This is a genomic window from Streptomyces sp. NPDC047085, from assembly GCF_040643735.1.
In the GTDB taxonomy this organism is placed as follows: Bacteria; Actinomycetota; Actinomycetes; order Streptomycetales; family Streptomycetaceae; genus Streptomyces.
In genome coordinates this window covers 8,465-65,604 of sequence record NZ_JBEYUW010000021.1, presented here as the reverse complement: position 1 = coordinate 65,604, position 57,140 = coordinate 8,465, and the positions used below count along the sequence as shown (strand labels likewise).

Annotated in this window: 47 protein-coding genes and 3 pseudogenes (1 of these 50 cut by a window edge); 16 read left to right on the top strand and 34 right to left on the bottom strand. The window is 72.5% G+C overall.

Going from position 1 to position 57,140, the window contains the following annotated elements; translation table 11 throughout:
- The 12 genes from ABZ865_RS40445 to ABZ865_RS40390 form a co-directional block, all read right to left on the bottom strand.
- Window positions 1–513, bottom strand: the 5' portion of a protein-coding gene (locus ABZ865_RS40445) for a protein phosphatase 2C domain-containing protein (RefSeq protein WP_361242032.1). The gene continues 879 nt to the left of window position 1, outside the view; the window shows 513 of its 1,392 coding nt (coding positions 1–513); its start codon is at window positions 511–513; the stop codon falls past the left edge of the window.
- Between the two features lie 3 nt (window positions 514–516).
- A complete protein-coding gene (locus ABZ865_RS40440; protein ID WP_361242028.1) occupies window positions 517–3,024 on the bottom strand; it encodes a tetratricopeptide repeat protein in 2,508 nt (835 codons plus the stop codon).
- Window positions 3,021–4,310 (bottom strand): hypothetical protein, encoded by a 1,290-nt coding sequence (locus ABZ865_RS40435; protein ID WP_361242025.1) that lies wholly within the window; start codon window positions 4,308–4,310, stop codon window positions 3,021–3,023. The genes ABZ865_RS40440 and ABZ865_RS40435 overlap by 4 nt, the downstream gene beginning before the upstream one ends.
- 44 nt (window positions 4,311–4,354) lie before the next feature.
- Complete coding sequence (locus tag ABZ865_RS40430; protein WP_361242022.1) at window positions 4,355–5,389, bottom strand: glutamate ABC transporter substrate-binding protein; 1,035 nt, start codon at window positions 5,387–5,389, stop codon at window positions 4,355–4,357.
- A 14-nt stretch (window positions 5,390–5,403) separates the two neighbouring features.
- Window positions 5,404–6,777: a hypothetical protein gene (locus ABZ865_RS40425; RefSeq protein WP_361242019.1), complete on the bottom strand. Its 1,374-nt coding sequence runs from the start codon at window positions 6,775–6,777 to the stop codon at window positions 5,404–5,406.
- A gap of 280 nt (window positions 6,778–7,057) precedes the next feature.
- Complete coding sequence (locus ABZ865_RS40420) at window positions 7,058–8,041, bottom strand: BadF/BadG/BcrA/BcrD ATPase family protein (protein ID WP_361242016.1); 984 nt, start codon at window positions 8,039–8,041, stop codon at window positions 7,058–7,060.
- Window positions 8,032–9,297, bottom strand: a complete 1,266-nt coding sequence (locus ABZ865_RS40415; protein WP_361242013.1) for a 6-phospho-beta-glucosidase — start codon at window positions 9,295–9,297, stop codon at window positions 8,032–8,034. Before ABZ865_RS40415 ends, ABZ865_RS40420 begins: the two co-directional genes overlap by 10 nt.
- A gap of 6 nt (window positions 9,298–9,303) precedes the next feature.
- Window positions 9,304–10,200 (bottom strand): carbohydrate ABC transporter permease, encoded by an 897-nt coding sequence (locus ABZ865_RS40410; protein WP_361242010.1) that lies wholly within the window; start codon window positions 10,198–10,200, stop codon window positions 9,304–9,306.
- Between the two features lie 2 nt (window positions 10,201–10,202).
- Window positions 10,203–11,144, bottom strand: coding sequence for a sugar ABC transporter permease (locus ABZ865_RS40405; protein WP_361242007.1), 942 nt, complete (start codon window positions 11,142–11,144; stop codon window positions 10,203–10,205).
- A gap of 3 nt (window positions 11,145–11,147) precedes the next feature.
- Window positions 11,148–12,491: an ABC transporter substrate-binding protein gene (locus ABZ865_RS40400; protein ID WP_361242004.1), complete on the bottom strand. Its 1,344-nt coding sequence runs from the start codon at window positions 12,489–12,491 to the stop codon at window positions 11,148–11,150.
- A 58-nt stretch (window positions 12,492–12,549) separates the two neighbouring features.
- Window positions 12,550–13,761, bottom strand: a complete 1,212-nt coding sequence (locus ABZ865_RS40395; RefSeq protein ID WP_361242001.1) for an ROK family transcriptional regulator — start codon at window positions 13,759–13,761, stop codon at window positions 12,550–12,552.
- Between the two features lie 238 nt (window positions 13,762–13,999).
- The gene (locus tag ABZ865_RS40390; RefSeq protein ID WP_361241998.1) at window positions 14,000–15,100 is read right to left on the bottom strand and encodes a mechanosensitive ion channel family protein; all 1,101 of its coding nucleotides are present in this window, start codon (window positions 15,098–15,100) and stop codon (window positions 14,000–14,002) included.
- A 306-nt stretch (window positions 15,101–15,406) separates the two neighbouring features.
- Here ABZ865_RS40390 and ABZ865_RS40385 point away from each other — a divergent pair, with 306 nt between their 5' ends.
- On the top strand, window positions 15,407–15,943 hold the full coding sequence (locus tag ABZ865_RS40385) for an HNH endonuclease (protein WP_361241994.1): 537 nt from the start codon (window positions 15,407–15,409) through the stop codon (window positions 15,941–15,943).
- Window positions 15,944–16,169: 226 nt separating this feature from the next.
- Here the strand turns inward: ABZ865_RS40385 and ABZ865_RS40380 are convergent, their stop codons facing one another.
- The 5 genes from ABZ865_RS40380 to ABZ865_RS40360 form a co-directional block, all read right to left on the bottom strand.
- The gene (locus tag ABZ865_RS40380) at window positions 16,170–16,772 is read right to left on the bottom strand and encodes a hypothetical protein (protein WP_361241991.1); all 603 of its coding nucleotides are present in this window, start codon (window positions 16,770–16,772) and stop codon (window positions 16,170–16,172) included.
- Window positions 16,769–18,145, bottom strand: coding sequence for a hypothetical protein (locus ABZ865_RS40375; RefSeq protein ID WP_361241988.1), 1,377 nt, complete (start codon window positions 18,143–18,145; stop codon window positions 16,769–16,771). Before ABZ865_RS40375 ends, ABZ865_RS40380 begins: the two co-directional genes overlap by 4 nt.
- Window positions 18,142–18,918 carry an ABC transporter ATP-binding protein gene (locus ABZ865_RS40370; protein ID WP_361241985.1) on the bottom strand — a complete coding sequence of 259 codons (777 nt, stop codon included), beginning with the start codon at window positions 18,916–18,918 and terminating at the stop codon, window positions 18,142–18,144. Before ABZ865_RS40370 ends, ABZ865_RS40375 begins: the two co-directional genes overlap by 4 nt.
- A gap of 89 nt (window positions 18,919–19,007) precedes the next feature.
- Window positions 19,008–19,988: a zf-HC2 domain-containing protein gene (locus ABZ865_RS40365; protein WP_361241982.1), complete on the bottom strand. Its 981-nt coding sequence runs from the start codon at window positions 19,986–19,988 to the stop codon at window positions 19,008–19,010.
- The gene (locus ABZ865_RS40360; RefSeq protein WP_361241979.1) at window positions 19,985–20,590 is read right to left on the bottom strand and encodes an RNA polymerase sigma factor; all 606 of its coding nucleotides are present in this window, start codon (window positions 20,588–20,590) and stop codon (window positions 19,985–19,987) included. Before ABZ865_RS40360 ends, ABZ865_RS40365 begins: the two co-directional genes overlap by 4 nt.
- Window positions 20,591–20,749: 159 nt before the next feature.
- Between ABZ865_RS40360 and ABZ865_RS40355 the strand changes: the two genes are divergently transcribed.
- The 3 genes from ABZ865_RS40355 (at window position 20,750) to ABZ865_RS40345 (ending at window position 23,564) form a co-directional block, all read left to right on the top strand.
- A complete protein-coding gene (locus ABZ865_RS40355; RefSeq protein ID WP_361241976.1) occupies window positions 20,750–20,995 on the top strand; it encodes a hypothetical protein in 246 nt (81 codons plus the stop codon).
- Window positions 20,996–23,227 carry a 4-alpha-glucanotransferase gene (malQ, locus tag ABZ865_RS40350; RefSeq protein WP_361241973.1) on the top strand — a complete coding sequence of 744 codons (2,232 nt, stop codon included), beginning with the start codon at window positions 20,996–20,998 and terminating at the stop codon, window positions 23,225–23,227.
- Between the two features lie 79 nt (window positions 23,228–23,306).
- The gene (locus ABZ865_RS40345; protein ID WP_361241970.1) at window positions 23,307–23,564 is read left to right on the top strand and encodes a hypothetical protein; all 258 of its coding nucleotides are present in this window, start codon (window positions 23,307–23,309) and stop codon (window positions 23,562–23,564) included.
- Between the two features lie 193 nt (window positions 23,565–23,757).
- On the opposite strand, the gene ABZ865_RS40340 is transcribed toward ABZ865_RS40345, so the two are convergent.
- Together ABZ865_RS40340 and ABZ865_RS40335 are read right to left on the bottom strand one after the other, a co-directional pair.
- Complete coding sequence (locus ABZ865_RS40340; RefSeq protein ID WP_361241967.1) at window positions 23,758–24,357, bottom strand: TetR family transcriptional regulator; 600 nt, start codon at window positions 24,355–24,357, stop codon at window positions 23,758–23,760.
- 226 nt (window positions 24,358–24,583) lie between these two features.
- Window positions 24,584–25,081, bottom strand: coding sequence for a MarR family transcriptional regulator (locus ABZ865_RS40335; RefSeq protein WP_361241964.1), 498 nt, complete (start codon window positions 25,079–25,081; stop codon window positions 24,584–24,586).
- A gap of 150 nt (window positions 25,082–25,231) precedes the next feature.
- On the opposite strand from ABZ865_RS40335, the gene ABZ865_RS40330 reads away from it, so the two are divergent.
- Together ABZ865_RS40330 and ABZ865_RS40325 are read left to right on the top strand one after the other, a co-directional pair.
- Window positions 25,232–26,176 carry an EamA family transporter gene (locus ABZ865_RS40330; RefSeq protein WP_361241961.1) on the top strand — a complete coding sequence of 315 codons (945 nt, stop codon included), beginning with the start codon at window positions 25,232–25,234 and terminating at the stop codon, window positions 26,174–26,176.
- 60 nt (window positions 26,177–26,236) lie between these two features.
- Window positions 26,237–27,202, top strand: coding sequence for a DMT family transporter (locus ABZ865_RS40325; protein WP_361241958.1), 966 nt, complete (start codon window positions 26,237–26,239; stop codon window positions 27,200–27,202).
- On the opposite strand, the gene ABZ865_RS40320 is transcribed toward ABZ865_RS40325, so the two are convergent.
- Window positions 27,189–27,641 carry a DUF5707 domain-containing protein gene (locus ABZ865_RS40320; protein ID WP_361241955.1) on the bottom strand — a complete coding sequence of 151 codons (453 nt, stop codon included), beginning with the start codon at window positions 27,639–27,641 and terminating at the stop codon, window positions 27,189–27,191. The two genes, ABZ865_RS40325 and ABZ865_RS40320, sit on opposite strands and share 14 nt — an antisense overlap.
- Before the next feature lie 172 nt (window positions 27,642–27,813).
- Here ABZ865_RS40320 and ABZ865_RS40315 point away from each other — a divergent pair, with 172 nt between their 5' ends.
- On the top strand, window positions 27,814–28,719 hold the full coding sequence (locus ABZ865_RS40315; protein WP_361241952.1) for a LysR family transcriptional regulator: 906 nt from the start codon (window positions 27,814–27,816) through the stop codon (window positions 28,717–28,719).
- Window positions 28,720–28,777: 58 nt separating this feature from the next.
- On the opposite strand, the gene ABZ865_RS40310 is transcribed toward ABZ865_RS40315, so the two are convergent.
- The 4 genes from ABZ865_RS40310 to ABZ865_RS40295 form a co-directional block, all read right to left on the bottom strand.
- Window positions 28,778–29,254 (bottom strand): DUF1203 domain-containing protein, encoded by a 477-nt coding sequence (locus tag ABZ865_RS40310; RefSeq protein WP_361241950.1) that lies wholly within the window; start codon window positions 29,252–29,254, stop codon window positions 28,778–28,780.
- Window positions 29,255–29,367: 113 nt separating this feature from the next.
- On the bottom strand, window positions 29,368–31,947 hold the full coding sequence (gene pepN, locus ABZ865_RS40305) for an aminopeptidase N (RefSeq protein ID WP_361241947.1): 2,580 nt from the start codon (window positions 31,945–31,947) through the stop codon (window positions 29,368–29,370).
- A gap of 164 nt (window positions 31,948–32,111) precedes the next feature.
- Window positions 32,112–33,131, bottom strand: a complete 1,020-nt coding sequence (locus ABZ865_RS40300) for an aspartate-semialdehyde dehydrogenase (RefSeq protein WP_361241944.1) — start codon at window positions 33,129–33,131, stop codon at window positions 32,112–32,114.
- 118 nt (window positions 33,132–33,249) lie between these two features.
- The gene (locus tag ABZ865_RS40295) at window positions 33,250–35,385 is read right to left on the bottom strand and encodes a TerD family protein (protein ID WP_361241941.1); all 2,136 of its coding nucleotides are present in this window, start codon (window positions 35,383–35,385) and stop codon (window positions 33,250–33,252) included.
- A 124-nt stretch (window positions 35,386–35,509) separates the two neighbouring features.
- Here ABZ865_RS40295 and ABZ865_RS40290 point away from each other — a divergent pair, with 124 nt between their 5' ends.
- Window positions 35,510–36,055 (top strand): sigma-70 family RNA polymerase sigma factor, encoded by a 546-nt coding sequence (locus tag ABZ865_RS40290; protein ID WP_361242092.1) that lies wholly within the window; start codon window positions 35,510–35,512, stop codon window positions 36,053–36,055.
- A gap of 1 nt (window position 36,056) precedes the next feature.
- Window positions 36,057–37,544, top strand: coding sequence for a hypothetical protein (locus ABZ865_RS40285; RefSeq protein WP_361241938.1), 1,488 nt, complete (start codon window positions 36,057–36,059; stop codon window positions 37,542–37,544).
- A 51-nt stretch (window positions 37,545–37,595) separates the two neighbouring features.
- Here ABZ865_RS40285 and ABZ865_RS40280 read toward each other — a convergent pair whose 3' ends face one another.
- Complete coding sequence (locus ABZ865_RS40280) at window positions 37,596–40,907, bottom strand: S8 family serine peptidase (protein WP_361241935.1); 3,312 nt, start codon at window positions 40,905–40,907, stop codon at window positions 37,596–37,598.
- A gap of 170 nt (window positions 40,908–41,077) precedes the next feature.
- On the bottom strand, window positions 41,078–41,620 hold the full coding sequence (locus ABZ865_RS40275) for a CGNR zinc finger domain-containing protein (RefSeq protein ID WP_361241932.1): 543 nt from the start codon (window positions 41,618–41,620) through the stop codon (window positions 41,078–41,080).
- A gap of 125 nt (window positions 41,621–41,745) precedes the next feature.
- Here ABZ865_RS40275 and ABZ865_RS40270 point away from each other — a divergent pair, with 125 nt between their 5' ends.
- The 6 genes from ABZ865_RS40270 (at window position 41,746) to ABZ865_RS40245 (ending at window position 47,801) form a co-directional block, all read left to right on the top strand.
- Window positions 41,746–42,192 (top strand): VOC family protein, encoded by a 447-nt coding sequence (locus tag ABZ865_RS40270; RefSeq protein ID WP_361241929.1) that lies wholly within the window; start codon window positions 41,746–41,748, stop codon window positions 42,190–42,192.
- A gap of 62 nt (window positions 42,193–42,254) precedes the next feature.
- Window positions 42,255–43,157, top strand: coding sequence for a pyridoxamine 5'-phosphate oxidase family protein (locus ABZ865_RS40265; protein ID WP_361241926.1), 903 nt, complete (start codon window positions 42,255–42,257; stop codon window positions 43,155–43,157).
- A gap of 9 nt (window positions 43,158–43,166) precedes the next feature.
- On the top strand, window positions 43,167–43,652 hold the full coding sequence (locus ABZ865_RS40260; RefSeq protein WP_361241923.1) for an NUDIX hydrolase: 486 nt from the start codon (window positions 43,167–43,169) through the stop codon (window positions 43,650–43,652).
- Window positions 43,653–43,852: 200 nt separating this feature from the next.
- Window positions 43,853–45,625 carry a TIGR03767 family metallophosphoesterase gene (locus ABZ865_RS40255; RefSeq protein ID WP_361241920.1) on the top strand — a complete coding sequence of 591 codons (1,773 nt, stop codon included), beginning with the start codon at window positions 43,853–43,855 and terminating at the stop codon, window positions 45,623–45,625.
- A 95-nt stretch (window positions 45,626–45,720) separates the two neighbouring features.
- Window positions 45,721–46,890, top strand: a complete 1,170-nt coding sequence (locus ABZ865_RS40250; protein WP_361241917.1) for a serine hydrolase domain-containing protein — start codon at window positions 45,721–45,723, stop codon at window positions 46,888–46,890.
- A 50-nt stretch (window positions 46,891–46,940) separates the two neighbouring features.
- The gene (locus ABZ865_RS40245; RefSeq protein WP_361241914.1) at window positions 46,941–47,801 is read left to right on the top strand and encodes a hypothetical protein; all 861 of its coding nucleotides are present in this window, start codon (window positions 46,941–46,943) and stop codon (window positions 47,799–47,801) included.
- Window positions 47,802–47,911: 110 nt separating this feature from the next.
- On the opposite strand, the gene ABZ865_RS40240 is transcribed toward ABZ865_RS40245, so the two are convergent.
- Entirely contained in the window at window positions 47,912–48,949 is a 1,038-nt protein-coding gene (locus ABZ865_RS40240; protein ID WP_361241911.1) for a hypothetical protein, read from the bottom strand.
- A gap of 227 nt (window positions 48,950–49,176) precedes the next feature.
- Window positions 49,177–51,756 (bottom strand): aminopeptidase N, encoded by a 2,580-nt coding sequence (gene pepN, locus ABZ865_RS40235; protein WP_361241908.1) that lies wholly within the window; start codon window positions 51,754–51,756, stop codon window positions 49,177–49,179.
- 166 nt (window positions 51,757–51,922) lie between these two features.
- On the opposite strand from pepN (ABZ865_RS40235), the gene ABZ865_RS40230 reads away from it, so the two are divergent.
- Window positions 51,923–52,585 (top strand): DsbA family protein, encoded by a 663-nt coding sequence (locus tag ABZ865_RS40230; RefSeq protein WP_361241905.1) that lies wholly within the window; start codon window positions 51,923–51,925, stop codon window positions 52,583–52,585.
- A gap of 119 nt (window positions 52,586–52,704) precedes the next feature.
- Here the strand turns inward: ABZ865_RS40230 and ABZ865_RS40225 are convergent, their stop codons facing one another.
- From ABZ865_RS40225 to ABZ865_RS40200, 6 genes and pseudogenes are all read right to left on the bottom strand, one after another.
- Complete coding sequence (locus ABZ865_RS40225; protein WP_361241902.1) at window positions 52,705–54,087, bottom strand: amino acid permease; 1,383 nt, start codon at window positions 54,085–54,087, stop codon at window positions 52,705–52,707.
- A 121-nt stretch (window positions 54,088–54,208) separates the two neighbouring features.
- Window positions 54,209–55,099, bottom strand: coding sequence for a TauD/TfdA family dioxygenase (locus ABZ865_RS40220; RefSeq protein ID WP_361241899.1), 891 nt, complete (start codon window positions 55,097–55,099; stop codon window positions 54,209–54,211).
- A 14-nt stretch (window positions 55,100–55,113) separates the two neighbouring features.
- The gene (locus ABZ865_RS40215; protein WP_361241896.1) at window positions 55,114–56,445 is read right to left on the bottom strand and encodes an LLM class flavin-dependent oxidoreductase; all 1,332 of its coding nucleotides are present in this window, start codon (window positions 56,443–56,445) and stop codon (window positions 55,114–55,116) included.
- Window positions 56,442–56,651: pseudogene (locus ABZ865_RS40210) on the bottom strand (sulfonate ABC transporter ATP-binding protein); the annotation flags it as partial. The pseudogene ABZ865_RS40210 and the gene ABZ865_RS40215, both read right to left, overlap by 4 nt.
- A gap of 29 nt (window positions 56,652–56,680) precedes the next feature.
- Window positions 56,681–56,890: pseudogene (locus ABZ865_RS40205) on the bottom strand (sulfonate ABC transporter ATP-binding protein); the annotation flags it as partial.
- Between the two features lie 29 nt (window positions 56,891–56,919).
- Window positions 56,920–57,140, bottom strand: a pseudogene (locus ABZ865_RS40200) (sulfonate ABC transporter ATP-binding protein); the annotation flags it as partial.

Sequence of the window (57,140 nt, the reverse complement as noted above, 5' to 3'; positions counted from 1 at the left end):
CACCCGGCCCGCCCGGCAGGCCACGCACACCTGCGTGGCACCGGCCGGAAAGGCGGAGCCCGCCGGAACAGCGGCACCGGCCAGGTTGGCCGGGTCGGTGGCGGCGGCGCGCGGGTCCGGGGCCTGCAGCGGGTACTCGTCGGGATCCGACGGCCGGTCGAAGCGCACGCCGGGCGCGGCCGGTTCCCCCGCGGACAGCGGCCCTCCGGCCGAGTCGGTGCCCGGCAGGTCCGACGGCAGATGCGGCGCGGCAGGGGAGCCGCCGGAACCCGGCTCGGGCGCGGGCCAGTCCACACCGTCCGCGGACACGCCGTCCGTGGACGCGGTGGAGCCGGACCCGCCGTCCGCGGACACGGCGGAGCCGGACATGGTGAGCGTCGGATGGTCCTGAGGCGGCGCGGGTACGACGGACAGGTCGTATCCGCACGCGCCGCAGAAGAGGTCACCCGACTCGAGCGGCTCCGCGCAGCTCGGGCACTTCGACAGTGCGGCCTGCTGGGGCATCTGCGACATCAACTACACCCACGTCCGGGGGCGGTAACGGTTGGCCCGTTCCACCAGTTCGATCCTCTCCTCGCCACCGGGCGCCAGCCGGGCCAGCGTGCGGTAGGCGCGCTCCAGGCCGAAGCGGAGACCCCGCTCGTCCAGACCGCTGCCGAGCAACACCCGTCCGCCGGCGGCGGGCTGGGTGGAGCCCTGGCCTCCGGAGAGTATCCAGTCCAGCGCGCAACCGAGCACTTCGGCGGACAACTGCTCGCGTCGCGCCGGATCCAGACCGTACGCCTGCAGCGCCTCGACCTGCCCGGCGGCGGCCGTCAGGTCGTCCAGGAACGGTACGTCACCCGCGTGCGCCGTGCGCTGTCTCAGCCGCGCCCGTACGGCCGCCACCCGGGCGGCGGTGTAGTGGATGGAGGACTCCGGCACCGACTCCAGGGTGCGCACGGCACCACCGCGGTCCCCGGCCGCGAGCTGCACCCGGGCCAGCCCGAAGGCGGCGCTGACGAAGCTCGGGTCGGTCGCCCACACCAGCCGGTCGTACTCGGCCGCGTTGTCCAGCTGCCCCAGCACCTCCGCGCACAGGCCGAGCGCCAGCTTGGGCGCGGCCTCGCCGGGGAAGGCGTCGTAGATCGCGTCGAAGGCGAGCGCGGCGTTCTCGAAGTCGCCGGTGACCAGGGCGGCCACGCCCCGGTACCACACCACCCGCCAGTCGTCCGGCCGCTCCTCGTCGAGCTTGGCCAGGGACATCAGCGCGGCCTGGTGGTCGCCGTTCTCCAGCCGGGCGCGGATCTGCCGCAGCCGGGTCTCGACCGTCTGTACGGGTGCCGCGTCCAGCGCGGCGATCAGCTCGGCCGGCGCGGAGGCCATCAGACCGGCCAGGAAACCGGCGTTGGGGTCGGCCGGGTCGACCAGGGGGACGGGTAGCGCGAGCGCGGCGGCGGCCGTGTCGACGGGCCTGACGAGGGCCGCCGGGACCGGGGCGCCGGCGAGGGCCGGGGTCTGCCGGGGGACGGCGGCCCGCCTGGCGCTCGCCTCGCGGGCCCCCAGGCGGGACACGTCCCCGTCCAGCGTGGGGAACAACTCCGTGTCCGTGACCCTGACCTCGGGACCGAACAGCGTCGACAGCGCCGGCCGTGCCTGCCCGGTCTGCAGCGAGACGACCTCGCGCAGCACACCGGTCAGCTGCTCGGACATCTCCTGCGCGGAGGCGAACCGGCGGGCCGGGTCGGGGTCGGTGGCGCGGACCAGGAGCCGGTAGAAGGACTCGTAGCGGCGGAAGACCTCGATGGTGTCCGGGTCGGGCAGGGAGTCCACGAAGACGTTCGTGTAGCCCTGGAAGTCGAAGGTCAGCACCGCCAGGGTGCGGCCCACCGTGTACAGGTCGCTGGCCACCGAGGGACCGACCTCGGCGACCTCGGGCGCCTGGTAGCCGACCGTGCCGTAGATCGCGGACTCGTCGTCGTCCAGGCGGCGCACGGCGCCCATGTCGATCAGCTTGAGCTGGTCCTCGGTCTGGATGGCGTTGTCGACCTTGAAGTCGCAGTACAGCAGGTTGCGGCTGTGCAGATGGCCGAGCGCCTCCAGGGCCTCGATGCCGTAGGCGCACGCCTGCTCCACGGGCAGCGGGTCGCGCCGGCCGTCCGGGGTGCGGCGGGCGTTGGCGATCTCCTTCAGCGACTTGCCGCCGACGTACTCCATGACGATGTAGCCGTCGAGGGAGCCGGTGCGCTGGTCGAGGTGCTCGACGAAGTTGTAGATCCGCACGATGTTGGCGTGCTCGATCTCCGCGAGGAAGCGCCGCTCGGAGATCGCCGCCGCCATCGCGTCCTGGTCGCCGGTGTCCAGCAGGCCCTTGAGCACCACCCACCGGTCGGAGACGGCCCGGTCCACGGCGAGGTAGATCCAGCCGAGGCCGCCGTGCGCGAGACAGCCCGCGACCTCGTACTGGCCGTGCACGATGTCCCCGGCCTTCAGCTTCGGCACGAACGAGTAGGGGTGCCCGCACTTGGTGCAGAACCCCTCCGTGCGGCCGGCCCGGTCGCCGCGGGAACGGCCCACCGGTGCCCCGCAGTCCGAACGCGAGCAGAACCGCTTCCGCTCGGGCACCTCCGGGTTCTCCAGCACCATCGCGCGCGGGTCGGGGCGCGGCACCTGTGGCACGGAGACCAGCCCGGCGCCCAGCCGCCCCCGGGTCGAGGTGCCGGAGGACGAACCGGAGCTGCGCACCGACACCGAACGGCCGGTGGACCGGCCCGACAGGGAGCGCGAGAGCCGCCCCGACACCGAGCGCCGGGACTTGGACGACTGGGAGGACGTGCGCGAGCTGCGGGCGCTGGAGCGTGAACTCCCGCTGTCGCCCGAGCCCCTGCCGCCGCCGACGGCTCCGGTGGGCTGCGAGCCGACCATCCCGCCGGCGGAGACGACGGGGGCCAGGCCGCAGGTGTCGCAGTACAGCTCACCGCCGCCGACGTCCTCGTACGCCCCCTCGCAGCCCGGTCGCTGACAGGCCTGCTGTGCCTGGCTCACGCGTGCTCCCCCTTCCGGTCCTCGGGCCCGGCCTGCCCGGGCACCCTGGGTGCGCCGAGCAGTTCGGCGGCCGCCTGCTGGTAGCGCAGGACGGCTTGTTCGGCGACCCGCAGGTCGCAGGGCGCGCTCCACAGCATGCGCCGGGCGGCGTCGTACCGCTCGACCAGCAGCGAGTCCTCGGCCAGCCCGTGCCGGGCGACCTTCGCCTTGTAGGCGTCGAGGCGTCCGCGCAGCTCGGCGCGGACCGCGAGCGGTGCGGTGACCGCGGTCAACGACTCGCGGGCGCGCAGCAGTTCGTCCTCCGCCCTCTGCTCAAGGGACTCCAGGAGCGGGGAGAGCCGGTGCCACTGCGCCTGCCGCCGGTACTCGGCCGCCGTCGCCAGCTGCTCCTGCAGCGCCGTCGGCGGACCGCTGACCACCGGCACCTCGGTCGCGGCGATCTTCGCCAGCACCTCGCCGCGCGCGGTGCGCGCCTCGGCGAGGGTGCGGTCCGCGCGGGACAGCACGTCCCGCAGCCGGATCAGCCGCGCCTCCGCGTCCTGCCGGACCGTCAGCACGGCGTCGATCTCCCGCCGGACGTCCTCCAGGGCGCGCGCCTCACGGTCGTACACCGTGGTGTCCGGCCGGCCGCCGCCGGGCGCCGAACTGCCCTCGGCGGGCACCCAGAAGGCGAGCGGGTCGGAGACGACGTCCTCGCGCAGCCGGGTCAGCGTGCGGGTGATGTGCTCCAGGTCGTCACCGGACGGGTGCTCGCCGGGGCGGACGCCGACGGAGTGGGCGAGCTTGCGGGTGCGCTGGAGTTCCGCGGCGAGTAAATCGATCCGGGCGGGCAGCGCGGACCAGACGGCGTCGGCGGCGACGACCATGTCCAGCGAGGACGCGTACAGCTCGTTCATCCGGTCGACCAGGGTGCCGAGCGAGAAGCTCTCGCTGAGCGTCGTCGCGCCGGGGACGGTGACGGACTCGCCGCGCAGCAGCTCCGTCAGCTCCACCAGGTCCTCGCGGCTGGACCAGCGGCGCCGGGCACGGATCTCCCGGGCCGCGCGCAGCGTGGCCGTGTAGGCGTCGAAGTACGCCCACAGCAGGGTGATCGACGCCTCCGTAGCCGTCCAGCGGTCCTTGGTGACGCCGGTCAGCTCGGCGCCTTCGAGGAGCCTGCGGCCCGCGTGGTCCTGCAGGGCCAGCAGCGAGGTCTCGATCGCCTCGTGCTCCTGGCCGAGCCGCGCCAGCGCACGGTCCACCTCGTCCCGGTCCATCACCGGCCCGGCGGGGTCCGTGACGCCCATCGATCACCTCTCGCTGCTGTGTGGTTGGCCTGGGTCGGACGGGTTCAGCTGGTGCGCAGGTACTGCGGCGCGGGCGGCCTGGACGGCCCCGCGTCCTTCCCCAGTGTGGCCGACAACCACTTGTCGTACGACGCCTGCCAGCCGCCGGCACGGTAGTCCACCAGGATGCGGTTGACCCGGCGTACCAGATCGAAGGCGTCCTTCTTCATCGCCACGCCGTAGTACTCGGTCGTGAACGCCTCGCCCTTGAGCTGGAGCGTCGGGTCCTGGGCGGCCTGGCTCGCGGCGAGCGCGCCGTCGGTGACGACCGCGTCGACCTCGCCGAGCTGGAGCCGGACCAGGCAGTCGAGCTGGTTGGGGACGGTGGTGGAGATGTCGGTGGAGGCGGGCAGCCGGCCCTGGTCCCGGTCCGCCTTCAGCTTGATGTAGGCGGTGGAACCGGACGCCGTGCAGATCCTCTTGTGCGCGAGCGAGTCGTTGTAGCCGCTGACGGTCGAGGACCTGGGCGCGAGCACCTGCTGGCCGGTCTTGAAGTAGGGGGCGGAGAACGCGACTTCGCCGAGCCGCTGGCAGGTGATGGTCATCGTGCGCACGACCATGTCGACCCGGCCGTCCTGGATGGCGGGGATGCGCTGGCTGGTCGGTATCGCCTTGAACTGCACCGCGTTCGCGTCGCCGAGGATGTCCTGGGCGATCTTGTGAACGAGGTCGATGTCGAAGCCCTCCAGCTCCGCGCCCGCGTTGTTCGGGTTGCGGTAGCCCCAGTGGTAGCTGTTCTGGTCGACGCCGACGACGAGCTTGCGCTTGTCACCCGTACGGGACTTGATGGCGTCGATCGTCGGGCCGTCCGCGCCGGACGGGGAGAGCGTCTGCTTCTGCGCCTCGGAGTCCTTGCAGGCGTCGGCGCGCGCCTGGCTGCCGTTGGCCAGGCCGGGGCCCGCCGTCGGTCCGTCGTCCTCGTGAGCCCCCTGGGTGCGCGGGAGCAGCAGGACGAACGCCAGTGCCAGCGCGCACAGCACCGCCATCACGCCGACTCCGCCCCAGCCCCGCAGGGAGGCCCGTGCACGTGCCGCGTACATCGTCCTGCCCCCTGTCACCGGTACTCCGAAAGCCTGCGGCCGATGCCGGCCACCGCGCCCGCCGCGCCGAGCACGGCGAGCACCGCGGCGCCGACGGGCAGGCCGGCCATGGCGTTGCGCCCGTCGGTCGCGGCCTGCTTGAACTGGGCCTGCTCGTGATCGATGGCGTGGCGCAGGTTGCTGTCGACGCTGTCGAAGCACTCGCCGGTCGCGCCCTTGGCGCCGATCACCTTGGCCAGCGCCTGCTGGTAGTTGCCGTTCTCGTCCTCGGTGCGGGCCGCGGTGTGCCGCTGCTTCCACACCGCCATGTTGCCCTCGGCGGCCGTGACCGGCTGGGTCCCGGCCTGGTCGTCGGCGAGCCGGCGGGCCTCGGCGAGGCCCTTGCCGAGGGCGCTGATGTCCTTGTCGAAGTCGTAGTAGTACGCGTCGTACGTCTGTCCGTCGACCGTGATGGTCTCGGCGCCGCGCGCCACCAGGCTCAGGTTCTCGTTGCCGCGCGCCTTCAGCGAGGCGATCCGGGCGTCGTGCAGCACGTTCAGCGAGCGGATGCCGTCGTCGTAGGAGCCGTTGAGGCCGGACCGGGCGACCATGTGCCCGACGACCAGCCACAGCAGGACGACCGTGGTGGCGGCGGTGGCGGCGACCAGGCCGTGGTTGAGGACGCGGTTGGTGCGGCGGTAGTCGCGGTGCTGGGCGAAGGCGAGACCGGCCAGCGCGACGACCCCGAGCGCGATCGCCGCCCACGGGTACGGCGTCGCGTCCCCGTAGTCGGCGTCCAGCCGCTGGTTCTCCTTCGTGTAGAGGTCCTCCGCCGCCGGGAGCATCTCCCGCTGCATCTTCTCGTTCGCGTACCGCAGATACGCGCCGCCGACCGGATAGCCCTGCCGGTTGTAGGTGCGGGCGCGCTCGATCAGGCCCTTGTACTCGGGCAGCAGCTTGTTCAGCTTGGTGATGGTCGCCTCGGAGGGCGAGCCCGGGTCCGCGTTGGCGGCGGCCGTGACCAGTCCCGCGGCGGCCGTACGGATGTCCTTCTCGTACCGGTCCCGCGACGCCGCGCTCTCCTGACCGCCCGCCAGGAACCCGCTGGAGGCGGCGGTGTTGGCGTCGGCCAGCGAGCGGTAGATGTCGGCGGCGCCCGAGCTGAGCGGCTGGCTGCTGTGCAGCACGTCGTCGGCGGCGGCCGCGCGCTCGCTGCTCTGCCACGCGGTGACCGCCCCGAACGCGACGACCAGCAGCGCCAGCACCGCGCCGATGATCCTGAGCCGCCCCGGCTCGGTGGTCGCGGCGGCCCGCACCCGCTCGGCGCCCTCGACGAAGGCGGTACGACGGGAGGCCGGGGCGGGGGCCTGCGGGCCGGGCTGGGGCGGCACCGTCGCCACGGTGGGCATGACGGACCCCGCCACCGGTGGCGCCGTGCTGCTCGTCGGCGGGTGTGTCACTTGACCTCCCCCATGGTCATCCTTCGCCGCCAAGTATCGCCGCCCGCACCGACATCCGCACCAGCCTTCACTGGATCTTGATCGGATCGCAGTGCACCCTACGGCGGAAAGCCGTTTTCCGCAGCGCCCTCGCGCATGAGGCGGCGCTCTCGCCCATGAATACGCCGGGGGAGGCCGGGCGGTTCCGGCCAGGGCCCGCGACCCCCCGGCGAGACCCGGAAGACAGGCCCTAGGCCTCCCAGTGGGCCCGCGCTCGTGCGTGTGCCTCCGCGCGCGCCCCGAGGTGGTCCAGGCCCAGCAGGGCCGCGCCCAGGACCGGGCTCGCGGTGACGACGTGGACGTCGGCCTTGGGGGCGCGGGTGGTGAGCAGGTCGCGGACGCCGGTGTCGAGCTGGGGGTGCCCGGCGGCGAGGACGCTGCCGCCGAGGAGGACCGGGGTGTGTTCGGCGAGGAGGTCGAGGCGGGTGAGGGCGACCGTGGCCATCGTGGCGACCTCCTCCGCCAGGCGGTCCACGATCGAGCGGGCGATCGCGTCCCCCCGCGCGGCCGTCTCGAAGAGCACGGGGGTCAGTTCGTGGCGGCGGGTGTGGTCGACGTGGTCCAGGTGCAGGGCCTCGATGAGGGCGTACATGGAGGGGAGGGCGAAGTGGGCGGGCAGGGTGCGGGCCAGGGCCGTCGGCTCGCCCCGGCCGTCCTCCGCGCGCGCCGCGTGCCACAGGGCCTCCTCGGCCAGGCCCCAGCCGCCGCCCCAGTCCCCGGAGATGCGGCCCAGGGCGGGGAAGCGGGCGGTGCGGCCGTCGGGGCGCATGCCGACGCAGTTGATGCCGGCACCGCACACCACGGCCACGCCCCGGGGCTCGGCCACACCCGCCCGCAGGATCGCGAAGGTGTCGTTGCGGACGTCCACCGAGGCGCCCCACGCGCGCGCGTGCAGCGCGGTCGCCAACTGCTCCTCCTCCACCGGCAGGTCGGCGTTGGCCAGGCAGGCGGAGACGTGCGAGACGGCGGGCAGGCCCGCTTCGGCCAGCGCCCGGGTGACCGGCTCGGCCAGCGCGTCCATCGCGGCCTCCACCCCCACCGCCGGCGGACGGAAGCCGCCGCCGCGGGCCGTGGCCAGGACCTCGCCCTCGGCGGTGACCACGGCCACGTCGGTCTTGCTGTTGCCCGCGTCGATGGCGAGCACGCTCGCCTTGTCAGGTGCGGTCAGGCCCACGCCAGGTGCTCCCGGTTGTGCGCGATCAGTCGGTCGGTGAGGGCGTCGGCGTACTCGTACTGGCCGATCAGCGGATGGGCCAGCAGCGCCCTGAAGACGCGGTCCCGGCCGCCGCGCAGCGCCGCCTCCAGGGCCAGGTCCTCGTACGCCGTCACGTTGGCGATCAGGCCCGCGTACAGCGGGTCCAGGTCCGGCACCGGCAGCGGCACGGGACCCGTGTGCCCGACCGCCGCCTGCACCTCGATCACCGCGTCGTCGGGCAGGAAGGGCAGGGTGCCCCGGTTGAGCGTGTTCACCACCTGGCACGGGCTTCCGGAGCCGCCCAGCAGGGCCGCCGCCAGGTCCACCGCCGCCTCCGAGTAGAAGGCGCCGCCCCGCTTGGCGAGCAGCGCCGGCTTCTCGTCCAGGGACGGGTCGCCGTACATCGTCAGCAGCTCGCGCTCCATGGCCGCGACCTCTGCGGCCCGGGAGGGCTTTGTGCGCAGCTCCCGTACGACGTCGTCGTGGGCGTAGTAGTAGCGCAGGTAGTAGGACGGGACCACGCCCAGCCGGTCCAGCAGGGGCCGGGGCAGGCGCAGGTCGTCGGCGATGGCGTCGCCGTGTTCGCCGAGCAGCTTGGGGAGGACGTGCGCGCCCTCGGGCCCGCCCAGACGCACCCCCGTCTCCCAGGTGAGGTGGTTCAGGCCGACGTGGTCCAGGTGGACGTCCTTCGGGTCGGTGCCGAGCAACGCCGCGAACTTCCGTTGCAGACCGATCGCCACGTTGCACAGGCCGACCGCCCGGTGGCCCGCCTGGAGCAGGGCGCGGGTGACGATGCCGACCGGGTTGGTGAAGTCGATGATCCAGGCACGGGGGTTGGCCCGGCGGACCCGTTCGGCGATGTCGAGGACCACCGGGACCGTGCGCAGCGCCTTGGCGAGGCCGCCCGCGCCGGTCGTCTCCTGGCCGATGCAGCCGCACTCCAGCGGCCAGGTCTCGTCCTGCTCCCGGGCCGCCTGGCCGCCGACGCGCAACTGGAGCAGCACGGCGTCGGCGCCCTCCACCCCCGCGTCCAGGTCGGCGGTGGTGACGATCCGGCCGCCGTGTCCCTGCTTGGCGAAGATACGGCGGGCCAGGCCGCCCACCAGCTCCAGTCGCTCGGCGGCCGGGTCCACGAGCACCAGTTCCTCGACGGGCAGGGTGTCCCTGAGGCGTGCGAAGCCGTCGATGAGTTCGGGCGTGTAGGTCGAGCCTCCGCCGACCACAGTGAGTTTCATGCTTGCTTAACCCTTCACTCCGGTGAGCGTGACGCCCTCCACGAACGCCTTTTGGGCGAAGAAGAACACGAGGATCACGGGGGCCATGACCAGCACGGTCGCGGCCATGGTGAGGTTCCAGTCGGTGTGGTGCGCGCCCTTGAAGGACTCCAGGCCGTAGGAGAGGGTCCAGGCGCCGGGGTTCTCCGAGGCGTAGATCTGGGGGCCGAAGTAGTCGTTCCAGGCGTAGAAGAACTGGAAGAGGGCGACGGCTGCGATGCCGGGCCTGGCCATCGGGAGGACGACCTTCAGCAGGGTCCTGACGTCCCCGCAGCCGTCCACCTTCGCCGCGTCGACGTACTCGTTCGGGATCGTCATCAGGAACTGGCGCAGCAGGAAGATGGAGAACGCGTCCCCGAACGCCATCGGGATCATCAGCGGCCACAGCGTGCCCGACAGGTCCAGCTGCTTCGCCCAGAACAGGTACATCGGGATGACGATCACCTGCGGCGGCAGCATCATCATCGAGATCACCAGCATGAGCGACAGATTGCGGCCCCGGAAGCGGAACTTGGCGAGCGCGTACGCCACCGGGATCGACGACACCACGGTCAGCACGGTGCCGAGGCCCGCGTAGATCAGCGTGTTCTTCCACCAGGTGAGGAAGCCGGGCGTGTCGAAGACCTTCTTGTAGTTGCCCCACTCCCAGGTGTGCGGGATCAGGTCCCGGCTCAGTGCCTGGGTGTCGCTCATCAGCGAGGTCAGGAACACGAACACGAAGGGGAGCGTGAAGAACAGGGCCGCGGCGACGCCGAGGGAGTGCACGGCGATCCATTCGAGCAGCGCCCGGCGCCGGGCGGTCCGCTCCGCGCCGTACGACACCGGGGGCGCCGGCTTCACCGGGTGGTCCAGTACCTGGGTCATGGTCAGTCACCTGCCTGGATGAGACCGCCCCGGCGTCGCATCAGCAGCGCGGTGAACGCCATCGACAGGGCGAACAGCACGAGCGCCACCACACAGGCCGAGCCGTAGTCGAAGCGCTGGAAGCCGAGGTTGTAGACGAGCTGGGGGAGGGTAAGCGTGGACTTGTCCGGGTAGCCGGGCTCGAACTGGGTGCCCGCGCCCTGGATCACGCCCGAGGCGACCTTCCCCGCGATCAGCGGCTGCGTGTAGTACTGCATGGTCTGGATCACCCCGGTGACCACGGCGAACATCACGATCGGGGAGATGTTCGGCAGGGTCACGTACCGGAACCGCTGCCACGCGGAGGCCCCGTCCAGCTCGGCCGCCTCGTACTGCTCCGTCGGCACGTCGAGCAGCGCGGCCATGAAGATGACCATCAGGTCGCCGATGCCCCACAGCGCCAGCAGGGTGAGCGCCGGCTTGGACCAGGTCGGGTCGTTGAACCAGCCCGGCGCCGGGATGCCGGCCTTCTCCAGGATCGAGTTGACCGGGCCCGTACCGGGGTTGAGGAGGAAGGCGAAGGACATGGTCGCCGCCACCGGAGGGGCCAGGTACGGCAGGTAGAACAGGGTGCGGAAGACGCCCGTACCCGTCTTGATCCTGGTGATGAGCAGGCCGACGCCGAGCCCGAAGACGACCCTGAGGGTCACCATCACCACGACCAGCCACAGGGTGTTGCGCAGGGCGGGCCAGAAGAGCGGGTAGTGCTCGAAGACGTAGGTCCAGTTCTTCCCGCCGCTCCACGTCGGCGGCCTGAAGCCGTCGTAGTGCATGAACGAGAAGTAGACCGTGGAGATCAGCGGGTACGCGAAGAAGACCGCGAAGCCGATCAGCCAGGGCGACATGAAGGCGGCCGTACGAAGCGCGGCCCGGCGGCGCTTCGACGCCAGAGTGACCGTACTCATCGGCTACTTCGCCTGCGCGATGTCCGTGTCGATCTGCGCGGCCGTCTTCTTCAGACCGGCCTTCAGATCGGTGGCCTTGCCGCTCTCGTAGTCGTAGCCGAACTGCTGGATCGTCACCAGGTACACACCGCCGTTGACGGAGGCGGGGGTCGTGGTGGAGTTCGGGTTCGCGGCGATGTCCAGGAAGGTCTTGAAGCGCGGGTCGTACTTCAGCTTCGGGGACTTCAGCGCGGCCAGCGTGGAGGGCACGTTGTGGATGTCGTTGGCGAAGCCGACCACGGCGTCCGTGTTCGTGGTCATGTACTTCACCAGCTCCCAGGCCGCGTTCTGCTTGTGGCTGGTGGCGGCGATGCCCGCGATGGTGCCGGTGATGTAGCCCTTGCCGTACTGGGCCACCTGGTCGTCCGGGACGGGCAGCGGGGCGACGCCTATGTCGAACTTCGGCTTGGCGTCGAGCGCCATCCCGAGCCGCCACTCGCCGTCCAGCTGCATGGCGACCTGGCCGGTGTGGAAGGGGTGCTTGGGGCCCCACTCGTCGCCCAGCGTGGCCCGGAACTTCTCCAGCCTCTGGAATCCGCCGAGTTCGTCGACGAGCTTCTTCTGGAGGGTGAAGCCCTTCTCGAACGCCGGGTCCGTGGCAAGGCTGGACTTGCCGTCCTTGTCGAAGTACGTCGGCGAGAACTGCCCGAAGTAGTGCTCGGTGGTGGACTCCCAGCCGTGGTAGTCCGGCATGAACCCGAGCTGCTTGAAGCCGTCGCCCTGGGGGACGGTGAGCTTCTTGGCGTCGGCCTCGAACTCCGACCAGGTCTTCGGCGGGGCGGCGATGCCCGCCTTCTCGAACGCCGTCTTGTTGTAGTAGAGCCCGTACGCGTCGCCCAGCAGCGGCACGGTGCAGCGGTTGCCGTCGAACTGGGTGTACTCGTTCATCGGCTTCGGGAAGGTCGTCTCCGGGTCGATCCCCGACTTCTTGAAGAAGGGGTTGAGGTCGACCAGCGCGCCCGAGGAGCAGAACTTGCCCACGTTGTTGGTGGTGAACGAGGAGATCACGTCCGGGGCCTTGTCGCCGCCGGTGCGCAGGGCCTGGTTGATCTTGTCGTCGGTCATGTTGCCGACGACGTTCACATGGATGTTGGGGTGTGCCCGCTCGAAGCCGGCGACCAGGGACTTGACGGCCTTCACCTCGTTCGGCGCGCTCCAGGCGTGCCAGAAGTTGATGGTCGTGTCCTTGGAGGCGTCGTCGGTGGCGCCGGAGCCGGACTGCCCGGTACAGGCGGTGGTGAGCAGCGCGAGCGAGGCGGTGAGGACGAAAGCCGCTTTCCGGGCGCGAGAGGGTACGACTTCGGGCATGGCGAGGTCTCCCAGGGACGGAGTGGGTGGGAAAGAGGGGGACTTGCTCGGGCGAGGCTCAGCGCGAGGTGTCGAAGACCTCGTCGCGGGTGGTCGCGAGCGCGGACTCCAACGCGCCGCGCAGCACGGGATGTTCGGTGACGTCGCCGAGGACGAGCCGGGGGCGGGCCGCCGCCAGCTCCTCCAGCTCGGCCTGGAGCAGGCCGCGCAGCACCTCGCCGCCGGCGGTCAGGGCGGAGCCGCTGAGGACGACGAGTTCCGGGTCGAGGACGGAGACCAGCGAGGCCAGACCGGTGGCCAGCCGGGTCGCGTACGTCCGCAGCAGCTCCCGGTGCGGGCCGCCGGTGTGGTCGGCGGCACGCGCGAGGAGTTCCGCGGCGGCCTCGGTGTACGGACCCGAGGGCACGCCCTCGATGCCGAGTTCGCGGGCCAGCTTCGGGACCGCCTGGGAGCCGGCCAGCTCCTGGTAGCCGCCGCTGTTGGCCTTGGTCACCTGCCGTACCAGGGGCGTGCCCGGCACCGGCAGGAAGCCGACCTCGCCCGCGCCGCCGGTCCAGCCGCGGTGCAGCCGGCCGCCGAGGACCAGGGCGGCGCCGAGGCCCTCCTGGTTCCACAGCAGCACGAAGTCCGTGTGGCCCCGGGCCGCGCCGAGCCGCTGTTCGGCGAGGGCGACGAGGTTGACGTCGTTCTCGTACTCGACCGGCATCGGCAGCGCGGCGGCGAGTTCGTCGAGCAGCGCGGGGGAGTGCCAGCCGGGCAGATGGGAGGCGTAGCGCAGCCGGCCGGTGTTGGGGTCGAAGGCGCCGGGGGTGCCGATGACCAGCCGGTGCACGTCGGACCGGGCGAGCCCGGCCGCCTTCACCGCACCGTCGAGCGCGTCCGTCACCTGCCGTACGACCGGGTGCGCGGGCCGGCGTCCGGGGGTGGGCAGCTCGTACTCGCCGACCGTGCGGCCGGTGATGTCGGCGACGGCGGCGCGGATGCGGTGCGGGTTGACGTCGAGCCCGGCGGCGTGGGCGGCGGTGGGGTCGACCGCGTACAGCTGGGCGTTGGGGCCCGGCCGGCCCTCGCTGGTGCCGGTGACCCGGACCAGTCCGGCCGCCTCCAGGCGGGCCAGCAGCTGGGAGGCGGTGGGCTTGGACAGGCCGGTGAGCTTGCCGATCCGGGTGCGGGACAGCGGCCCGTGCTCCAGCAGGAGGTCCAGGGCGGCGCGGTCGTTCATGGCGCGCAGGACGCGCGGGGTGCCCGGCGTACCGGCGGTTCCTGCCATGGGGTTCGCACCTGCCTTTCCAGCTGCCCAGCTTTCCAGTGGTCCGTCCACGGCGTCCAGCCTTGATCACCGGCCGCCGGGGAAGATCACTGTTAGGAAACTTTCCTATTGTGGTGGGAGGAACGTAAGCCCAGGACGAAGAGGGCGTCAATAGACAACGCCCCCGAGGCAACAGACTCGTTACCTCGGGGGCGTCGTCGGCCGTTCCGCCGCTGGGCCCGCTCCTGCTGCCGGAGCCCTACTTCGGCGCCGACCGCTGCTGCGGTGTGATCGGGGAGGCCGCCGTCGACTGGGGCGACTCCGCGTTGGAGTAGACGGAGGGGGCGGCGACCGCGGCGGTCGGGTCGGGGGTGTCCTCGACGTCCTCCACGGCCGTCTCACCGCCCACGATGCGGATGCCCGCCGTGTCGAAGGCCTGCTTGACGCGCCAGCGCAGCTCGCGCTCGACGGTCAGCGACTTGCCGGGCATGGTCTTGGCCGAGACCCGCATCACCATGGAGTTGATGAGCACGCTGTCCAGGCCGAGCACTTCGATCGGGCCCCACAGCAGCTCGCTCCAGGGCTCCTCCTTGCTCATCCGCTCGCCGACCTCGCCGAGCGTGGCCTTCACCCGGTCCAGGTCCTCGCTCGCCCGCACCGTCACGTCGACGCCGGCGGTCGCCCAGCCCTGGGAGAGGTTGCCGATCCGCTTGACCTCGCCGTTGCGCACGTACCAGATCTCGCCGTCGGCGCCGCGCAGCTTGGTCACGCGCAGGCCGACCTCGATGACCTCGCCGGAGGCGACGCCCGCGTCGATCGTGTCGCCGACGCCGTACTGGTCCTCCAGGATCATGAACACGCCGGAGAGGAAGTCGGTGACCAGGTTCCGGGCGCCGAAACCGATCGCCACACCGGCGACACCGGCGGAGGCCAGCAGCGGCGCCAGGTTGATCTTGAAGGTCGACAGCACCATCAGAGCGGCCGTGCCGAGGATCAGGAAGCTCGCCACCGACCGCAGCACCGAGCCGATCGCCTCCGAGCGCTGCCGGCGCCGCTCCGTGTTGACGAGCAGACCGCCCAGCGACGTCTGGTCCACCGACTGCGCGGTCCGGTTCATTCGCTCGATCAGCTTGGTGATCGCCCGCCGCACCACCGCTCTCAGCGCGACCGCGATCACCACGATCAGCAGGATCTGCAGACCCATCGCGAGCCAGGTCGACCAGTTCTGCTCGACCCAGCTCGCCGCGTTCGTCGCGCTTTCCTGGGCGTCCTGAAGCGTCGGCACGGCCGGGGACGGCGACCCCGATGGGGACGGGGACGGCGACGCGCCGGCGGCCAGCAGGACGACGGGCAAGGACACGGCAGGTACCTCCATGGTGCTGCGCGGTCCGGTCCGGCGAGGCGGTCAAGGTCACGAAAAGGACACCGGACGGACCGAACCAACACACTAACGGGGGATTGTGTGTGCCCGTGCCGCTCCCCGGAAGAGACCCCCGCCCCACCTGGGGCTTGAACAGGCCATGATCCGGGGGATGAATCAGGTGTGGTCGAAAACACTCCCAGCCCGTTACCGGGACATGGTGGCGCGTTCACCAGGCATGAGGGGAGACTGACTGCAGATCGTCCCGGCGCGAGCCACGCGCCGCCGACGCCCAAGGAGGCACCCGTGCCGCATGTCCTGGTCCTCAACGCGTCGTACGAGCCACTCGGCGTCGTACCGCTCCGCCGCGCGCTCGTCCTCGTCCTGGAGAACAAGGCAGTCTGCCTCGAGGAATCCGGCGCCTTCATGCACAGTGCAACCGTTACCGTCCCCGCACCCAGCGTGGTCCGGCTCAAGCGATTCGTACGGGTTCCCTACCGGGGGCCCGTTCCTCTCACCCGGCGCGCCCTGTTCGCCCGCGACGGGGGCCGGTGCATGTACTGCGGTGGCGTCGCAACCAGCGTCGACCACGTCATCCCGCGCAGCCGCGGGGGCCAGCACGTCTGGGACAACGTGGTGGCCTCCTGCCGCCGCTGCAACCACGTCAAGGCCGACCGCCACCTCGTCGAACTCGGCTGGCGGCTGCGCCACAAACCGGCGCCGCCGACGGGTCTGGCCTGGCGCATCATCGGCACGGGCCATAGGGATCCGCGCTGGCTGCCCTACTTGCAGCCGTACGGCGCGGATGATGCTCTGGCCCGGATCGACGGCATCTCTGCCTAGTCGATCCGGGCCGGTCGTGTCTGTGGCGACATCCGTCGGGCCGGGGCGCGGGACGCCGCCCCGGCCCGACGGGCGCCGCCGGTGGCCCCGGCCCGTCGGGTGCCGTCCGTGGCCTTAGCCCGTCGGCCTCCGCCTGCGGCTTCAGCCCGCGTCGGCCTCCGCCTGCGGCTTCAGCCCGCGTCGGCCTCCGCCCGTGGCCTCAGCGCGTCGGCCTCCGCCTGCGGCCTCAGCCCCGATGCCCCTCAGGGCGTGCGCCCCGCACCACGTACAGCAGTGCGCCCAGCGTGAAGGCGCACAGCGCCGCCACCCACGCGCCGGTCTCCGCGCCCGGCTGCATCGGCCACGCCCACACCGTCACCCCGCGCCCGCGCGCCCCCGAGGAGGCCAGGTACACGGCCGTCACATAGCCGAACGCGGGCAGCCAGCTCAGCCGCGCCCCGAGCAGGACGGCCGCGCCCGCCGTCATGCCCGTACAGCCGAGCGTGTTGCGGATCATCGCCGGCGCCCCGAAGACCTCCGGATGCCCGAGCACCGCCACCGGCAGCAGCAGCGCCGCCAGCGCGGTCAGCGCCCCCAGATGGGCCAGCCGGCGCGGCCACCAGGGCCGTACCGCCGTCCGGTCCAGCTCGTCCGAGGCCGAGTACAGGCTGGTGCCGATCACGGCGGCCGCCAGCAGCGGGGCCAGGGCGACGACGGGGATCCGGCGGTCGGGGTCCACATAGGTGTCCATGCGGTCGGCGGCCCAGACCGCGAAGGCCGTCGTGGCGGCGAGCGCGCCCAGGGTGGCGGGAAGGGCGCGGGACCGCGCGTACAGGAGGAGTCCGGTCACAGGCCGGGCACCCCCTTGGTGTCACAGCGGCCCGCGGTCGCGAAGTAGGCCGACAGCCATGCCCTGCGTTCCCTCTCGCTCATGGACGCCAGGTGGTCCCGGGCGGCGTCCCGCTTCCGCCGCTCGGCCCGCTGGGCCGCGGTGCCGTGTGCGTCGACGCCGTCGAAGTACGCCTCGGAGGGGCTGGGAGCCAGATAGTGCTCGACCGCGTCGTCCAGGGCGCGGACGCGCGGGTCGGCGCACTCCCCGTGCTCCTCCAGGGCGGCCACGGCCTCCCAGGCGTACTGCCGCGGATCGGTCAGCCGCCCCCGTACGACGGACCAGCCGAACGGTGTCAGCATCGGCAGCTCGGCCTCGTCGGCGCCCGGCTCGCCCGCGCGGTCCTCCCAGCGCACCGGCAGGTTCTGTACGCCCTCCAGCTTGCCCGTGATGCCCGAAAGGGCATCCCTGACCTGCGGGAGCATGCCCGCGTACCGGGCGTTGACGCAGACGGCCGGGGTGGTGGAGGTGTCGCAGACCTGGCGTCGTACGAGCGGGTCGGTGTGCCACAGACCGTCCCCGCTCTGCACGAGCAGCGCGCCGGCGGCCACGGCGGCGGCCAGCGGCAGCAGGGCCGTGGCCCGGCGCCGGGCGGCGTACGCCAGGGCCGCGGCCACCGCCGCCCCGCCCGTCCACACGGCCATGGCGAGTGGCTGCCACCACACCGGCTCCAGGCTGTCCAGGACGGGAAAGGCGGGGTTCAACCGGGCGCCGGATCCCGAGTGGCCGGAGGCCACGACCCCGAGCCCCGCATACCCGGCCATCGCCAGCAGCGGGGCCGCCAGCCGCGTCGGTACGATCCGCCCCACCACGTGCCCGGCCAGCGCGGCCGCCGCCATGGCCACCGTGTCCCCCGGCAGCAGGGCGAGGTGCGGCCGGTCGCCCTGGGAGAAGGGCCAGGTGGCGAGCAGGGCGAGGCCCACCGCGACCAGGTAGCCGGCGGCCGCCCAGAGCGCCACCGGCACGGCGGACGCCAGGAACCGGACGAGCGGCGACCGGACGACCGTCCCCCACAGCTCCTCGGTACCGCGCCGCCGCTCCCGCCCGCCCTGCCAGCAGCCCGCGGCGGCCGCCAGCGGCACGGTGATCAGCAGGGCGTTGTGCACCTCGGAGGCGGTCACCGCCCAGCCGCCCTGCCAGCGGGCGGAGGAGCCGGCCAGCATCGCGCCGAGCGTGAGCAGGACGGCGGCCCCGGCGGAGGGGGCGAAGCCGCGGACGGCTTCGGCGCGGAGGGGGTGGTGGTGCGGGATGCGCGTGGCCGCTTTCTGCCCGGCCTTCTGTTCGGCCTTCTCTCCGGCGTTCTCTCCGGCCTTCTCTTCGGCTACGGGGGTCATCGCACCGTCTCCCGTCGCGTACCCGGCGTGCGGTGGGCGCGCAGGGCGGTCGTGTAGCCGCGCTCGATCGGGTGGTCGCCCGGGCCGTCGGACGCCTCGCCGAGCAGGGTGAGCGTCTCGGGGGTGCCCCGGTAGGCGATCCGGCCCGCGTCGAGCAGGGTGACCTCCGTGCAGGCGGCGGCCACGTCCTCCACGAGGTGCGTCGAGACCACCACGGTCGCCGAGGCGCCCAGCTCGCGCAGCAGCGCGCGGAACTCCACGCGCTGTTCGGGGTCGAGGCCGGCGGTCGGCTCGTCCAGCAGCAGCACGCTCGGGTCGTTGACGATGGCCTGGGCGATGCCGACCCGGCGGACCATGCCCCCGGACAGCGTCCTGATCTTCGCGTCGATGCGGTCTGTGAGGCCGACCCGGGCCACCGCGCGTTCCACGGCGGCCGGGGTGCGGTCGGCGGGCAGCTCCTTCAGCCAGGCCACGTACGCCACGAACTCGCGCACGGTGAACCCGGGGTAGTAGCCGAACTCCTGCGGCAGATAACCGAGTCGGCGGCGGATCCCGGCCCGTTCGCGGTGGTCCGCGCTGTCCTGCCCGAGGATCTCCACCCGCCCGCCGGACGGCCGGGCCACCGTGGCCAGCACCCGGATCAGAGAGGTCTTCCCGGCCCCGTTCGGCCCGAGCAGCCCGTGCACACCGGTGCCGAGCGTCAGGTCGAGGGAGTCAAGGGCAAGGGTCTTGCGGTGCCGGACCCGCAGGCCGGTCACACGGAGAGAACTCAAGGCGTCTCCAGGGGAGTTCACAGGGGGGCGAGGGGAGTTCAGGGGGTTCGGAAGGGGGAGTTCAGGGGAGTGGGTGCCCGGACCTCGGGTCAGCGGCGGAGCAACTCGTCGTACGCCGGGCGGCGGGCCGCCAGCAGTACGGCGCCCAGGACGGCCGCGGCCGCCCAGATGCCCTGGGCGCCGGTCCCGTCGAGGCAGCGGGAGAGCTGCTCGGCCAGCCGTGCGGTGCCCTCGCCGCCCGGCGCGGCGGGCACCGGCGCGAGGACGGCGCACAGCCAGCCCCCCGCCGTGACGCCGGCCGCCGTCCGGCAGCCGACGAAGGAAGCCAGGGCCAGCGAGCCCAGCGTCAACGCCAGCCCCGGCAGCAGCCAGGCCGCGGCCGCGGGGGCGCCCGAGGCGGGCAGCAGCGCTCCGGCGAGGGTCAGCAGCGGCAGGCTCACCCCGAGGACGGCCGCCGTCCGGGTGAGCGCCAGCCGCAGCCCGCCGCCCGGGGTGGCCGCGGCGACCTCGTACAGCGGGTCGGCGTGCGGCCCGTACGACAGGGCCACCCCGGCGACGGGCACGACGGGCGCGATCGTCAGCAGCAGCGCCCGCGCACCGGGAAACCCGCCCGCGTGCCCCAGCACCATCGCGCCCACGGCCACGACGAGCACGGCGGGCAGCCACGCCCCGCGCACGGCGGGCCCGGCGGCCCACAGGAGCCGGGCGAGGCGGGTGAGTTGGGGGAGTTGTGGGTGCTGGGGGAGCGCCGGGGCGGGGGCCGTAGCGCGCAAGCGCCGCCGCATGGAAGGCTTGCGGGGCGCAGTCTCCCGTGCCGGGGCCGAACCGGGCGCCGCCTTCCGTACCGGAGCCGCCCCCAGCGCCGTCCCGAGCACCGCCTCCCGGACCTCCGCCAGCACCACCCCCGCCGCCGTCCCCCGTACGGCGGCGGAGGCACGGGCCGCGCAGTCCGCGCAGTCCTCCAGGTGTTTCTCCAGGGACCACGCGTCCGGTTCCGGCAGGGAACCTTCGGCATAGCGGGCCACGAGGTCGTCGGAGGCGTGCCAGATGTGTGCGTTGCCGTTCCTCATGCCGGGCCTCCCGCCGGGGTCGGGTTCAACTGGGCGAGCGCGGACCGCAGTTCGGCGCGGGCGCGGCGGGCGCGGGACTTGACCGTGCCCTCGGGTATGCCGAGCAGCCGGGCCGCCTCACGCGTGCTCAGCCCGTCGACGACGGTCGCGCGCAGCACCTCGCGCAGCTCGGGGGAGATCCGGTCGAGGGCGGTGCCGACATCGCCGTACTCCAGGCCGTCCAGCACCCGGTCCTCGGCGGAGGGCGCGGCGCCGGTGTCGTACCGGCCGACGGGCTCCGTCTCCAGCGGCGGCCCCGCCAGCCGCGCGGCCCGCTCCTGCGCTCGTCGCGCATCGACCAGCCGGCGTGCCGCGATCGTCCACAGCCAGCCGCCGGCCTCCTGCCCGCGGTGGCCGGCCGCCGACCGCCACACGGTCACGAAGGTGTCCTGCAGCACCTCCCGCACGACCTCCGGATCGGGGCAGCGGCGCGTCAGTCGCGCGTGCAGCCAGCCCGCGTGCCGGTCGTAGAGGTCGGCCAGTGCCGCCGGATCCCCCGTCGCGACGGCCCGCAGCAGGGCCGCGTCCCCGGCCGCGCCGTCCTTCTCCCGGTGGCCCCCCATGGGGCGGAACAGTCTCACAACCGGTTTATCGATCAGGTGGCCGGCGCCGGTTCACGGTGGCTCGCGCATCCGTGCTCCGCCGGTCCCGGGAGTGTCGCCGCCGTCTCGGGGTAGGCCTGCGGTAATCCATCAGAAGCCGTACTCGACAAGGAGGCCCCCGTGGCCGCACCGGCTCATCTCTCCGTCCCGGCCCAGTGGAAACCCGTGGCGGATCCGTCCGCCGAGACCGACGAGGCGCCTCTGTGCGCGTTCAGCGCGGAGAGCGCCTGCGCGGAGGCACCGCTGACCAGCGAACCGCCTCTGCCCGACGCCGAGCCCCTGACCAGTGAACCGCCCCTCGCCGACGCCGCCCCGCTGACCAGCGAGTCCGACCCCGTGCCCAGCTGCTTCGGCCCGGGGCTGTAGATGGCCGCGGCGCAGGACGACACGGCCGCGGCGCCCGACGACGAGGAGCTGTCCCGGCTCGCCGAGCTGCACGGAGTCGCCACCTCCTACAGCCCCTCCCCGGACCGCACGGTCGCGGTCCCCGCCTCCGCCGTGGTCGCCGCCCTGGCCGCCCTCGGCGTCGACGCGGGCACCCCCGACGCCGTACGCGCCGCACTCGCCGAGCGGGAACGCGAACTGCGCGAACGACTGCTCCCGCCCACCGTGGTCCGCTGGGCCGGCCGGGCGGGCCGTTCCCCCGGCGACCCCGACGCTCTGCCCGCGTCCGACGCTCTCGCCGCATCCGACGCCCATGGCGCGCCCCGCGTTCTCGCCGCCCTCGCCGCCTCCGACACCCACGCCCCGCCCCACGCTCTCGCCCCGCCCGACGCCTTCGCCGCGCTGCCGCCCGGTACCCGCCTGCGCGTCGAGACCGAGGCGGGGGAGGAGCGGGACGGGATCGAGGGGCTGCCCGCCGGTGTGCACCGGGTCACCGCCACCGCTCCCGACGGCCGCACCGGGCACACCCACCTCGTCGTCGCGCCGGACCGGCTGCCCGCCCCCGCCACCCGCTCCTACGGCCTCCTCGTCCAGCTGTACTCGCTGCTCTCCCGCCGCTCGTGGGGCATGGGCGACCTCGGCGACCTCGCCGAGCTGGCCGGCTGGGCCGCACGCACCGCCGGAGCCGGGTTCGTGCAGGTCAACCCGTTGCACGCGGCCGTACCGGGAGCCCCGACCGACCCGTCCCCGTACCGGCCCTCCTCCCGCCGCTTCCCGGACCCCGTGCACCTGCGGATCGAGGACATCCCCGAGTTCGCGTACGTCACGGACCAGGGCCGGGTCCGCGCCCTGCTGGAGCGCGCCGAACGGCTGCGCGCCGACGTCCTCGACAAGGGCGCCCTCATCGACCGGAACGCCGTGTGGCAGCTGAAGCGGGAGGCTCTGGAGCTGGTCGTCCAGGTCCCGCTCGGGCCGGGCCGGCAGGCCGCGTACGACGCCTTCCGCGCCGCCGAGGGGCAGGCCCTGGAGGACCACGCCACCTGGTACGCCCTCGCCGAGACGTACGGCCCCGACTGGTACGCCTGGCCCGAGCCGCTGCGTGACCCGCGCTCCGCCGGCACCGCCCGCGCCCGCGCCGAGCTGGCCGACCGCGTCGACTTCCACGCCCGCCTCGCCTGGCTCACCGACGGCCAGCTCCGCGCCGCCCAGCGGGCCGCCCGGGAGGCCGGGATGGCCGTCGGGATCGTGCACGACCTCGCCGTCGGCGTGCACCCCGGGGGCGCCGACGCCTGGGCGCAGCAGGACCACTTCGCCGCCGGCATGTCGGTGGGCGCCCCGCCCGACGCCTTCAACGCCCGCGGCCAGGACTGGGGGCTGCCGCCCTGGCGCCCCGACCGCCTCGCCGCCTCCGGCCACGCGCCCTACCGCCGGCTCCTGCGCGCCCTCTTCCGCTACACCGGCGCCCTGCGCATCGACCACGTCATGGGCCTGTTCCGGCTCTGGTGGGTCCCCCAGGGCAGCCCGCCCACCGAGGGCACCTACGTCCGCTACGACGCCGACGCCATGCTCGCCCTCCTCGCCCTGGAGGCCTCCCGTGCCGGGGCCGTCGTCATCGGCGAGGACCTGGGCACCGTCGAGCCCGGCGTGCGCGAGACGCTGCAACGGCACGGGGTGCTCGGCACCTCCGTGCTGTGGTTCGAACGGGACTGGGAGGGCGACGGCCGCCCGCTGCCGCCCGAACGCTGGCGCGCCGACTGCCTGGCCACCGCCACCACCCACGACCTGCCGCCCACCGCCGCCCGCCTCACCGGCGAACACGTGGACCTCCGCGACCGGCTCGGCCTGCTGACCCGCTCCGCCGCCGTGGAACGCGCGGAGGCCGGCGCGGACACGGCGGAGTGGCTCGCCCTGCTCGCCAGCCTCGGCCTGCTCGACGGCCCGGCGGCCGGGCCCCTCGGCTCCGACGAGGAGGCGGAGATCCAGGCCGTCCACCGCTACCTGCTGCGCACCCCGGCCCGCCTGATCGGCGTCTGGCTCCCCGACGGCATCGGCGACCGCCGCCCGCAGAACCTGCCGGGCACGTGGGACCAGTACCCGAACTGGCGGCTGCCGATCGCCGACGCGGAGGGCCGGCCGGTGACTCTGGAGGAACTGACCGCATCGCCCAGATTGCGGGCATTACTGGGTGTTCTCCGGGAGGGAGCGGGGTCGTGAGTGCCAGGCGGCGGGGGCGAGCGCGCTTGTACGGGACCCCGGACGCGCGCCCTTCCGGGTGATTCGCTAACTTGAGACCGTGGACAAGAAGAACGCCCTGCGCGCCGGCGCCCTGGCCGCCGGTACGACGCTGATGATGCTGCTCATGTCGTCCCCCGCGCTCGCGCTGACCCGCGACGACGGCGACGACCCTGGCCAAGGTCTCAGCGTCATCGAGACCGTGGGTCTGTACGTGCTGCTCCCGGTCGCGCTGTTCGTGGTGATCGCCGGCCTGGTCATGCTGCTGGACAAGTCCAAGACCCGGGTCACGAAGGGCAGCACCCCGTCCAAGGCCTGACCGGACCGACCGGATCGCTGAACCGGATCGCCGGGCCGGTCGCTGGACGGGATCACCGGGTCGGATCACCGGGCCGGATCGCCAGATCGTTCCGCCGAGGGCGCCAGTCCTCCCGTGCGTACGTGCGTGATGTCGCCGTACGCCGGGTGAGGACGGCGCCCTCGGCGTATTTCAGGGGCGTCAGGGGCAGTCGTCAGGGGCTCGGCGCGGTCAGATACCGCTGGATGGTCGGGCCCACCCACGCCACCACCTCCTCGTGGTGCAGCGCCACCACCGGCGGCAGCCGCAGCACGTAACGGGTGAGCGCCACCCCGAGGACCTGCGCGGCACACAGCCCCGCCCGCGCCGGAACCTGCTCGGGGTCCGGACACGCCTGCCGGGCCACCGGCATCAACTGGTCCCGGAACACACCCTGCAGCCGCTCGGCCGCGGTCTGATCCGTGACGCCGACCCGGAGCATGGCCGTCAGCTCCTCGTTCTCCTCCCACAGCCGCAGAAAGTGGGTCACCAGCGCCCGGCCCACCTCGTCCCGTGGCACCTGTGTCAGGTCGGGCAGGCGCAGATCGAGCGTGACGGCCGCGGCGAACAGTCCCTCCTTGCTGCCGAAGTAGCGCATCACCATGGAGGGGTCGATGCGCGCGTCCTTGGCGATGGCCCGGATGGTGGCCCGCTCGTAGCCGTCGGCGGCGAAGCGCTCGCGGGCGGCGGCGAGGATCGCGGTACGGGTGGCTTCGGAGCGGCGCGCGGGGGCGCGGCCGCTGCCGCGTGTGCTGTTGCTGGCGCTTGAGGTCATGCCAACAAGCGTAGGCCAACAAATGTTGACACTCGCCCCGCCCGCCGCAAGACCGCCGCCCAGATCACCGGCATCGGCTACCACTTACCCAGCGCCCCGGGGTGCCCACCGCCTCACCGGCGCCCGCGGATACGTGGCCTGGGCGGCCGACTCCGCCGGCCCGGCCGCGGTCGAGGAGGCCCTGACCCGGCATCTGGCCCTCGGGGCTGAGACCTTCCCGGGGCGGCTACTTGGCCGTCGCGCGCAGCAGGTTCCGCAACAGGTCGGCCAGCTGGCCGGCCTGTTCGTCGTCGAGGGCGGACAGCGCGTCCTGCTGCTGCGCCAGGCCCGCGCCGACCGCCTCGTCGATCAGCCGCAGCCCCGCGTCCGTGAGCGTGACGCGCAGGCCGCGCCGGTCGTGCGGGTCGGGGGAGCGGCGCAGCAGCCCGGCCCGCTCCAGCTTGTCCAGGCGGCCGGTCATCCCGCCGGTGGTGAGCATGAGGGTCGCGGACAGCTCACGGGGCGAGAGGGTGTACGGCTCGCCGGAGCGGCGCAGCGTGGCCAGGACGTCGAACTCGCCGCGGGAGATGCCGTAGGGCTCGTAGGCCTTCTCCATGCGGTCGCCGATCGCGCGCGAGAGCCGGTGGATCCGGCCGAAGACCTCCATGGCCCGGGTGTCGAGGTCGGGCCGCACCCGCGCCCACTGGTCGATGATCGCGTCGACGGGGTCCTTGCGCTGTTGCATGCGCAGAGTATCCGCCCCGGTTCCGGTCGCCCGCAAGTAAGTGGCTTGACGATAAGTAGCTTAGCGCTAAGCTAATTACTGCTGACCTACTCGACCACTCGAGTATTCGGCCCACCCGGCCTACTCGGTTTCTCCGGAAGGGTGCCTCTCATGGCCACCAGTCGCGCCGCCCTCATCGCCGTCACCGCCCTGGCCCCCGTCTCCTGGGGCACGACCTACGCCGTCACCACCGAGTTCCTGCCGCCGGACCGGCCGCTGTTCACGGGCCTGATGCGCGCCCTGCCCGCCGGACTGCTGCTGCTCGCCCTGACCCGCGTACTGCCGCGCGGCGCCTGGTGGGGGAAGGCGGCCGTGCTGGGCGCGCTGAACATCGGCGCGTTCTTCCCGCTGCTGTTCCTGGCCGCGTACCGGCTGCCGGGCGGCATGGCCGCGGTCGTCGGCTCGGTGGGCCCGCTGTTCGTGGTCGGGCTCTCGGCGGTCCTGCTCGGACAGCGGGCCTCCGTCCGCTCGGTGCTCGCCGGGATCGCGGCCGCGTTCGGTGTCAGCCTGGTCGTGCTGAAGGCCGCCGGGGCGATGGACCCGATCGGTGTGCTGGCGGCCGTCGCCTCCACCGCGTCGATGTCCACCGGCACGGTCCTCACCAAGAAGTGGGGCCGGCCCGAGGGGGTCGGCCCGCTCGCCCTGACCGGCTGGCAACTGACCGCGGGCGGCCTGCTCATCGCCCCGCTCGCCCTGCTCGTCGAGGGCGCCCCGCCCGCCCTGGACGCCCCGGCGATCGGCGGCTACCTCTACCTCGCGCTGGGCAACACCGCGGTGTCGTACTGGCTCTGGTTCCGCGGCATCGGCCGTCTGACCGCCACTCAGGTCACCTTCCTCGGCCCGCTCTCCCCGCTGACCGCCGCGGTCGTGGGCTGGGCGGCGCTCGGCCAGGCGCTCGCGCCGGTCCAGCTGGCGGGCATGGCGCTGGCGTTCGGCGCGACGATCGCCGGGCAGCTCGGCGGGGCAACCGCGAAGTCCCCGCGATCGTTCAGTTTCACTGAAAAGAATGCCAAGGAGGTTTCGATGGACGTGACAGGTCAGGCGCTGCGACGGTAGATCCACGCCGACCGACCCGCAGAAAGGACCTCCGTGGCGCCAGCCCACCAGAAGACCACCATGAAGCTCACGAGGGGGATCACCAGGAAGACCACTGGAAAGACCATCACCGGTACGAGCCCGAGGACGGCCCCCGTCCTCGGGCTCGCCTGTGCCGCGCTCGCCACGGTCGTCTGGTCCGGCAGCTTCGTGACGTCCCGCGCGCTGCACGACAGCGTCCCGCCCGTCCAGCACGCCTTCTGGCGCTGGGTGATCGCCCTCGTCGCTGTCGCCCCCTTCGGCGCCCGGCGGGCCTGGCGGCAGCGGGCGCTGTTCCGCCGGCACGCGGGCTACGTCCTCCTCGCCTCCCTGCTCGGCGTGGCCGTCTACAACACCCTCGTCAACCAGGCCGGGCTGACCACCCCGGCCGCCAGCATGGGCACGATCATGGCCGCCTCGCCGGTGCTGATGGCGCTGTTCGAGCGGCTGGGCGGGGTACGGCTCGGAGCGCGCCGGACGACCGGACTGCTGACGGCCTGCGCGGGCGTCGTCCTGCTCATGGGCGGCGGGGCGGGCTTCGGCGCGGGCGACCTGTGGATGCTCGCCGCGTCCTGCTGCTTCGCCGGCTACAGCGCCCTGCTCCGCCGCCGCCCCGCCGAACTCGGCGGCACCGCCTTCCTGTTCACCACGTTCCTCGTCGGCACCGTCCTGCTGCTGCCCGTCCAGGCCGTCAGCCTCGCCGTCCAGGGCGGCTTCCGGCCGACGCCCGGCACCCTGCTGCCCCTGCTGTACGTCGGCGTGGCCTCCTCGGCGGTCGCCTTCTTCGCCTGGAACAAGTCCATCGCCCTGATCGGCGCGGCCCGCGCGGGCGCCGTCTACTACCTCCAGCCCGTGTGCGTGGCCCTGCTGTCCTGGGCGCTGCTCGGCGAGGCCACCGGACCGCGTCAACTCCTGTGCATGGCCCTGATCCTGGGCGGCGTCATGCTGGGCGCGGGCAGCGGCCGGCGCCGCTGCCGCGATCTGTTCAGCCTGTTCAGCCGACGGTGAAGCCCGCCGCCTTCTTGTCCAGGGTGGTGGTGCCGTCCTTCGCGGTGGCGAGCACGGCGACCTGCCAGGCACCGCGCGGGGACGAGGTGACGTCGGCGCCGGTCACTGGAGTCGTGTAGGTGCAGCGCACGGTGTCCTCGCCGACGGGCTTGCAGGTGGCCGACTCCACCTGGGTCATGTCCTTGACGGTCAGCTCCTTCTTGGCCAGGGAGGAGTTCGCCGGCCAGGGCAGAACCTTCACGCTCTTGACGCCGGAGGACGCCGTGACCTCGGTGGTGAACGTGAGCGAGCCGTCCCGGCCGCCGTCCGGGGCGGTGTAGTGGGCGGTGCTGTGCGCGAGGGCGGGCGGCTGGTCCCCGGCGTAGGCGAGGGCGAAGGCCCCGGCGCCTCCCAGGACGACGACACCGGCGGCCAGGGACAGGGTGATACGTCGGGACATGACGGGTTCTCCGTAACTGCCTCGGATGGATGGTGCCGGCGCTCTCGACGGCGCCGCTGCACCGATACTCGCGGCTCCGGGGCGACCCGCACGTGAGCACGGATACTCAACTCGTCCTAGGTGGATGCGCTCGGCTCGGCCGGGTACGTCGGCCGGCGTGTAGCGTGCGGCCATGGCCGAGTGGGACCTGAGGAAGCTGCGGATCCTGCGCACCCTGCGCGAGCGGGGCACCGTCACCGCGACGGCCGAGGCCCTGCACATGACCCCCTCCGCGGTCTCCCAGCAGCTCACCAACCTCTCCCGGCAGCTCGGCGTCCCCCTGCTGGAGGCCCGGGGCCGCCGGGTGCGGCTCACCGACGCGGCCCGGCTGGCGCTGCGGCACGCGGAGGCGGTGTTCGAGCAACTGGAGCGAGCCGACGCGGAGTTGACGGCCTACGCCCAGGGTGAGATCGGCGAGGTACGGATCGGTGCCTTCTCCACGGCGGTGCCCGCCCTCGTCGTACCGGCCGTCCGTTCCCTGCGGGCGACGCACCCGGGCGTGACCGTACGCGTCCGGGAGGCGGAGGCCGCCGAGGCCTACGAACTGCTGGCAGCCGGGGACGTCGACCTCGCCCTCTCCCTCGCGGCCGAGGCCCCGAGCGCCGCCGACCCCCGCTTCACCCGCCTGCCTCTCCTGTCCGACCCTCTGGACATCGCCCTGCCCCCGGACCACCCGCTCGCCGCCGCGCCCGGTCTGGCCCTCACCGACCTCGCCGCCGAGCCGTGGATCTTCGGCGGCAGCGGCCCCTGGTCCGACATCACCCGCCGCGCCTGCGAGGCCGCCGGTTTCAGCCCCCACCAGGGCCACTCGGCCTCCGGCTGGACCGCGATCCTGGCCATGGTGGAGGCGGGCATGGGCGTGGCCCTGGTGCCGAGGATGGCGGCGGGCCGCCGGGACGGGGTGGTCATGCGCGAGCTGTCCGCGGACCGGCCGGTGCGGCACGTGGTGGCGGCGGTGCGCAGGGGCGCGGAGGCGGGAGCGGCCGTGGCGAAGGCGCTGGAGGCCCTGCGGGACGCCGCGAAGGCCACGGCGAGCTGACCCCGGGACCTGCCCCGGACCTGCCCGGACCCTGCCCCGAGCCTACGGCGTTACGGCCCTACGGCCGCCGCACCTCGTACAGGAAGCACCCGTACTCCACCGCCCGCACATGCACGAGCGCCACCGCCGGGTCGGCGAAGGCCTCCGCGAGGGCGGGCCCGAAGGCGGCCGGGTCCTCGACCAGGCGGCCGCCGAGGATGTGGCCCTCGGCGGAGTAGCGGCGGAGCGTGCGGTGGGCGTGGGTGAAGGGCAGGGCGTCGGTGTCCGGGCCGGGGCATTCGGCGGCGTGGATGAAGACGGGCCCTTGCTCGTCGTAGGCACCCGGGTCGGCCCCGGTCTCCGCCGCCCAGCGGCGCAGGGGCGCGTACGAGACCAGGGCGATCCGCTCGCCGGGCTCGCTGCGGCGCAGGCAGCAGCGCAGCGGTGCGCCGCCCTCCTCGTCGGTGAACGGGGACATGGGGCGGCCCGCGTCGTCGGAGGTGCGCAGCTCCTTCAGGGCCCCGGGGGTCAGCGGTCGTGCGGTGTATGCGGTCATGGAGCCAGCGTGCTGCGGCCGCGCGCCGACCACCGGCGGAATCCGGACATGGCCGTGGGAAGCGAAAGGGCGCCCGGCTTGCCGCCGGGCGCCCTTCGTCGGTGTCCGGAGGACTACTCGCCGGCCGCCGCCGCGTCGGCCGCCTGGGCCTTCAGCGCGCGCTCGATGCCCGCGCGGGACTCCGAGACGAGCCGGCGCAGGGCCGCGTTCGGCTCGGCCGCGGAGAGCCAGGTGTCCGTCTTGGCCAGGGTCTCCTCGGAGACCTGGACCGACGGGTACAGGCCGATCGCGATCTGCTGGGCGATCTCGTGCGAACGGGCGTCCCAGATGTCCTTGACGACCTCGAAGTACCTGTCCGTGTACGGCGCGATCAGCTCACGCTGGTCGGTCTGCACGAAGCCGCTGATCACGGCCTCCTGCACGGCGTTCGGCAGCTTGTCGGAGTCGATGACCGACGCCCACGCCTCCGCCTTGGCCTCCGGGGTCGGGCGGGCGGCCCGGGCGGTGGCCGCGTGGCGCTCACCGGCCGCGGTCTTGTCCCGCTCGTACTCGCCCGCGATCTCCGCCTCGTCGAACCGGCCGACCGCCGCGAGCCGCTCCACGAACGCCCAGCGCAGCTCCGTGTCGACGGCCAGGCCCTCGACGGTGTGCGAGCCGTCCAGCAGGGCCTCCAGCAGGTCCAGCTGCTCCGGCGTGCGGGCCGTCGCCGCGAACGCCCGCGCCCAGGCCAGCTGGTGGTCGCCGCCCGGCTCGGCCGCGCGCAGGTGGGCCAGCGTGGCGTCGGTCCAGCGGGTCAGCAGCGCCTCGCGGGCGGCCGGGTCCGCGTACAGGTCGATCGCCAGCTTCACCTGGCGCTGCAGCGACTGCACCACGCCGATGTCGGACTCCTTGCCGATGCCGGACAGCACCAGGGACAGGTAGTCGCGGGCCGGCAGCTCGGCGTCGCGCGTCATGTCCCAGGCCGACGCCCAGCACAGGGCGCGCGGCAGCGACGCCTTGAAGTCGCCGAGGTGCTCGGTGACGACCTTCAGCGACTCCTCGTCCAGGCGGACCTTGGCGTACGACAGGTCGTCGTCGTTGAGCAGGATCACCGCGGGACGGCGGTCGCCGACCAGCTGCGGCACGGCGGTCAGCTCGCCGTCGACGTCCAGCTCGAGCCGCTCGGTGCGCACCAGCTTGCCGCTCGCCTCGTCGAGGTCGTAGAAGCCGATCGCGATGCGGTGCGGGCGCAGCACCGGCTCGCCCTTGGCGCCGGCGGGCAGGGCCGGGGCCTCCTGGCGGACGGCGAAGGAGGTGATGACACCGTCGGCGTCGGTGGTGACCTCGGGCCGCAGGACGTTGATGCCGGCCGTCTCCAGCCACATCCTCGACCAGGTCTTCAGGTCGCGCCCGGAGGTCTCCTCCAGGGCGCCCAGCAGGTCGGACAGGCGCGTGTTGCCGTACGCGTGCCGCTTGAAGTAGGCCTGCACGCCCTTGAAGAACTCGTCCTCGCCGACGTACGCGACGAGCTGCTTGAGCACGCTCGCGCCCTTGGCGTACGTGATGCCGTCGAAGTTGACCAGCACGTCGTCCAGGTCGCGGATCTCGGCCATGATCGGGTGCGTGGACGGCAGCTGGTCCTGGCGGTACGCCCACGTCTTCATCGAGTTCGCGAACGTGGTCCAGGCGTGCGGCCAGCGGGAGCCCGGCGCGGAGGCCTGGCAGGCGATGGAGGTGAAGGTGGCGAACGACTCGTTCAGCCACAGGTCGTTCCACCACTCCATGGTGACCAGGTCGCCGAACCACATGTGGGCCAGCTCGTGCAGGATCGTCTCGGCGCGCACCTCGTACGCCGCGTCCGTCACCTTGGACCGGAAGACGTACTGGTCGCGGATGGTCACCGCGCCCGCGTTCTCCATGGCGCCGGCGTTGAACTCGGGCACGAAGAGCTGGTCGTACTTCTGGAACGGGTACTGGTAGTCGAACTTCTCCTGGAACCAGTCGAAGCCCTGCCGGGTCACCTCGAAGATCGCGTCCGAGTCCAGGAACTCGGCGAGCGAGGGACGGCAGTAGATGCCGAGCGGCACGCTCTGCCCGTCCTTCTCGTACACGCTGTGCACGGAGTGGTACGGGCCGACGATCAGCGCCGTGATGTACGACGAGATGCGCGGCGTCGGCTCGAAGACCCAGACGTGGTCCTTGGGCTCCGGCGTCGGGGAGTTGGAGATCACGGTCCAGCCCTCGGGGGCCTTCACGGTGAACTGGAAGGTCGCCTTCAGGTCGGGCTGCTCGAACGAGGCGAAGACCCGGCGGGCGTCCGGGACCTCGAACTGGGTGTACAGGTACGCCTGCTCGTCCACCGGGTCGACGAAGCGGTGCAGGCCCTCGCCGGTGTTGGTGTACGCGCAGTCGGCGACGACACGCAGTTCGTTGCGGCCCTCCAGGAGCCCGGGCAGCGCGATCCGCGAGTCCTCGAATACCTCGGCGGGGTCGAGCGCGTCGCCGTTCAGGGTCACCTCGTGGACCGTCGGCGCGACCAGGTCGATGAAGGTCTCGGCGCCGCCGCGGGCGACGTCGAAGCGCACCGTGGTCACGGACCGGTAGGTACCGCCCTCCTGCGCGCCGGAGAGGTCGAGATCGATCTCGTACGAGTCAACGGTGAGCAGCTCGGCCCGCTGCTGCGCCTCTTCGCGAGTCAGGTTTGTGCCAGGCACGCGGTCATCTCCTCGTTATGTGTGGGTTCGGCCATCCTTCCACGGGACCTGCACGCAGGGCGACGTCCCCGGGGCTGCGCGGCGCAGCCCTAGGGAAAGCCCTATGGGCCGCAGACAGAAGGGCGGCCACCCGTAGGTGACCGCCCCTTTACAGCGTGTTCGTGTTACTTCGCGGACAGCTCCGCCGCCACCAGCTCCGCGATCTGCACCGCGTTCAGCGCGGCGCCCTTGCGGAGGTTGTCGTTGGAGACGAACAGGGCCAGGCCGTTCTCCACGGTCTCGTCGCGGCGGATGCGCCCGACGAACGACGGGTCCTGGCCGGCCGCCTGGAGCGGGGTGGGGATGTCGGTCAGGACGACACCCGGGGCCTTCGCCAGCAGCTCGGTCGCGCGCTCCGGGGAGATCGGACGGGCGAAACGGGCGTTGACCTGGAGGGAGTGGCCGGAGAAGACGGGCACGCGCACGCAGGTGCCGGAGACCTTCAGGTCCGGGATCTCCAGGATCTTGCGGGACTCGTTGCGCAGCTTCTGCTCCTCGTCGGTCTCGTTCAGACCGTCGTCCACGATGGAGCCCGCCAGCGGGAGCACGTTGAAGGCGATCGGGCGCTTGTAGACACCCGGCTCGGGGAAGTCGACCGCCGTGCCGTCGTGGGTCAGCTTGTCCGCCTCGGCGACCACCTTCTGCGCCTGGCCGTGCAGCTCGGCCACGCCCGCGAGACCGGAGCCGGACACCGCCTGGTAGGTGGCGACGACCAGGGCCTCCAGGCCGGCCTCCTCGTGCAGCGGCTTGAGGACCGGCATCGCGGCCATGGTGGTGCAGTTCGGGTTGGCGATGATGCCCTTGGGCCGGTCGGCGACCGCGTGCGGGTTCACCTCGGAGACCACCAGCGGGACCTCGGGGTCCTTGCGCCAGGCCGAGGAGTTGTCGATCACCACGGCGCCCTGCGAGGCGACCTTCTCGGCCAGGGCCCGGGAGGTCGCGCCACCGGCGGAGAAGATCACGATGTCGAGGCCGGTGTAGTCGGCGGTCGCCGCGTCCTCCACCGTCACGCCGTCCAGCACCGTCCCCGCCGAGCGGGCCGAGGCGAACAGGCGCAGCTCCGTCACCGGGAAGTTCCGCTCCACGAGGATCCTGCGCATGACCGTGCCGACCTGACCGGTGGCTCCGACGATTCCGACCCTCACGTGCGACTCCTTCTGCTGGCTTGCGGGTGCCCTCGGTGTGGCCGGGGCCTTTCCATCATGCGTCCCACCCCGGCCGGTGTGTCCAATCGTTTGCCCACAGACCGGACAGCCATTCCGGTCAGTCGCGCAGCTCGAGCGTCCACTCGCTGAGCGACCTGACGTGGAGGAACGCACTCGATATGCGGTACGGACCGGAAGAAGCGGTGAGTTTCCGGTGCGGGAACAGGTTTTCGTCCAGTTCGAAGACGTGGATGAGGGAGCCCGCCCCGGCGATCACCAGCTCGCACTCGGGCCCGGTGTGACGTACGACTCCATACCAGCCCCCGTGGGTGCGCGGGCCGAGCACGGGAGCCGCGTCGAGCGGTTCCGGTTCGAGCCGCCACTTCGTGCCCTCGACGGCCTTGACGACCAGGAAGCAGGAGCCGCCCGGATCGACCCACACGGGGCCGAGGACGGGACGGCGGCGCCGGTTGGTGTCGGCGACGATCGCCCACTTTCCGTACGGATGATTCAGGGCGACCACGGACAGCGTCTCGTCCTTGCCGAGCGATGTCCGCCGTACGGTCATCAGCGTGGGCGGCCCCTGGTAGCGCAGGACCGCCGAGCCCTTGCCCTCGACCGGGCCCGTGAGCAGCGGCGCCTCCTCCTCGGGGAGCAGCCGCAGCGTCCACTCGCCCGCATGCTTGACGCGTACGGTCTGCTCGGCCTGGCCCGCCCGGAAGGCGACGGTCACGCCCTGGGTCCCCTCGGCGCTGCCCTCGATCCAGTCGCTCTCGTCGCCGTACTCGTCGACGGTCTTCACCTGGAGGCGGTAGTCGGCCTTGGCGCCCGGGAACTCGTACCGGACCAGGGCCGGGCGCCCGGGCCGGGGGTTGAGCAGCGTGACCGTCTTCTCGCCCCGGCCCTGGTAGACGCCGCTCTTGTGACCCGTGGACGGATCGCGGACGGGCAGCGGCTTGGCGGTCAGCTCCCAGTTGCCCTCGGCGTTCTCGATGACGAGCAGGAGCGGGCCGTCGGGCACCGGGACGGTCTGCTTGATCCGGCCGGTGTCGTTGACGAGCATGTCGTGCTCGTCGAGGTCGTCGAGGTGGGCGGCCTCGTGGCAGTTCATCAGGAACCACTCCTCGCGGTCCGCGCCGCCGTCGAACCTGACCTTCACGTCGGCCGCGGGGCCGGTGTAGGCGACGACGTCGCAGCCGCGCCCCGTGAGCTCCCGCGTGCCGAGCGCGCGGGCCGCCGACAACGGGAGCACGCTGATCGTCCAGGGACCGGGGTAGTCGACGTTCAGCCGCAGCGGGCGGTCCCGCGGGGGCTGGACCAGGGCGCGGCCGTGGAAGTCGCGCAGGTCGGTGTTGAAGACGAGGTCGTCCTTCTTGTTGCGGTGGTCGAGGGTCTCCACGCAGAGGTAGTCGTCGCCCTCGACCCGGCACTCCACGAGCACCGGACCCGGCGGCAGCGGCACGCCCACGGAGACCACGCCGTTGCCGACGCCGCTCTGGACGTGGGGCGGGAAGTCGGTGCCGAGGGGGACGGCGTCGGAGACCGTGAGGGGAGCGGTCGGGACCGGTGACCCGGCGGCCTTCGACACTCCGGTGTTCAGCACCGGAGCCGGAGACGGCGGGGCCGGAGGCATCGGGGCCGGGGCAGCAGGCATCGGAGCGGGAGGCACCGGGGCGGGAGCCGGAGGCAGCGGGACCGGAGGCACCGGAGCCGCGGCGGCCGGTGCCGGCTCCTCCACCGTGATCCCGAAGTCCGTCGCCAGCCCCGCGAGCCCGGACGCGTACCCCTGCCCCACCGCCCGGAACTTCCACTGACCGTTCCGCCGGTAGAACTCGCCCAGCACGAACGCCGTCTCGCTCGTCGCGTCCGTCACCGCGTAGTGCGCCACCACCGCGCCCTCCGCCGTCAGCACCTGCGCGTACAGCCCGGGCACCTGTCCGAACACCCCGCCGTCGCACGATCCGGCGATCAGCACCCGCTGCACGGCGGCCTCGACGCGCGGCAGGTCCACTTCCAGCCACTCGGCGAGCACCCCGCCGCCCTCGGCCGTACCGGTGTGCCGTACCGCCCCGGAAGGATGGACCGGCTGGTTGTAGAAGACGAGGTCGGCGTCACCACGGACCTTGCCCGCGGCGTCGAGCAACAGGGCGGAGGCGTCCACGGCGGGAGCCCCGGGCACCTGCTGCCGGCAGACGGCGACCCGCAACGGAGCTGCGGGGACAGGGGTGTTGGCGCCTTTGGTGATGTGCGTCATGGGGGTCATGGTGGCAGTGGAGAAGGTGTGAAGAAAAGATCGACGGCGAGATTCCGGAACCCGCACCGAACGTTTCGGCCCGCGCCGGCGTCGTAGGGGCAGCGATCGCGTGAGGGGGTGGCTTGTGCTGCGCGGAGGGACGTGCCGCGAACAGGGGGCGCACGCCGGCACGGAGTGTGCCAGCGAGGATCCGCTGGACGCGGCACAGGAACGCCGGGTGCGGGCGGTGCTCGCGCTCGGCGGGGTGCCGCAGGCGGACCTGCCGGACGGGGTGCAGCAGGTCCGGCTGCGGCTGCTGGAGCGGGCCGCGAGCGGGCGCGAGGCGCCCCGGGACGTCTCGGCGTGGGCGGCGGTGGTCGCCTCCAACCTCGCCATGGACTGGCACCGGGCCAAGCGGCGCCAGGAGCGGCTGGGGGAGCGGCTGGCCTCGCTGCGGGAGCCCGCGCACCCGTCCGGCGAGGAGACCAGCGTGCTCTCCCTCGCCGTCGCCCAGGGGCTGGACGAGCTGCCCGACACCCAGCGGCAGGTCCTGGTCCTGCGCTTCTTCGCCGACCTGCCGGTGCGGGCCATCGCCGAGGAGCTGGGCGTCCCCGAGGGCACGGTCAAGAGCAGGCTGCACACGGCGGTCCGCGCGCTGCGCGACCGGCTGCACGAGGACGAGGTGGTGTGACGTGACCGCCGAACACGAGGGCGCCACGGGCGTCGACGGAGTCGGGGGCGTCGAGGGAGCCGAGGAAATCGGGAGCGTCGAGGGAACCGAGGGAGTCGGGGAGTACGACGGCATGGACGCCCTGATGGCCGCGATCACCGGAGACCCCCTGCCGTCCGCCGCCCACCGGGACACCGCCTTCCGCGCCGAACACCGCGCGGCCGAGGCCGACGTGGCGGTGCTGCGGCAGCAACTGACCTGGCTGGCGGAGACGCTGACCGGGGAGCGCATGACGGGGGATCCGGCGGCGGATCCGGCAGCGCATCCGGCAGAAGATCCGGCACGGGGGACCGCGAAAGCCCCGGCGGCCGAGAGCACCGGACACACCGACGGCACCGGGCGCACCGACGGCACCACGCACACCGACAGCACCGAGCGCACCGACGGCACCGCGGGCGCCGACAGCACCGGGGGCACCGACGGCACAGTGCGCATCGACGGCACAGCGCACACTGACTGCACCGCGGGCACGGACGACATCGCGCACACCGACCGCACTGGGCATGCCGAGGGCACCGGGCGCACCGACGGCACCGCGGGCGCCGACAGCACCGGGTGCACCGACGGCACAGGGCGCATCGACGGCACAGCGCACACTGACTGCACCGCGCGCACGGACGACATCGCGCACACCGACCGCACTGGGCATGCCGAGGGCACCGGACACACCGACGGCACCGCGTGCACCGACGGCACCGCGGGCACGGATGACATCGCGCACACCGACGGCACCGCGCGCACCGACGGCACCACGCGCACCGACGACATCGAGCGCACCGAGCCCACCGGATCCACCGACGCCACGGCACCCGCCCGGCCCACCGCACCGGCACCCCGCAGGCGCACCCGCGGCGCCACCCGTCCCGCCGGGCCCGTGCGCCCCGCACGCCCCCCGCGTCCGGGACGGCCGTCCGGACCCCGGCGGGCGTGGCGGATCGCGTTCGGCACGCTCGCCGGCGCGGCGGCCTTCGGCGTGGTCTTCGGGCTCGTCCACCTGGCGTCGGGTTCCGGCGGGGCCGGGATGAGCGCGGGCGCGTCCGACGCGAAGAGGGCCGACCCCGGCGCGGCCGAGGCCGCCGGCGACGGCGGGCGGCCCGAGGATCCGGCGCAGGTCCTGGCCTGCTACCGGCTGGTCGCCGAGGGCACCGTGGCCGAGGTCGAGCGGGAGCCGGACGACCCCTGGACCCGGATCGTGCTGACCGTGCGGCGCTCGTACAAGCCCGCCCACACCTCGGACCGGGTCGCCTTCGTCCTCGACGGCGGAGCGGAGCCCGCCCCGCGCACGGGCCAGCACGTGCTCGTCGGGATCGGCCGGGGCCAGGAGAACGCGGGACTGTGGGCCGTCGGCGACACCCGGGTGGCCGTCAACCGGGCCTGGATCACCGAGGCGCTGCCCAAGGCCCGTACCACCCCTTGCCCGCAGGAGGAGGAGCCGACCGGGAAGCCGTGAGGGGCGGGTGTCCCTACGGACACCCGCCCCCCACCGCACCGCGTCACCCCGTTACGGCGTGACCTTCTCGATCTTCACGCTGCCGGTGCCCGCGACCGTGCCGCGCGCGTTCACCAGCTGGACCTGGCCGAAGAACTCGCGGCCGGCCGGGGCCTCGGCGGCGGCCGTGACCTGGCCGCTCACCGTGGCCGAGTCACCGGTGCCGAGCTTGACGGCGGCCGAGTCGCCGACCGTGACGGTGCCGAGCGTGGAGGAGAAGAACACGTCCCGGTAGTCGTAGTCGGTCGCACCGGACGGGACCGCGTAGCCCACGACCTTGATGGTGTACGTGCCGGCGGCCGGCGACGGGACGGAGACCGCCTCCTCCGAGTCGCCGTCCGCGGACTGCGCGACCTGCTTGCCGCTCGCGTCGTACACGGTCAGGTCCAGGTCGGCGGCCGTGTCGGAGACGCCTCCGATGGCCACGTCCAGGGACTTGGCGCCGGCCGGGACGTCGACCGTGGTGGTCTGCGTCTCGCCCTCCTTGATGGACGGGCGGGCCGTCTTGGAGGAGCCGAGCGGGCCGCCGACCAGCTTGCCGTCGAGGGCGGCGTACTTGTTCGTCACCTTCCAGGAGGCGCCGGCCGGGGTGCCGACCTTGGCCTCCGGCACGGTCACGGTCTCCGGGTCGAAGGCCGCGCCGAGCACGGTGACGTCCAGCTTGTACGGGTTGTCCAGCAGCGGCGAGGTGCGCCGGGCCTCGACCTCGACCTCCCAGACGCCGGGCTGCGGGTCGGCGTAGGAGCGCACGTCGGGCTTGCAGCCGTTGCCGTCGTGGTAGTTGTTGTAGCAGTTCGGCGTCGAGGTGTTGTCGACCGGAGTGCCGTACGGGTGGATGGCGATGAACCGGGTCTGGCTCTGGTCCTTCAGCCCGCCGATCGCGACCTCCAGCGACTTCGCGCCCTCGGGCACGGTCAGGAAGTACGAGCGGGTGCTGTTGCGCTGCACCGAACCGGACGCCGAGAAGGTGTAGTTCACCGGGGTGGAGACCACGACGGTGGTGAGGATCTGCTTGTCCACACCCTCCGTGCGCGGGTCGTCGACCTCCAGGATCGCGCTCTTGAGACCCGCCGACCGCGGCGCCGCCTGGACCTTGACGGTCACCGGCTGGTTCAGCGGCAGCCGTACGACGTCGTCGCCGACGATGCGGAAGGTGTCACCGGCGTTGTTCGCGAAGTACAGCTCGTGCCACAGCGCCTTGTCCGGGCCGGACGTACGGGTGATGGTGACGTCGTACGTCTTCTTCTGGCCGGCCTTGAGGCCGCCCTCGCGGTCGTAGAGGCCGGTGCCGAAGCCCGGGGTCTTCAGGGCGTAGTCGATCGCGGTGTCGACCGGGGCCTTGACGGTGTAGTCGTGGGCGGTCGCCTCGTCGCGGATGGCGTCCCACGCGTCCACGATGTTGATCCGGCCCGCGCCCTCCTCGTACGCCTGCACACCGGGGATGTGGTCGGCGGTCGAGGTCAGTGCCGTGCGCAGGGTGGCGGGCGTCAGGTCGATGCCCTTCTGCTTGGCGGCGGACAGCAGCAGCGCGGAGGCGCCGGTGGCCTGCGGGGAGGCCATCGAGGTGCCCTGGAGCATCGAGTAGCCGGCCGGCAGCGAGTAGCCCGCCTCGGCGACCGGGGAACCGGGCAGCCAGGTCTGGGTGGAGTTGATCGCCGCACCGGGCGCGGTCAGGGTCGGCGTGAAGCCGCCGTCCTCACGCGGGCCGCGCGAGGAGAACGGCATCATCGCGTACCGCTTCTCCACCGCCGAGCCGTAGTTCGAGGCCCAGGTCTCCTTGGAGATGGCCGCGCCGACCGAGATCACCTTGTCCGCGAGACCGGGGTCGCCGATGGTGTTGGCGCCGGGGCCGGAGTTGCCCGCGGAGATGACCAGCTGGACGCCGTAGGTGTCGATGAGCCGGGTGTACAGCTCGGCGCGCGCGTTGTTGCCGTCGTTCAGCGCCGGCAGGCCGCCGATCGACATGTTGACGATGTCGACGCCCCGGTTGGTGACCAGGTCGATCATGCCCTCGGTGAGAGCGATGTTGGTGCAGCCGCCGCTCCAGGTGCAGGCCCGGGAGGAGACGAGCTTCGCGCCCGGGGCCGCGCCGCTCATCTTGCCGCCGAACAGGCCGTTCGCGGCGGTGATGCCCGCGACGTGCGTGCCGTGCTCGGACTCGATGACGCCGATGTTGACGAAGTCGGCCTTCTTGCCGACCCAGTCGCCGCCGTACGGGTCGGTCGGCACGTCCTTGCGGATCTGGACGACGAACGGCTGCCGCTCGACGACGTCGGTCGACGGGTCGTCGGTCCCGAAGTAGCCGATCTGGTAGCCGTCCTTGTACGGCTTCATCGGCGTGTCGTCGGTGAAGTCGAAGTTGTTGTTCAGGTCGACGCGGACGGTGCCGGCGGCCGGGTCGTAGAGGATGCCCCAGACGTCGGTGGTGTCGCCGTCGCGGTTGGCGTCGCCCTTGGCGTCGCCGCCGGCCGTCACGGACTCGCGGAACAGGTTGACCTGGTAGTTGCCCTCGGGCGCCTTCCAGGTCGCGCCGCCGAAGGTGAACGACGGGCCGCTGACCGGGTTGGTCATCCGGCGCCAGGTCGCGTCGCCGTCGAGGATCGGGTCGGTCGCGGTCACCCAGTCGACGATCTTGCGCTCGCCGGTGGTGGTCTTCTGCAGCGCCGGGTGGCCGAGGTCGACGCCGGAGTCGAGGATGCCGATGGTGACGCCCCGGCCGTCCGCCTTCGGGTGGTCCTGCACGAAGTCGACGGCACCGGTCTCGAAGGACGGGTTGTATGGGTTCTCCGCCGGGGTGTTCTTGTTCGGGCCGGAGTAAGTGGCCGCCGACCCGGTGGACCTGGCGCCCTGCGCGGTGTCCGCGCTCGGGGTCGGGTCGTCGAGCTGGATCTCCTGGCGCAGGTCGATGCCGTGCACCGAGGACAGCTTCGCGGCGGCCGCGATGGCCGCGTCCGCCTTGGCGGTCGGGACGGTGGCGCGGACGTAGCCGAGCTTGTCGTAGGCGCGGCCCACCGAGCCGCCCTTGACGGCGTCCAGTTCCTCGGCGACCTGCTCGGTCTGCCCGGGAGCCGTCGCGATCATCATGGTGACGTTCTTGTCGCCGTCCGCCTTGGCCTCGGCGAGCAGGTCGGCGTCGTCCGAACCGAGCTTGTCGTGGGCGGACTTGACGCCGGGGTCGGCGGCCGCGGCGGGTGACGCGTCCGTGGCGAGGGCCAGGGGTATCGGCCCGGTCGCGGAGAGAGCGGCCACCACGCCCACGGCCACGGCTATGCGGGCCAGGCGTCTTGGGCCGGATATCGGATCGCGCTCGGGGGTGTGGGTCATCGGCATCCCTTGTAGGTAAAGAGTCCAGTGCCGGACGAGCGCACAGCTTTACCCAAGGGCCACAACTTTGGGGACCGTTGACCGAATCGATATGCATGTATGGGGAAAACCCGCGATGGGATGTGTGCGGGTAAGAGCCGAATGAGCCTGAATTGGCCCGGATTTGCCCCTCAGCTCTCCTTTGAGCGGGCGTAATGGCGGGACGCCTTCGCCCGGTTGCCGCACGCCGCCATCGAGCACCAGCGGCGGGTGCCGTTCCGGGACGTGTCGAAGAAGTGCAGGATGCACGCCTCGTGCGCGCAGGCGCGGATCCGGTCCGGCGCCTCGGCCAGCAGAACCAGGTAGTTCCGGGCGGCCAGCCAGGCCGGCGCCCAGGCCGGGTCCGCGAACTCGGGCTCCTCGGCGGCCCCTTCGGCGGTCAGCCGGGCCCGGATGCGCCCGTGCGCCAGCACGGCGTCCACGAGCGGTGCGCCCTCCTCCAGTGACCCGTCCACGGCGGCCTTCAGCGCCTCGCGCGCCTGGCGCACATGGCGCAGGACGTCCTCGCCGGCCGGGTGGGCCGCGTCCAGCCCATTGCTCGCGAGCCACACCGTGAGCCCGGCCGTGTCGGCGAGCAGGTCCTGGGTGACGCCCTCCTTGTTCCACCGGGTGTTGAGCAGGTCGAGCGCGAGGGGCTCACCGGTGAGCGGGCGGGGATCGCGGGCGGCGGACATCGGGCACTCCTTCTCGGCTAACCGGTCAAGAGTACGTCACCGGTTGACGCCGTCCAGTCTAACCCTCTAATGTGATGACGAAGGTTAGATACCGAGACAGTGAGTACGGCCCGAAGGGGAAAGTCATGACCTTGCGCACCGGCCACATCGGCCTGAACGTCACCGACCTCGACCGCTCGCTCGCCTTCTACCGGGACGTCCTGGGCTTCGCCCTGCTCGCCGAGGGCAAGGAGGACGACCGGAGGTTCGCGTTCCTCGGGGACGGCGGCGACGCGCCCGTCCTCACCCTCTGGCAGCAGGCCCAGGGGGCGTACGACGGCGGCCGGCCCGGACTGCACCACCTGGCCTTCACGGCCGACTCCGTGGACCGGGTCCGGGAGTACGAGACCGCGCTCAGGGCCGCCGGGGTGGAGTTCGCCCACGAGGGCCTGGTCGCCCACCGCGAGGGCTCGGCCTCGGGCGGGATCTTCTTCCACGACCCCGACGGCACCCGCCTGGAGATCTCCGTGCCGGACGGTGCCGAGGGCGCCCCCGCCCCGCACGCGGAGGCTCCGACCTGCGGTTTCTTCTAGCGATGACCGCGAAGGCCACGAGTGTGGATGCCATGAACGCGCGCGCTGTGAGTGTGGATGCCGTGAACGTGGATGCCCGGGGCGTGTATCACGCCGGTTCACGTGCCGTGCAGGACCTGGTCGGCGCCCGGGACCGCGCCGACCACGTCGGCCGCTCCCTCGGCCAGGACATCAAGCCGGTCGCCGCGGCCTTCCTGGAACTCCAGCCCCTGCTCGTCCTGGGCGCGGCGGATCCGGGCACGGGCCGGGTGTGGGCCTCACCGCTCACCGGCACCCCCGGTTTCGTCCGGGCCACCGGACCCCGGCAGCTGTCCGTCGCGGGCGGGCCGTCCCCTGCCGATCCGCTCGCTACGGCCGTGACCGCCCCGGACACCTCTGTCGGCACCATCGCCCTCGACCCCCGCACCCGCCGCCGGATGCGCCTGAACGGCCGGCTGCGGCCGACGGCCCGGGGCTTCGCGGTCGAGGCCGACCAGGTGTTCTCCAACTGCCCCAAGTACATCCAGCGCCGGGAGTCGTACGCCTGGGTCCCGGACCGCGTGCCGGGCGCCCCGCGTCGGGGCGACCGGCTGACCCCCGAACAGACCGCGTTCATCGAGTCCGCCGACACCTTCTTCCTGGCCACCGTGCACCCCGGCGGCGCGGACGCCAGCCACCGCGGCGGCAACCCCGGCTTCGTCCAGGTCGCCTCACCGCGCCACCTGACCTGGCGGGACTATCCGGGCAACGCCATGTTCCTCACCCTCGGCAACCTCCGCGCCGACCCGCGCGCCGGACTGCTCTTCCTGGACTGGACGAGCGGCACCACCCTCCAGCTCACCGGCGAGGCGCACACCGAGTTCGGCGCCGACGGCGAGCGGACCGTCCGCTTCACCGTCACGGAGGCCGTGGCGACCCCCGCCGCGCTGCCGCTGCGCTGGTCCGCGCCCGAGTATTCCCCCGCCAACCCGGAGCCCGCGCGCTAACGTCCGTCCATGCGACGGAAGTTGAGGGTGGCGGCCTACGCCGTGTGCGTCCGCGAAGGACAGATCCTGCTCGCCCGCTCACCGGGCCCCGACGGCACCCCCGAGTGGGTGCTGCCGGGCGGCGGCATGGAGCACGGCGAGGACCCGTACGACACCGTCCGCCGCGAGGTGACCGAGGAGACCGGCTACCGCATCGAGGTGACCGGCCTCCTCGGCATCGACTCGCTGCGGTTCGCCGGCTCCCGCCGCTTCGGCCGCCGTACGGACCACCACGGTGTGCGGATCGTCTACACGGGCGAGGTGACCGGCGGCGAACTGCGCTACGAGACGGGCGGATCCACCGACTTCGCCGCCTGGCAGGACCTGGACGCCGTACCCGGACTGGTCCGGATCCCGCTCGTCGACACGGCTCTGCGGCTGTGGCGCGAGCGCCCGCCGACCGGACATACGGGACCCGGGTCCCGCCCCCTACCCCAGGAGATGAACGAGGAGTAACCGGCTCCGGGCCGCCCGCGATCCACTCCATGACCGCCCCCGGTACCCCGTGATCCACGTACGGCGATCGGCGCTGCGCGTTGCTTCCCTGTTCACGCGCAGGTCACCCCCGCTGCCAACCATCCAGAGCGAGCGGGGTGTTCGCGCGAGCGACGGCCCCGTGACCACTGCCGACGCGTTCGCACTCGGGGAGATCGCGCATGTCGCGGATACGCTCTGTCGCCACCTCCGTCTCGGGGGTCCACCGCCGTACCGTCCTCGCCGCCGCCGGGGCGGTGACGCTCTCCGCGGGCGTCGGCTACGCCCTGCGGCCCACCGACAGCCAGGCCGCTGCCGCCTCCGGCGCCCCGGGCGCCGACGCGACCGCCGTCGAGGCGAACGCGGCCGACGTCCGGGCGGCCGCCCCGCTCGCCCCCTACACCAAGGGCACCACCCTCGCCTCCGTCGCCGCCCCTCTGGGCAGCTCCGGCTACCGCCGTCTTGGCGACGGCCCCGGCTGGAAGCGGATCGTGCGCAGCGAACTGGCCACCCCCAAGTCCGGCCGCGCGGGCCGCCGCCGGACGCTCGCCGCGTTCGTGCAGTTCACCGACATGCACCTGACGGACGTGCAGCACCCGCTGCGGGTCGAGTTCGTGCGCGCCGCCGACCCGCACGCCTGGCGTCCGCAGGAGGCGCTGACGGTGCAGGGCGCCATCTCGCTCGTCGAGCGGGTCAACGCCCTGCGCGGCGCTCCCGTCACCGGCGCCCCGCTCCGCTTCGTGATGACCACCGGCGACAACACCGACAACAACGCCCTGTCCGAGCTCGAGTGGTACATGAAGGTGATGAGCGGCGGCCGGTTCGCCCCCAACACCGGTGACCCCCGGCACTACGAGGGCGTGCAGAGCAGCGGCCTGCCCCTGTTCTGGCAGCCGGACTCGACCGCCCGCGACGGCGACAAGGCGCTCGGCTTCCCCTACCTCAAGGGCTTCCTGGACGCCGCGATCCGCGAGGTGCGCAGCCCCGGCCTCAACCTGCCCTGGTACTCCACGGTCGGCAACCACGACTCGCTCCAGCTCGGCGTCTACGGCTCCCACGGCGACGCCTACCTCGCCGAAGCGGCCATCGGCGGCAGGAAGCTGATGACCGCCACCGCCGCCGAGGCGAAGAAGTTCCAGGACACCAACAAGAACGCCCAGGACCCCACGGGCGTCGGCTACCGCGAGTTCCTCAAGGCCCACGCCGGCGCCATGCGCCCGGTCACCCCGGACGAGAAGCGGGCGCCGTACACGCCGGCCGACTACCTCAAGGCCCATCTGGACCCCGCCCACCGGGGCCACGGCCCGGTCGGCCACGGCTACACCTCGGCGAACCTCGACGCGGGCACCCAGTACTACGCCTTCCGTGTCTCCGCCGACGTCGTCGGGATCAGCCTCGACACCACCGACGCCGGCGGCCACTTCGAGGGCTCCCTCGGCACCGCCCAGCTGAAGTGGCTGGACAGGACGCTGAAGGCCCACAAGGACGACCACGTCGTCGTCTTCAGCCACCACACCAGCAAGACGATGACCAACACCCGCCCCGACCCGGCCCGCCCCGGCGAGCGTCGGCACACGGGCGCCGAGGTGGTGTCCCTGCTGTCCGCGCACCGCAACGTGCTGGCCTGGGTGAACGGCCACGTCCACAAGAACATCATCACGCCGCACAAGGTCTCCGGCGGCCACGCCTTCTGGGAGATCTCCACCGCCTCCCACATCGACTACCCGCAGCTCGCCAACGTCATCGAGCTGGTCGACAACAAGGACGGCACGCTGTCCGTGTTCACCACCCTCATCGAGTCCGCCGCCCCGCACCGCACCGACTACGCCGACCTCTCCCAGACCGGCCTGGCCGCCCTCTACCGCGAGCTGTCCTACAACGCCCCCGGACGCAACCCGAACTTCGCGGGCAAGAACACCGACCGGAACACGGAGCTGGTTCTGAAGAAAGGCTGATTCTCACTCAACTGGTGCAATCCGCGGCAACCTTCGCGGAGCAGCACGGGTCCCTCCCCCCGACCGGACTGAGAAACCACAGGTTGGGGGAAGACATGCGTGTGCGTACGACCTTTGTGGGTGCCACCGCCCTGCTCGTCTCGGCGGCCCTGGCGGGCCCGGCCGTCGCGGCGGGCCCCGCCACGGGCGGCCACTCGGCCACGGGCACCCACTCCGCCAGGGACGGCCACTCGGCCACCCGCGCGGCGATCGACGCGGCGGTCCGGGCCGGTGTGCCCGGGGTGACCGCCACCGCGAAGGACCCCCACGGCACCTGGTCCACGACCGCCGGCGTGGGGGACACCCGCACGGGCGGGCCGCGCTCCACGGCCGACCGCTACCGGGTCGGCAGCATCACCAAGTCCTTCGTCTCCACCGTCCTGCTCCAACTGGAGGCGGAGGGCCGGCTGTCCCTCGACGACACGGTGGACCGGTGGCTGCCCGGAGTCGTACGGGGCCATGGCCACGACGGCCGCGCGATCACCGTCCGCCAGCTCCTCAACCACACCAGCGGCATCTACAACTACACGTCCGACGACGCCTTCGTCCGCACCTACTTCGCCAAGGACGGCTTCTTCCAGCACCGCTACGACACGCTCACCGCCCGCGACCTGGTGGCGATCGCGATGAAGCACAGGCCGGACTTCGCCCCGGGCACCAGCTGGAGCTACTCCAACACCAACTACGTCGTGGCCGGCATGGTGATCGAGAAGGTGACCGGCCACCCGTACGCCACCGAGATCACCCGCCGTATCGTCGAGCCGCTGCACCTGAAGGCCACCTCCGTCCCCGGCACGAAGGTCACCGTGCCGGGGCCGAGCAGCCGCGCCTATTCGAAACTCGCGGAGACGACGACGGGCCCGACGTACGACGTCACGACCCTCAATCCCTCGATGGCCTCCTCAGCGGGCGAGATGATCTCGGACTCCGCCGATCTCGACCGCTTCTACAGCGCCCTGCTGCGCGGAAAGCTCCTTCCGGCCCGGCAGCTGAAGGAGATGAAGACGACCGTGAAGATCGACGGCGCCCCCAACGCCGGCTACGGCCTCGGCCTCGTGGAGACGACGCTGACCTGCGGTGTTCAGGTCTGGGGCCACGACGGCGGCATCCACGGCTCCTCGTCCGTGGCGGTGACGACCGCGGACGGCCGTCACTCCCTCGCCCTCAACTTCAACGGGGACTGGACCGGGGACATGGCGGCCGTGGTCGACGGAGAGTTCTGCTAGTCGGGCAGCGGTTACCGTGGGGCGACGTCGATGCTGTGGGGGGAGATCGCGTGTTCCTGCGATCAGGGAGAAGAGCGGCCGGACGGCGGGGCGCGGTCGCCGTGCTCTGGGCCGTCGCCGTGCTGTTCCTAGGGGCGTGCGGGACGGAGCGGGCCGGCGGACCGGACGCGCCCGGCGGGCCGGACGGGGCCTCGCCACCGCCCTGGACCACGATGGAGCCCTCCGGCGTCACCGGGGTCCGCGTCGGCGGCGACGACCGCACGCTGAGCATCGACACCCGGGTGCCCAGCGGGGCGCGCGCATGTGTGAAGGACCTCAAGGCCGTCGTCACCGACCGGGTCAACGGCGCCGTGTGGGTGCAGCTGACCTACTCCTCCCCGGCGGGTGACCGGAGTTCGGGGTGCACCGAGGAGAAGCCCGCCACGACCCGGGTCACGCTGCCCCAGCCGCTGGGCGGGCAGGACGTGATCGTCGACCACTACACGCACTTCACCCGCGACGGGGCGAAGCCGCCCGCGCTGCGACTGTGCGGGAAGCTCGGCTGCCACCCGCCGAGGACCGGCTGCACCGTCGACTCCTACGACCAGGCGGTGATCGCGGCCGGAGTGCCCATGCACAACTACCGGGACTCCGAGAGGTGCGACGGGGAGTGGCTCGTGCTGGACATCTCCTGGCGCACCGGACCGGCCTGTGACGACGCGTCGGACCCTGCCTGCTCGTCCCGGCTGGGCGACCGCTGGTTCTTCCGGGCGGGGAAGTCCGGATGGGTGCCGTTCTTCGAGAGCCCGAAGGGGGGCTGCCAGGACGTGCGGCGCAGGGAGCCCCGGTTCCCGACCGCGCTGTGCGCGTCGCTGGCCCCGCTGCCCGCCAAGCTGCACCCCGACTACCCGGCGCCGTCCTCCTCGCCCTGACCGCGCCGCCGCCGCACGCGCGAACCGTACGGCCGCACGCATGAGGAGGGGCCACCGGATGCGGTCCGGTGGCCCCTCCTCTCCCCTCCTGATGCTTCCCCGCGCCGTCACTACCGGGGCAGCACCACGACATACGCGGCCGGATCGCGGTCACCGGACGCCATCAGGGCCGTACGGACCACGGCCGCCTGCTGCTCCAGGGACTCCCGGAGCTTCTTGGGGGTGATGTAGACGACCGTGATCCCCAGCCGCTCCAGGTGCTCGCGCTTGCGCGCGTACTCCGACCACAGCGCGTCCTCGTCCTGGCGCGGTGCCCGCGTGTCCAGTTCGACCGCGACCGCCTGCTCCGGCCAGTAGGCGTCCAGGCCGCCGAGGTGGGGGCCGCCCGGCAGGCGCAGGTCGACGTTCCAGACCGGGTCGGGCAGGCCGTACTCGGAGACCATCCGGTAGAGGTGGTCCTCCGCGATCGCCCGGCCCTCGGCCAGCAGCGAGTCCACCGCGTCCACCACGTGCGGGCGGGTCAGCAGCTTCGCCGTGGTCAGCTCCCGGACCACAGCGGCCGGTTCGCAGTGGCCGCCACGCACCGCCTCGGTCAGCAGCCGGCGCACCGCGCCCGCGTCCGTCAGCTCCGCCACCGCGTCCGCCAGCGCCCGCGGCACCGGCGCCACCGGCAGGCCCGTCACCGTGCGCGGCGTGGGCAGGGCCGGGGTGCGCAGGAGCCGGACGTAGCCCGCGGAGCGCAGCCGGCGCAGCCGCGGGACCAGGACGTCGACGTGCTCCAGGGACAGCAGCGGCGGGGTGGAGGCGAAGCCGTGCAGGGTGAGGGCCGCCAGACCCGTGATCACCGCCTCGGTGTAGACCGGGCTGTGCGGTTCCTCCGCGGTCGGCTGGACCGGCACGCCCGGCACGGACTCGCGCGCCGCGTACAGCAGCGCCCCGTGCAGCCGCTCCTCGCTGGTGGGCGGACCGGGGTGGAGGAGGACGACGTTGGGCAGCAGCAGCTGCCAGGGTCCGCCGGGCCGGCACTGCTCGTTCAGCTCGGCCGTGGACACGCCGTGGGAGCGGAGCTGAGCCGCCGACAGAACGCGGCGGTGGACCTGGGAGAGGTGGCGGAGGGGGCGGGGGGAGAGCGGGGTGTTGTGCGTCATGACCCCGGGATTCCCGCGCCTCGTCCCACCTTTAACCGCTGTTACACGGTCGTCGAAGAATGCGGACAAGACGGGACTAAAGGACGGGTGTTCGGGTGCCGAGTAGGGACCGGAAACCCCTGGTCCGAACAGGTGCGGACCAGGGGTTACGGGTGTTGTTGACCGAATTTCGTAACGGTCACCCGCCGGGCAAGCTCAGGCCAAAGATCGGGCCGGAGATCAGCGGATCAGCGGTCCGCGGCCGCCGCGTCGCACGCCTGTGCCCGCAGCGCCCGCGCCAGGTCGTCCCGCGCCTCCAGCACCAGCCGGCGCAGCGCCGGAGCCGCGTCCGCGTGCGCGTCGAGCCACGCGTCCGTCGCGTCCAGCGTCTCCTGCCGGTCCTGGAAGCCGGGGAACAGCCCGCGCACGACATCCATGCCGATCTGGATGGACCGCTCCCGCCACACCCGCTCGATCGCCGCGAAGTACAGCTCCGCGTACGGCGCGGTCAGCTCCCGCTGCGAGGGCTGGTCGAAGCCCGCGATCGTCGCCTCGACCAGCGCGTTCGACAGCGCGTCGGACTCCACGACCTGCGCCCACGCCTGCGCCTTGACCGCCGCCGACGGCCGCGCCGCGAGGCAGCGGACCTGGTGGCGCTTGCCCGACGCGGTGTCGTCGCGGGCCAGTTCGGCCGCCAGCACCTGCTCGTCGGCCACCCCGTGCGCCGCCAGCGGCTCCAGGAACGCCCAGCGCAGCTCCTGGTCCACCTCCAGGCCCTCGACGGTCTCGGTGCCGTCGAGCAGGCCCTTCAGCAGCGCGAGGTCCGTCTCGCCGGAGGCGACCGTGGCGAAGAAACGCGCCCAGGCCAGCTGGTGCTCACTGCCGGGACCGGCCGCCTCCAGCTCGCGCAGCGCGCCCTCCGCCAGCAACTCCTCGCCGGTGGCCCGCCACTCGGGCGCCGCGTAGTGCACCAGCGCCGAGTTCGCCCACGCGTGCAGCATCTGCAGCACACCGATGTCCGACTCCCGGCCCGCGAACCGCAGCACCAGGCCCACGAAGTCCCGCGCCGGCAGCAGCGCGTCCCGGGTCATGTTCCACAGCGCCGACCAGCACAGCGCACGCGCCAGCGGGTCGGTCAGGGCGCCCAGGTGCTCGCGCAGCGTCGCCAGCGAGGTCTCGTCGAAGCGGATCTTGCAGTACGTCAGGTCGTCGTCGTTGACCAGCACCAGCTCCGGGGCCTCGGCGCCGGCAAGCTCCGTCACCACCGTGCGTGGACCCTCGACGTCCGTCTCCACGCGCGCGTACCGCTCCAGAGCGCCCTCGGCGGTACGCCGGTACAGCCCCACCGCGATCCGGTGCGGGCGCTCCTCGGGGTGCGACTCCGGCGCCTCCTGCACCACCGCCAGCTCGGCCACCCGGCCCTCGCCGTCCAGCAGCACCTGCGGGGTCAGCGAGTTCACCCCGGCCGTCTGCAGCCAGGAGCGCGCCCACGCGGACATGTCCCGGCCACTGGTCTCCGCCAGCACCGACAGCAGGTCGCCCAGGCGCGTGTTGCCGTACGCGTTCCGCTTGAAGTAGCGGCGGGCGCCCTCCAGGAACGCGTCCTGGCCGACGTACGCCACCAGCTGCTTCAGCACCGAGGCGCCCTTGGCGTACGTGATGCCGTCGAAGTTCAGCTTGGCGTCCTGCAGGTCACGGATGTCCGCCGTGATGGGGTGCGTGGAGGGCAGCTGGTCGGCGCGGTAGGCCCAGGCCTTGCGGCGGTTGGCGAAGGTGATCCAGGCGTCGGTGAAGCGGGTCGCGCCGACGTTCGCGAACGTGCCCATGAAGTCCGCGAAGGACTCCTTCAGCCACAGGTCGTCCCACCACTCCATGGTGACCAGGTCACCGAACCACATGTGCGCCATCTCGTGCAGGACGACGTTCGCCCGGCCCTCGTACGACGCCTGCGTCACCTTCCCGCGGAAGATGTACTCCTCGCGGAAGGTCACCAGACCCGGGTTCTCCATCGCCCCCAGGTTGTACTCGGGCACGAACGCCTGGTCGTACTTCCCGAACGGGTACGGGTAGTCGAAGTGGTCGTGGAAGAAGTCCAGGCCCTGCTTGGTGACCAGGAAGACGTCGTCCGCGTCGAAGTAGGGAGCCAGCCCCTTGCGGCACATCGCGCCGAGCGGGATCTCCAGCTTCGTCCCGTCCTCGAACGTCCGCTCGTAGGAATCGGTCACGTAGTGGTACGGGCCCGCCACCACGCACGTGATGTACGTCGAGATCGGCTTGGTCTCCGCGAACCGCCAGACTCCGTCGGCCAGTTCACCGGCACCGTTGCCCCACACCGTCCAGCCTTCGGGTGCCCGCACCTCGAAGCGGTACGGGGCCTTCAGGTCCGGCTGCTCGAAGTTCGCGAAGACGCGGCGGGCGTCGGCCGGCTCGTACTGGGTGTAGAGGTAGACCTCGCCGTCCTCGGGGTCGACGAAGCGGTGCATGCCCTCGCCGGTGCGGGAGTAGGCGCACTGGGCGTCCACCACCAGCTCGTTCTCGGCCGCCAGTTCCTCCAGGGCGATCCGGGAACCGTCGAAGACCTCGCTCGGGTCCAGGTCCTTGCCGTTGAGCGAGACCGCCGTCACGCCCGGCGCGATCAGATCGGCGAAGCTCGACGCGCCCGGCTCGTTGCAGCGGAACCTGATCGTGGTCACCGAGCGGAAGGTGCGCGGCCCCCCGTCCCCGTCACCGACGGCGGACCGCAGGTCCAGCGCCACGTCGTACCCGTCGACGGACAGCAGGGCGGCCCGCTCCCGGGCCTCGTCGCGGGACAGATTCTCACCGGGCACGGGCGGCACTCCTTTGTGGTCGCGTGGACACCTCGGAACCTTCGGAACAGGACCGATCCTGCCATGCACCCCTGACGCGACACATCAGGGAATCGGGTCGGCGGCGGGGAATGGGCGCGGGACGGGTGATGTTGCCGCTTCAAAAGACCTTTTCGCGAGGAGAAGCATGTCCGAGACCACGCCCCCGTCCGGCAAGACGCCCGTGGACTTCTGGTTCGACCCGCTGTGCCCCTGGGCCTGGATGACCTCCCGTTGGGTGCTGGAGGTCGAGAAGGTCCGTGACATCGAGGTCCGCTGGCACATCATGAGCCTCGCCGTCCTCAACGAGAACAAGCTGGACGAGCTGCCCGAGGAGTACCGGGAGATGCTCGCCACCAAGGCCTGGCAGCCGGTGCGCGTGGTGACCGCCGCCTGGCAGAAGCACGGCGACGACGTCCTCGGCCCGCTCTACACCGCCCTCGGCACCCGTATCCACAACAACGGCGAGGGCGCGACCCTGGAGGCCGTCGCCGGCGCGCTCGCGGACGTCGGCCTGCCCGCCGAGCTGATCGAGTACGCCGAGCAGGAGGACTTCGAGTTCGACGCCGAGCTGCGCGCCTCCCACAAGGAGGGCATCGACAAGGTCGGCCAGGACGTCGGCACCCCGGTCATCGCCGTCCCGGGCAGCAACGGCGAGCAGATCGCCTTCTTCGGCCCGGTCGTCACCCCCGCCCCGAAGGGCGAGGAGGCGGCCCGCCTGTGGGACGGCACCCTTGCGGTCGCCTCCGTGCCGGGCTTCTACGAGATCAAGCGCACCCGCACCAAGGGCCCGGACTTCAGCAACCTGTAGGCGCCGGTCACCCGGTTCGTTCCCTCGTCCGCCATCCGCCTGCCGACAGGAGCGTGTGGACAACGGAAGGCCCCGACGTCGAACGTCGGGGCCTTCTTCCGTGGAACGGCCGGTCCGCGTCAGCGTTTCGCGCGGGACCGCTGCCAGGCGTAGCCCACGACCGCGAGGAGCAGGGTCATCACACCGGTCGCGAGGAGCTGGTCGCGGGTGTCCGGCTGGCGGGCCATGAGGACGAAGATCGCCGCCATGCCGGCCAGGGCGACCCAGGTCAGCCACGGGAAGCCCCACATCCGGACCACCAGCTTCTCGGGCGCCTCACGCTCCAGGCGGCGGCGCAGCAGCAGTTGGGAGACGGCGATGAAGATCCAGACGACCAGGATCACGCCGCCGATCATGTTCAGCAGCCAGTGGAAGACGTCGTCCGGCCGCCAGTAGCTGAGCACGACGCACACGAACCCGAACGTGCAGGAGGCGAGCACGGCGACGCGCGGGACCCCGCCGGACACCCTGGCCAGCACCTTGGGGCCCTGCCCGCGCTCCACCAGGGAGTACGCGATGCGCGAGGAGCCGTAGATGTTGGCGTTCATCGCCGACAGCAGCGCCACCAGGACCACGACCTTCATGAGCTGCCCGGCGCCCGGGATGCCGATGTGGTCGAGGGCGGCGACGTACGGGCCCTTCTCGACGACGTCCGCCGAGTTCCACGGCACCAGGGTGACGATGACGGCCATCGAGCCGATGTAGAAGAGCGCGATGCGCCACATCGCCGTGCGGACGGCGCTCGCCACGCCCTTGACCGGGTTCTCCGACTCGGCCGCCGCGATGGTGACCGTCTCCAGGCCGCCGTAGGCGAAGACGGAGGCGAGCAGGCCGATGATCAGGCCGTCGCCGCCGTTCGGGAGGAAGTGGTCGAGGTTGGCGGCGCCCGGGGAGTGCGTGCCCGGCAGGACCCCGGCGATCGCGAGGACGCCGAGGATCAGGAAGAGGGAGATCGCGCCGACCTTCAGCGCCGCGAACCAGAACTCGAACTCGCCGAAGTTCTTCACGGCGGCCAGGTTCGTGCCGAGAAAGACCACCATGAACAGCGCGACCCACGCCCACTCGGGCGTGCCGGGCAGCCAGCCGGTGACGATCTTCGCGGCGCCGATGCCCTCCAGGCCGACGGCCGTGCACAGCAGGACCCAGAAGGACCAGCCGGCGGCGAAGCCCGCCCAGGGGCCGATCGCCCGCTCGGCGTGCGCGGAGAAGGAACCCGAGGACGGGTACGCGGCCGACATCTCGCCGAGCATCCGCATCACCAGCATCACCAGGAGGCCGGAGACGGCGTACGCGATCACGATGGACGGACCGGCGGCGGCGATACCCGCGCCGGAGCCGACGAACAGGCCCGCCCCGATCACACCGCCGAGGGCGATCATCGACAGGTGGCGCTGCTTGAGGCCGTGGGAGAGGGAGTCGCTCGCCTGCTCGGGGGGCGTCTTGGTGAGGGTGCTGCTGGGCATGGGCGCGGCTCGTCCAGTGCAATAGATGGGCAAAATCGCCCACAGTCTGGGCGGCCCGTCCGCTCACAGGGATGGGCCGCCCACTATCCGGACACCCGGTGCACGCAGGGTGAATGTCCGGTTACGCCGCCACGGTCGTGTAGTGCGAGGCGTCGCCCTCGATCGAGTAGCTCTCCTTGCCCTCGACGCCGACCGGGACGTCACCGGCGACGGTCACCCGGTGCAGCCGGCGCGGCTGTCCGTCGTAGTTGTCGATGGCGTAGTGCTGGGTGATGCGGTTGTCGAAGAGGACCAGCTGGTTCTCGGACCAGCGCCACCGCAGGATGTTCTCCGGCCGGGTGACGTAGGCCTGGAGCAGGTCCAGGATCCTGCGGGACTCGCCCACCGACAGGCCGACGATCCGCTGGGCGAAACCGCCGATGAACAGCCCGCGCTCGCCGGTCAGCGGGTGCACGCGGACCACCGGGTGGGCGGTGCGGTACGTGATGGAGGTGAACTCGGCGCGCTGGGCCGCCTTCTCCTCGTCGACCTCCTCGTCCGGCACCGCGTAGTCGTAGTCGTTGGTGTGCTCCGCCCACAGCGTGTCGGCGAGGCGGCGCAGCGGTTCGGGCAGGTCCCGGTAGGCGGCGGCCGCGTTGGCGATCAGGGTCTCGCCGCCGTACGGCGGGATCGTGACCGAGCGCAGGGTGCTGGCCTGGGGCGGGTTGAGGACGAACGTGACGTCGGTGTGCCAGTGGTTGGCGCGGCCCCGCTCGCTGTCCACGGGCAGCACGTTCGGGGCGCCCTCGACGGCGCCGACCGTCGGATGGGCGGTGGTGAGGTCGCCGAAGTGCCGGGCGAAGGCCTGCTGGCCCGCGTCGTCCAGATCGGCGACGTCGAAGACGAGCGCCTTGTGGACGTTCAGGGCCTCGCGGATCTCGGCGACCTGCTCCGGGGCGAGCGGCTGGGAGATGTCGACGCCGGAGACCCGGGCGCCGATGCGTGCGGTGACCTTGGTGATCTCGATGGACATGTGCGCGGGTCCTTTCACACGAGGGCTGCGGTGTACTGGTTGGCGGGACGGGGAAGGCCGTAGCGCTCCCGAAGGGTCTGGCGGGGTCCGTACGCGGTGCGGAGCAGGCCGCGGGTGCGCAGGATCGGTACGACGTGCTCGACGAACGCCTCAAGGCCGGAGGGCAGCACGGCCGGCATGATGTTGAAGCCGTCGGCGGCGCCCCGCGTGAACCAGGTCTCGATCTGGTCGGCGACCTGCTCGGGCGTCCCCGCGAAGGTGAGGTGGCCGCGTCCGCCGCCGAGCCGCCCGATCAGCTGCCGCACGGTCAGCCGCTCGCGCCGGGCCAGCTCCACGATGAGCGTGTAGCGGCTCTTGGCGCCCTCGACGGCGGACTCGGGCGGGAGGTCGGCCGGGAGCCGTGCGTCCAGCTCCAGCGTTCCCGGGGGCAGCTGCAGCAGGCTCTCCAGGCGGCCCACGCCGTGCTCATACACGATGTGGTCCTCCAGCAGCCGCTCGGCGGCCACCGCCTCGGCCTCCGTCGAGCCGAGCACCGGGACGATGCCGGGCAGCACCTTGACGTGGTCGGGGTCCCTTCCCGCCCGCGCGGTACGGGACTTGAGGTCGCCGTAGAAGGCCTGCGCGTCTCCGATGGTCTGCTGGGCGGTGAACACCGCCTCCGCGTACCGGGCGGCGAAGGCCTTGCCGTCCTCACTCGACCCGGCCTGTACGAGCAGCGGGTAACCCTGGGGCGTGCGCGGCACGTTGAGCGCGCCCTCGACGCTGAAGAACCGGCCCTTGTGCCGGGGCGGATGGATCCTGGCGTCGTCGCCCCAGACCCCGGCCGCCTTGTCGGCGACGATCGCGTCGTCCTCCCAGCTGTCCCACAGCTTGAGGGCCACGTCGAGGAACTCGGCGGCACGGGCGTACCGCTCGGCGTGCGCGGGCTCGGCGTCCAGCCCGAAGTTGCGGGCGGCCTCGGCGCCCGCCGTGGTGACGATGTTCCAGCCCGCCCGGCCGCCGCTGACGATGTCCAGCGAGGCGAATCTGCGGGCCAGGTTGTAGGGGGAGTTGTAGGAGGTCGAGGCGGTGGCGATCAGGCCGATGTGCTCGGTGGCCGTCGCCAGGGCGGTGAGCAGGGTGAGCGGTTCCAGGGCGCCGGCCGGGCGCTGGGCGACGCTGCCCCACAGCTGCGGGCTGTCGGCCAGGAAGAGGGAGTCGAAGGTGCCGCGCTCGGCGGTGCGGGCGAGCCGCACATAGTGGTCCAGTTCGACGTGCGCGTACGGGTCGCTCTCCGGCAGCCGCCACGAGGCCTCGTGGTGGCCGGTGTTCATCAGGAACGCGTTCAGGTGGAGCCGGCGGGTCATGTGTGGTCCTCCGTGACGCCGAGGGCGGTCAGCAGCTGCTCGCGGTACTCGCCCAGTACCGGTTCGCGGTAGGAGCGTGGGTGTGGGTGGTCGATGGTCAGGTCGAGGCCGATGCGGCCTTGGTCGAGGACGAGGACCCGGTCGGCCGGCACGATCGCCTCGTCCACGTCGTGGGTGACGAGCAGCACGGGGGGCCTGCGGCGCTTTGGCGGCAGGTGGTGCTGGAGCCGGCGGGTCATGTGTGGTCCTCCGTGACGCCGAGGGCGGTCAGCAGCCGCTCGCGGTACTCGCCCAGTACCGGTTCGCGGTAGGAGCGTGGGTGGGGGTGGTCGATGGCCAGGTCGAGGCCGATGCGGCCTTGGTCGAGGACGAGGACCCGGTCGGCGAGCACGATCGCCTCGTCCACGTCGTGGGTGACGAGCAGCACGGGGGGCCTGCGGCGCTTTGGCGGCAGGTGGTGCTGGAGCCGGCGGGTCATGCGTGGTCCTCCGTGACGCCGAGGGCGGTCAGCAGCCGCTCGCGGTACTCGCCCAGTACCGGTTCGCGGTAGGAGCGTGGGTGGGGGTGGTCGATGGCCAGGTCGAGGCCGATGCGGCCCCGGTCGAGGACGAGGACCCGGTCGGCGAGCACGATCGCCTCGTCCACGTCGTGGGTGACGAGCAGCACGGGGGGCCTGCGGCGCTTTGGCGGCAGGT

Excerpts from the sequence above, each read along its gene's own strand:
- ABZ865_RS40270 (WP_361241929.1), top strand. The coding sequence starts at position 41,746 with ATGACCTTGCGCACCGGCCACATCGGCCTGAACGTCACCGACCTCGAC.
- ABZ865_RS40340 (WP_361241967.1), bottom strand. The coding sequence starts at position 24,357 with ATGACCTCAAGCGCCAGCAACAGCACACGCGGCAGCGGCCGCGCCCCC.
- ABZ865_RS40405 (WP_361242007.1), bottom strand. The coding sequence starts at position 11,144 with ATGAGTACGGTCACTCTGGCGTCGAAGCGCCGCCGGGCCGCGCTTCGT.
- ABZ865_RS40315 (WP_361241952.1), top strand. The coding sequence starts at position 27,814 with ATGGCCGAGTGGGACCTGAGGAAGCTGCGGATCCTGCGCACCCTGCGC.
- ABZ865_RS40240 (WP_361241911.1), bottom strand. The coding sequence starts at position 48,949 with ATGACGCACAACACCCCGCTCTCCCCCCGCCCCCTCCGCCACCTCTCC.
- malQ (WP_361241973.1), top strand. The coding sequence starts at position 20,996 with ATGGCCGCGGCGCAGGACGACACGGCCGCGGCGCCCGACGACGAGGAG.
- ABZ865_RS40410 (WP_361242010.1), bottom strand. The coding sequence starts at position 10,200 with ATGACCCAGGTACTGGACCACCCGGTGAAGCCGGCGCCCCCGGTGTCG.
- ABZ865_RS40220 (WP_361241899.1), bottom strand. The coding sequence starts at position 55,099 with ATGTCCATCGAGATCACCAAGGTCACCGCACGCATCGGCGCCCGGGTC.
- ABZ865_RS40430 (WP_361242022.1), bottom strand. The coding sequence starts at position 5,389 with ATGTACGCGGCACGTGCACGGGCCTCCCTGCGGGGCTGGGGCGGAGTC.
- ABZ865_RS40280 (WP_361241935.1), bottom strand. The coding sequence starts at position 40,907 with ATGACCCACACCCCCGAGCGCGATCCGATATCCGGCCCAAGACGCCTG.
- ABZ865_RS40325 (WP_361241958.1), top strand. The coding sequence starts at position 26,237 with ATGAAGCTCACGAGGGGGATCACCAGGAAGACCACTGGAAAGACCATC.
- ABZ865_RS40395 (WP_361242001.1), bottom strand. The coding sequence starts at position 13,761 with ATGGCAGGAACCGCCGGTACGCCGGGCACCCCGCGCGTCCTGCGCGCC.
- ABZ865_RS40320 (WP_361241955.1), bottom strand. The coding sequence starts at position 27,641 with ATGTCCCGACGTATCACCCTGTCCCTGGCCGCCGGTGTCGTCGTCCTG.
- ABZ865_RS40310 (WP_361241950.1), bottom strand. The coding sequence starts at position 29,254 with ATGACCGCATACACCGCACGACCGCTGACCCCCGGGGCCCTGAAGGAG.
- ABZ865_RS40415 (WP_361242013.1), bottom strand. The coding sequence starts at position 9,297 with ATGAAACTCACTGTGGTCGGCGGAGGCTCGACCTACACGCCCGAACTC.
- ABZ865_RS40260 (WP_361241923.1), top strand. The coding sequence starts at position 43,167 with ATGCGACGGAAGTTGAGGGTGGCGGCCTACGCCGTGTGCGTCCGCGAA.
- ABZ865_RS40255 (WP_361241920.1), top strand. The coding sequence starts at position 43,853 with ATGTCGCGGATACGCTCTGTCGCCACCTCCGTCTCGGGGGTCCACCGC.
- ABZ865_RS40360 (WP_361241979.1), bottom strand. The coding sequence starts at position 20,590 with ATGGGGGGCCACCGGGAGAAGGACGGCGCGGCCGGGGACGCGGCCCTG.
- ABZ865_RS40250 (WP_361241917.1), top strand. The coding sequence starts at position 45,721 with ATGCGTGTGCGTACGACCTTTGTGGGTGCCACCGCCCTGCTCGTCTCG.
- ABZ865_RS40295 (WP_361241941.1), bottom strand. The coding sequence starts at position 35,385 with ATGACGCACATCACCAAAGGCGCCAACACCCCTGTCCCCGCAGCTCCG.
- ABZ865_RS40365 (WP_361241982.1), bottom strand. The coding sequence starts at position 19,988 with ATGAGGAACGGCAACGCACACATCTGGCACGCCTCCGACGACCTCGTG.
- ABZ865_RS40400 (WP_361242004.1), bottom strand. The coding sequence starts at position 12,491 with ATGCCCGAAGTCGTACCCTCTCGCGCCCGGAAAGCGGCTTTCGTCCTC.
- ABZ865_RS40215 (WP_361241896.1), bottom strand. The coding sequence starts at position 56,445 with ATGACCCGCCGGCTCCACCTGAACGCGTTCCTGATGAACACCGGCCAC.
- ABZ865_RS40335 (WP_361241964.1), bottom strand. The coding sequence starts at position 25,081 with ATGCAACAGCGCAAGGACCCCGTCGACGCGATCATCGACCAGTGGGCG.
- ABZ865_RS40435 (WP_361242025.1), bottom strand. The coding sequence starts at position 4,310 with ATGGGCGTCACGGACCCCGCCGGGCCGGTGATGGACCGGGACGAGGTG.
- ABZ865_RS40375 (WP_361241988.1), bottom strand. The coding sequence starts at position 18,145 with ATGACCCCCGTAGCCGAAGAGAAGGCCGGAGAGAACGCCGGAGAGAAG.
- ABZ865_RS40275 (WP_361241932.1), bottom strand. The coding sequence starts at position 41,620 with ATGTCCGCCGCCCGCGATCCCCGCCCGCTCACCGGTGAGCCCCTCGCG.
- ABZ865_RS40230 (WP_361241905.1), top strand. The coding sequence starts at position 51,923 with ATGTCCGAGACCACGCCCCCGTCCGGCAAGACGCCCGTGGACTTCTGG.
- ABZ865_RS40225 (WP_361241902.1), bottom strand. The coding sequence starts at position 54,087 with ATGCCCAGCAGCACCCTCACCAAGACGCCCCCCGAGCAGGCGAGCGAC.
- ABZ865_RS40330 (WP_361241961.1), top strand. The coding sequence starts at position 25,232 with ATGGCCACCAGTCGCGCCGCCCTCATCGCCGTCACCGCCCTGGCCCCC.
- ABZ865_RS40425 (WP_361242019.1), bottom strand. The coding sequence starts at position 6,777 with ATGCCCACCGTGGCGACGGTGCCGCCCCAGCCCGGCCCGCAGGCCCCC.